General features: G+C 51.0%; 39 protein-coding genes and 1 pseudogene (1 of these 40 running past the window's edge). 12 read left to right on the plus strand and 28 right to left on the minus strand.

Annotated features, from left to right (window positions below; genetic code table 11):
* Positions 1-163, plus strand: partial view of an excinuclease ABC subunit UvrA gene (locus NIM72_RS02910; RefSeq protein ID WP_253418578.1) — the 3' portion only. Its footprint begins 2,375 nt before the window's first position; the window shows 163 of its 2,538 coding nt (coding positions 2,376-2,538); its start codon lies off the left edge, out of view; its stop codon occupies positions 161-163.
* A 73-nt stretch (positions 164-236) separates the two neighbouring features.
* Here the strand turns inward: NIM72_RS02910 and NIM72_RS02915 are convergent, their stop codons facing one another.
* The 8 genes from NIM72_RS02915 to budA form a co-directional block, all read right to left on the minus strand.
* Complete coding sequence (locus NIM72_RS02915; RefSeq protein ID WP_161736637.1) at positions 237-491, minus strand: Txe/YoeB family addiction module toxin; 255 nt, start codon at positions 489-491, stop codon at positions 237-239.
* Positions 488-739 (minus strand): YoeB-YefM toxin-antitoxin system antitoxin YefM, encoded by a 252-nt coding sequence (gene yefM / locus NIM72_RS02920; RefSeq protein ID WP_222925667.1) that lies wholly within the window; start codon positions 737-739, stop codon positions 488-490. The genes NIM72_RS02915 and yefM overlap by 4 nt, the downstream gene beginning before the upstream one ends.
* Before the next feature lie 158 nt (positions 740-897).
* The gene (locus tag NIM72_RS02925) at positions 898-1,737 is read right to left on the minus strand and encodes an MBL fold metallo-hydrolase (protein WP_161736639.1); all 840 of its coding nucleotides are present in this window, start codon (positions 1,735-1,737) and stop codon (positions 898-900) included.
* Positions 1,738-1,902: 165 nt separating this feature from the next.
* Complete coding sequence (locus tag NIM72_RS02930; protein ID WP_161736640.1) at positions 1,903-3,216, minus strand: CitMHS family transporter; 1,314 nt, start codon at positions 3,214-3,216, stop codon at positions 1,903-1,905.
* A gap of 337 nt (positions 3,217-3,553) precedes the next feature.
* Positions 3,554-5,008, minus strand: coding sequence for a flagellin (locus tag NIM72_RS02935; RefSeq protein ID WP_253418581.1), 1,455 nt, complete (start codon positions 5,006-5,008; stop codon positions 3,554-3,556).
* 204 nt (positions 5,009-5,212) lie between these two features.
* Positions 5,213-5,986 carry a (S)-acetoin forming diacetyl reductase gene (locus NIM72_RS02940; RefSeq protein WP_161736306.1) on the minus strand — a complete coding sequence of 258 codons (774 nt, stop codon included), beginning with the start codon at positions 5,984-5,986 and terminating at the stop codon, positions 5,213-5,215.
* A 21-nt stretch (positions 5,987-6,007) separates the two neighbouring features.
* Positions 6,008-7,687: an acetolactate synthase AlsS gene (alsS, locus tag NIM72_RS02945; RefSeq protein WP_253418584.1), complete on the minus strand. Its 1,680-nt coding sequence runs from the start codon at positions 7,685-7,687 to the stop codon at positions 6,008-6,010.
* A gap of 14 nt (positions 7,688-7,701) precedes the next feature.
* On the minus strand, positions 7,702-8,484 hold the full coding sequence (budA, locus tag NIM72_RS02950; protein WP_161736308.1) for an acetolactate decarboxylase: 783 nt from the start codon (positions 8,482-8,484) through the stop codon (positions 7,702-7,704).
* A 104-nt stretch (positions 8,485-8,588) separates the two neighbouring features.
* Here budA and NIM72_RS02955 point away from each other — a divergent pair, with 104 nt between their 5' ends.
* Complete coding sequence (locus tag NIM72_RS02955; protein ID WP_253418586.1) at positions 8,589-9,494, plus strand: LysR family transcriptional regulator; 906 nt, start codon at positions 8,589-8,591, stop codon at positions 9,492-9,494.
* A 71-nt stretch (positions 9,495-9,565) separates the two neighbouring features.
* A complete protein-coding gene (locus NIM72_RS02960) occupies positions 9,566-9,811 on the plus strand; it encodes a hypothetical protein (protein ID WP_013356609.1) in 246 nt (81 codons plus the stop codon).
* Positions 9,812-9,872: 61 nt separating this feature from the next.
* On the opposite strand, the gene NIM72_RS02965 is transcribed toward NIM72_RS02960, so the two are convergent.
* The 4 genes from NIM72_RS02965 to NIM72_RS02980 form a co-directional block, all read right to left on the minus strand.
* Positions 9,873-12,917: an efflux RND transporter permease subunit gene (locus tag NIM72_RS02965; protein WP_253418589.1), complete on the minus strand. Its 3,045-nt coding sequence runs from the start codon at positions 12,915-12,917 to the stop codon at positions 9,873-9,875.
* A complete protein-coding gene (locus NIM72_RS02970; protein ID WP_253418592.1) occupies positions 12,914-14,047 on the minus strand; it encodes an efflux RND transporter periplasmic adaptor subunit in 1,134 nt (377 codons plus the stop codon). The genes NIM72_RS02965 and NIM72_RS02970 overlap by 4 nt, the downstream gene beginning before the upstream one ends.
* A gap of 93 nt (positions 14,048-14,140) precedes the next feature.
* A complete protein-coding gene (locus NIM72_RS02975) occupies positions 14,141-15,310 on the minus strand; it encodes a cell wall metabolism sensor histidine kinase WalK (RefSeq protein WP_253418597.1) in 1,170 nt (389 codons plus the stop codon).
* A complete protein-coding gene (locus NIM72_RS02980) occupies positions 15,307-16,002 on the minus strand; it encodes a response regulator (RefSeq protein WP_222925660.1) in 696 nt (231 codons plus the stop codon). The genes NIM72_RS02975 and NIM72_RS02980 overlap by 4 nt, the downstream gene beginning before the upstream one ends.
* A gap of 129 nt (positions 16,003-16,131) precedes the next feature.
* Between NIM72_RS02980 and NIM72_RS02985 the strand changes: the two genes are divergently transcribed.
* The 3 genes and pseudogenes from NIM72_RS02985 (at position 16,132) to NIM72_RS02990 (ending at position 18,328) form a co-directional block, all read left to right on the plus strand.
* A complete protein-coding gene (locus NIM72_RS02985) occupies positions 16,132-16,917 on the plus strand; it encodes a MipA/OmpV family protein (RefSeq protein ID WP_253418600.1) in 786 nt (261 codons plus the stop codon).
* 8 nt (positions 16,918-16,925) lie between these two features.
* Positions 16,926-17,048: a hypothetical protein gene (locus tag NIM72_RS21475; protein ID WP_254920079.1), complete on the plus strand. Its 123-nt coding sequence runs from the start codon at positions 16,926-16,928 to the stop codon at positions 17,046-17,048.
* A gap of 330 nt (positions 17,049-17,378) precedes the next feature.
* Positions 17,379-18,328: pseudogene (locus NIM72_RS02990) on the plus strand (Rpn family recombination-promoting nuclease/putative transposase).
* Positions 18,329-18,432: 104 nt separating this feature from the next.
* Here NIM72_RS02990 and NIM72_RS02995 read toward each other — a convergent pair.
* The 3 genes from NIM72_RS02995 to NIM72_RS03005 form a co-directional block, all read right to left on the minus strand.
* Entirely contained in the window at positions 18,433-19,320 is an 888-nt protein-coding gene (locus NIM72_RS02995; protein WP_253418603.1) for an ROK family protein, read from the minus strand.
* A 239-nt stretch (positions 19,321-19,559) separates the two neighbouring features.
* A complete protein-coding gene (gene fabF, locus NIM72_RS03000; RefSeq protein WP_253418606.1) occupies positions 19,560-20,843 on the minus strand; it encodes a beta-ketoacyl-ACP synthase II in 1,284 nt (427 codons plus the stop codon).
* A 237-nt stretch (positions 20,844-21,080) separates the two neighbouring features.
* Entirely contained in the window at positions 21,081-21,695 is a 615-nt protein-coding gene (locus NIM72_RS03005; protein WP_253418609.1) for a TetR/AcrR family transcriptional regulator, read from the minus strand.
* Positions 21,696-22,013: 318 nt separating this feature from the next.
* Here NIM72_RS03005 and NIM72_RS03010 point away from each other — a divergent pair, with 318 nt between their 5' ends.
* Positions 22,014-22,847: a transcriptional regulator gene (locus NIM72_RS03010; protein WP_161736318.1), complete on the plus strand. Its 834-nt coding sequence runs from the start codon at positions 22,014-22,016 to the stop codon at positions 22,845-22,847.
* Positions 22,844-23,341, plus strand: a complete 498-nt coding sequence (locus tag NIM72_RS03015; RefSeq protein ID WP_253418612.1) for a FidL-like protein — start codon at positions 22,844-22,846, stop codon at positions 23,339-23,341. Before NIM72_RS03010 ends, NIM72_RS03015 begins: the two co-directional genes overlap by 4 nt.
* 76 nt (positions 23,342-23,417) lie before the next feature.
* Here the strand turns inward: NIM72_RS03015 and NIM72_RS03020 are convergent, their stop codons facing one another.
* The 11 genes from NIM72_RS03020 to NIM72_RS03070 form a co-directional block, all read right to left on the minus strand.
* Positions 23,418-23,849: a DcrB-related protein gene (locus NIM72_RS03020; protein WP_161736320.1), complete on the minus strand. Its 432-nt coding sequence runs from the start codon at positions 23,847-23,849 to the stop codon at positions 23,418-23,420.
* Positions 23,842-26,025, minus strand: coding sequence for a cysteine peptidase family C39 domain-containing protein (locus NIM72_RS03025; protein WP_253418615.1), 2,184 nt, complete (start codon positions 26,023-26,025; stop codon positions 23,842-23,844). The genes NIM72_RS03020 and NIM72_RS03025 overlap by 8 nt, the downstream gene beginning before the upstream one ends.
* Before the next feature lie 17 nt (positions 26,026-26,042).
* Positions 26,043-27,302 carry an HlyD family secretion protein gene (locus NIM72_RS03030; protein WP_161736322.1) on the minus strand — a complete coding sequence of 420 codons (1,260 nt, stop codon included), beginning with the start codon at positions 27,300-27,302 and terminating at the stop codon, positions 26,043-26,045.
* Between the two features lie 25 nt (positions 27,303-27,327).
* A complete protein-coding gene (locus NIM72_RS03035) occupies positions 27,328-28,650 on the minus strand; it encodes a TolC family outer membrane protein (protein WP_161736323.1) in 1,323 nt (440 codons plus the stop codon).
* A gap of 39 nt (positions 28,651-28,689) precedes the next feature.
* Positions 28,690-29,352: a response regulator gene (locus tag NIM72_RS03040; protein ID WP_253418618.1), complete on the minus strand. Its 663-nt coding sequence runs from the start codon at positions 29,350-29,352 to the stop codon at positions 28,690-28,692.
* 56 nt (positions 29,353-29,408) lie between these two features.
* Positions 29,409-30,470 (minus strand): fimbrial protein, encoded by a 1,062-nt coding sequence (locus NIM72_RS03045; RefSeq protein ID WP_253418621.1) that lies wholly within the window; start codon positions 30,468-30,470, stop codon positions 29,409-29,411.
* Between the two features lie 12 nt (positions 30,471-30,482).
* Positions 30,483-33,068, minus strand: a complete 2,586-nt coding sequence (locus NIM72_RS03050; protein ID WP_253418624.1) for a fimbria/pilus outer membrane usher protein — start codon at positions 33,066-33,068, stop codon at positions 30,483-30,485.
* Between the two features lie 26 nt (positions 33,069-33,094).
* Positions 33,095-33,832 (minus strand): molecular chaperone, encoded by a 738-nt coding sequence (locus NIM72_RS03055; RefSeq protein WP_222925652.1) that lies wholly within the window; start codon positions 33,830-33,832, stop codon positions 33,095-33,097.
* A gap of 61 nt (positions 33,833-33,893) precedes the next feature.
* Positions 33,894-34,457 carry a fimbrial protein gene (locus NIM72_RS03060; protein WP_253418627.1) on the minus strand — a complete coding sequence of 188 codons (564 nt, stop codon included), beginning with the start codon at positions 34,455-34,457 and terminating at the stop codon, positions 33,894-33,896.
* A gap of 71 nt (positions 34,458-34,528) precedes the next feature.
* Complete coding sequence (locus NIM72_RS03065) at positions 34,529-34,750, minus strand: hypothetical protein (RefSeq protein ID WP_222925651.1); 222 nt, start codon at positions 34,748-34,750, stop codon at positions 34,529-34,531.
* Positions 34,751-34,759: 9 nt separating this feature from the next.
* On the minus strand, positions 34,760-35,077 hold the full coding sequence (locus NIM72_RS03070; protein ID WP_061060988.1) for a hypothetical protein: 318 nt from the start codon (positions 35,075-35,077) through the stop codon (positions 34,760-34,762).
* Positions 35,078-36,132: 1,055 nt separating this feature from the next.
* On the opposite strand from NIM72_RS03070, the gene NIM72_RS03075 reads away from it, so the two are divergent.
* Together NIM72_RS03075 and NIM72_RS03080 are read left to right on the plus strand one after the other, a co-directional pair.
* The gene (locus NIM72_RS03075; protein WP_161736946.1) at positions 36,133-36,723 is read left to right on the plus strand and encodes a helix-turn-helix domain-containing protein; all 591 of its coding nucleotides are present in this window, start codon (positions 36,133-36,135) and stop codon (positions 36,721-36,723) included.
* Positions 36,724-36,759: 36 nt separating this feature from the next.
* Positions 36,760-37,395, plus strand: coding sequence for a LuxR family transcriptional regulator (locus NIM72_RS03080; protein WP_253418630.1), 636 nt, complete (start codon positions 36,760-36,762; stop codon positions 37,393-37,395).
* A gap of 546 nt (positions 37,396-37,941) precedes the next feature.
* On the opposite strand, the gene NIM72_RS03085 is transcribed toward NIM72_RS03080, so the two are convergent.
* Together NIM72_RS03085 and NIM72_RS03090 are read right to left on the minus strand one after the other, a co-directional pair.
* Positions 37,942-38,256 (minus strand): NirD/YgiW/YdeI family stress tolerance protein, encoded by a 315-nt coding sequence (locus NIM72_RS03085; RefSeq protein ID WP_222925650.1) that lies wholly within the window; start codon positions 38,254-38,256, stop codon positions 37,942-37,944.
* 40 nt (positions 38,257-38,296) lie between these two features.
* A complete protein-coding gene (locus NIM72_RS03090; protein WP_253418634.1) occupies positions 38,297-41,215 on the minus strand; it encodes an autotransporter outer membrane beta-barrel domain-containing protein in 2,919 nt (972 codons plus the stop codon).
* A 619-nt stretch (positions 41,216-41,834) separates the two neighbouring features.
* Here NIM72_RS03090 and NIM72_RS03095 point away from each other — a divergent pair.
* Together NIM72_RS03095 and NIM72_RS03100 are read left to right on the plus strand one after the other, a co-directional pair.
* Positions 41,835-42,083 carry a DUF333 domain-containing protein gene (locus NIM72_RS03095; RefSeq protein WP_161736942.1) on the plus strand — a complete coding sequence of 83 codons (249 nt, stop codon included), beginning with the start codon at positions 41,835-41,837 and terminating at the stop codon, positions 42,081-42,083.
* Between the two features lie 692 nt (positions 42,084-42,775).
* Positions 42,776-45,642 (plus strand): S6 family peptidase (locus NIM72_RS03100; protein ID WP_253418664.1); only part of this gene is annotated, 2,867 nt, incomplete at its 3' end.

Here is a 45,642-nt window from a genome sequence, read left to right on the forward strand (position 1 = left end):
GGCTGAAGCGGACTGGGTGATTGATCTGGGCCCTGGTTCCGGTCTTAAAGGCGGAAGGATTGTTTCATGCGGTACGCCGGAAACGGTCAGCACATCGGCTGAGAGTCTGACTGCGCCCTGGCTTTCCGCACAGCTGAAAAAGAGGACAGGCGATCCGGCGTAACTGGATTGCACTGAATGACGCCGCCGCTGAAACGGCTGCACTATAAGGGCTCAGGGGTAAGCTTATGAGCCCTTCAATAGTGATAACGGCATGAGGCGATTAATAAAGCGTCTCCACTGACGGCATAAACCAGCCGATGTTCTGCCGTAATTCTGCGTGACCAGAAGCCTGCAAGATTATGCTTTAATGGCTCGGGTTTTCCTTTGCCTTCAAAAGGCGTCCTGCTGGCATCTTTTAGCAACTCATTAATCTTTTTGACCGTTTTTTTATCGGTATCCTGCCAGTAGAGATAATCTTCCCAGGTTTCTTCGGACCAGGTCAGTTTCACTCAATAATATCCCTGTCAGTCCCGTTACCGCTTTGCAGGCTTTCGATGGAATCCATTAACCTGTGAGCATTCTTAGGTGACCGCAGCAGGTAGGCTGTCTCTTCCAGTGAGTTATATTCTTCAAGCGACATCAGCACGCAGGATTCACCGTTCTGGCGGGTGATTAATACCGGCGCTTTATCTTCAACCGTCTGAACCATAGTGGCAGACAGATTTTGTCGGGCTTCGCTGTAACTGATTGCTCTCATAGAACCTCCACAGAGTAAGTAATACAAGTCATTGTACAATGATAAGCTATGACAGGGAAGTCAGGTGAGAAGACTGGCGTACCATCACCGACGTGTTTTCTCTTGAGAAACTGATGGTACGGTGTTTCTCGCAGAGAAACAGGCAGTCAGATAACCCATCAGCGCAGCGGCGCATTGACCTGCAACGCATCCAGCTCACGCGCATCGTGACTGCAGAAAAAGGTGATTTCGCCGCCGCGCTGGCAGGAGAGTTCACGCAGTCGCTGCTGGTTGTGCCGTCTGGCCACATTATCTATGCCCATCATCCACTGGTAAAAACGCAATCCTGGCGTGCAGTGGCGCGTCGGCTGCCGCATTTCGCCGCGGTAGAACCAGGCGTCGCCGCCGTGCAGCAGCCAGCCATCGGGCTGCTGAATGGCAATGCCCGCGTGACCCGGCGTATGGCCCGCCAGCGGCACCAGCAGAACCTCCGGGGGTAAATCCCGCAGGCGATTAACCGCCTCAAAACCAAACCATGTTTCCCCCTGCGGCTGATAGGTTTCCCAGTTGCTGATCCCGCCCCATTGTCCGGGACGATAGCGCTCACGCGACAGCCAGCTGTGACGCTGGTGGGCGGTATCGACCTCCTGCTGCATCAGATGGATACGCGCCTGCGGAAAATCGGTTAGTCCGCCAGCATGATCAAAATCGAGATGGGTCAGAATAATATGGCGCACATCGTCAGCCCGAAAGCCCAGCGCCTTCACCTGTGACAAGGCGGTGAGATCGTCGCGCCGCTGAATATTGTTTAAGGCGCGGAAAAAGCCCGAGAGACGACTGCCGGGCGTATGGATATCCTGCCGCCCAAAGCCGGTATCGACCAGCACCAGCCCGTCGCGGTCTGTCTCAATCAGCAGGCAGTGACAGACCAGGTGCGCCTTCAGGCCTTTACTGAATCCATCATAAAACGCGCCGCCCAGCGGGCACATACAGCCACAGTTAAGGTGGTGAATTTTCATCGGGCCTCCATAGGGTCATCGACAAAATCTCTGAGAGACTACGGCCTGTCCGGCACGCAGCACATTAGCCTGGCTATAGAGTGTAGAGCGGGTTGAAACAACAGGCGGAGCGGTGAAGCGGATAACCGGGCAAAAAAAGCCGGTTATCCGCCAGAAAGCAGAAAATTAACTGTGGAACAGCGGGAAAGCACCGGTCAGCAGACCGCCTGCCATCAATACCAGACTGACCAGAATCCCCCACTTGATGGCAAAGCGCTGGTGGTCGCCGATATCGACTTTCGCCAGGCCCACCAGCAGGTAGACAGACGGCACCAGCGGACTCAGCAGGTGGAATGGCTGGCCGACAATAGAAGCGCGGGCAATCTCTTCTGCAGTAATACCGTAGCTGGCCGCCGTCTGGGCAATAACCGGCAGAATGCCGAAGTAAAAGGCATCATTCGACATAAAGAAGGTAAACGGCAGACTGACCAGCGCGGTAAACACCGCCAGGTAAGGTCCGAAGCTGGGCGGGATTACCGCCAGCAGGCTCTTCGCCATGGCGTCAACCATGCCGGTGCCGGAGAGGATGCCGGTGAAAATACCGGCGGCAAAAATTAATGCGGTCACCGCCAGCACGTTACCGGCATGGGAACTGATACGGGCTTTCTGCTCCTCCAGCGTGGGATAGTTGAGCATCACTGCAATGGCAAACGCCAGCATGAACAGGATCTGAATCGGCATTAAACCAATCACCAGCAGCACCAGCAGCACGGTGGTCAGGATAAAGTTAGGCCAGAACATCTTCGGGCGACGGTTGGCAGCGCACTCTTCGGCATCGCCCAGACCCAGCTCGATGTTGTCGAGATGGTGATCTTTCATGGTCATCACGCCTAATCGTTTACGCTCACGCAGGCCAAACAGCACCGCCATCGCTACCAGGCTGACGCAGGCGAGCAGCATCGCGGGCAGCATTGGAATAAAGATGTCGAGAGCATCAATACGCAGTGCCGCCGCGGCACGCGCTGTCGGGCCACCCCAGGGAGAGAGGTTCATGATGCCGCTGGCGAGGTTGACCAGACAGGTCATCATCAGCACGTTCATGCCCAGCCGGTGATAGAGCGGCAGAAATGCGGCAATGGCAATCATGTAAGTGGTAGAGCTGTCACCATCCAGAGAAACCAGTAGTGTTAGTACCGCCGTTCCGACCAGCACTTTCAGGGGGTCACCGCGCACCATCCGAAGAATAAAGCGCACCAGTGGGTCAAACAGTCCGGCATCAATCATCAGACCAAAATAGAGAATGGAGAAGGTCAGCATTACACCGGTCGGAGCCAGCTTTTTGACGCCATCCAGCATCATGGCACCCAGGCCTGCGTAAAAACCGCCAATCAGCGCAAATATGGTTGGTATCAGGATCAGCGCAATCAAGGCTGACATACGTTTGGTCATGATCAGATACATGAAGCAAACAACCATGGAAAAACCCAGTATCGTCAGCAAATTAACAGCCCTCGCAATGGCGGAAAAGTAATGAAAAAGTTACATACCGGCAGGAAAATTCAGGTAATTACTTAGCGTGGTAATGATTAACCTGTTGTTTTAATTAACCCTGCATTCAAAGATGATAATAAATAGTTGTCAGTATTTAGCATTTCTTTAACAAAGAAGGGTGATCACGATCATCTTTAAACGGTTCTTAAACGAGATTGTGTGACTGAGATCAAAGGGTGATGAAGTGTAACCGGGGTTTCGGGCCAGCTGGGGCTGAATCAGGCGGGTAGTAGAGTGGTGGAGAAACAGGGTAACCGGCTGAGCCATGATGCTCAGCCGGTTAACGTTATTGGCTGCCTAACAGCTGAATAATCATCTCAGGGGTTTTATTGGCCATCTTATTGACGGCTGTCTGTCCCTGCTGAATAATCTGGCTGCGCGCCAGCTGACTCGCTTCTTCAGCATAGTCTGCATCCTGAATGCGGCTGCGAGCCGCTGAAGTATCCACGCCCTGCTGTGACAACACGTTACGATTGGATTCGTAACGGTTTATTTTTGCACCGTAGAGCGACTGATAGCCGCTGATCTTCTCCAGCGCTTTATCCAGCGCCTTCATGGTGGTGGCGATGTCGCCACTGGTCAGCAGGGTAGTGTTGTTCAGTCCCAGCGTTTTGGTATCTGACGGCGTAGCGGGAATGCTATCCGACTGGATCGGCTGACCATAGTCGGCGCTGGTGATCACTTCGAGAGGACGACTCTCATGTGGCGGCGTTGCAGGCACGCCTTTAGGTTCCGGAAGGTTTCCCCAGGTCAGACTACCGGTGAAGGAGCCGTTGCCGACCACCACCACAATCAAATCTTCGCTGACGGTGTCCAGCGAGATGCGCTCCAGCCGGGTGCCGGTATTGGTGCCGTTGTTGAAATCGCCGCTGGCGACATCTTCATAACGGTCGCCGTCACCGCTGTAGGTGATGTTCATCCCGTTGTAGCTGCTGCTGTTACTGCCCGCCAGCGCCCAGCTCGTGCCGCCTTCCAGCAGCTGTGCGCTGTCATAGGTCGCGCCAGTGGAGAAACCATTATTGCTGGTCAGCAGGCGGGATTGTGCCGTTGTCGGATCTGTAATGCCTTTACTGACCCAGGTGTAATCAGGCGCACTGCCGTCCAGCGGCGTACCGGCCAGATGCTTGCCGTCACGGGTAAACAGCTGGAGATCGTCATCCTGACCCAGCGAGTCAATCGTAATGCTTATCGACGTTGCTCCTGCCGGGATATAGGCCAGTGGGATCACACCCGAGGTAAATGAGTAACTCTTGCCCGGGATCGGGAATTTTACGTTGATAGGGTCAACGTTACCCAGTTTCGCAGGCGGCAGATCGGGATTATCGGTTGCCAGCGGATAACGCCCAAAAATTTCGGTGTGATCGGCAACGTCGTTGATGCCAGCCATTATCTGCTGATACTGGTTGTTGACGCTCTGCCGATCCGCGTCCGACAGCGTACCGTTAGCGGCCTGGACCGACAGCGTACGCGCCTGAATCAGCAGATCGACGATAGTGCCCAGGCCGCCACTGGCGGTCTGGGAATAGCTGATGGCGTCATTAAGGCCGCGTGCCACTACCGCGTCGGCGTTGACATTGGCCGTCATACGGTTGGCAATCGCCTGACCTGCCGCATCGTCTTTAGCACTGTTAATCCGCATCCCTGATGATAGCCGTTCAACCGTTCGTCCCAGAACGGAGTCAATACCGTACCGTAATTTGTTCGTAATGGCGGCGGTTTCGTTATGGTTGATCGTTAACATGGTCGCTTCGAACAGGGAGAGGAGTCTCTGTTTTATCGGCAGGGTGATAAGCAGCTTTAATCTCTGCGGCGACAATAACTACGCAAAGACGGGGACAGGAAGGCAACTGGCTGATGGGTAATTGCTTTTCAGATAAAATAAATTAACGGTTCGCCAGGTCAGGAAAGAAGCCTGCTACGCAGAGACGCAGCAGGCGAGGGGAGATTAGTTAAACACCATGCCGCCGTCAATCAACAGCGACTGACCGGTCATATAATCGGAGTCGGGACTGGCGAGGTAAGCAACGCAGGCGGCCACATCCTCCGGCTCGGAAAGCCGTCCCAGCGTAATACGTTTTGCAAATTCTTCGGTGCCGTAACCGGCGGGTTTTCCGGCGGCTTCAGAGATTTGCCGGTCGATCTCTTCCCACATCGGTGTTCGGACAATGCCCGGGCAGAAGGCGTTGACCGTGATACCGGCGGGTGCCAGATCGCGCGCGGCGGTCTGTGTCAGGCCACGCACGGCAAACTTACTGGAGCTGTAGACCGCCAGCTCTGGATTGCCGACGTGACCCGCCTGCGAACAGGCGTTGATGATTTTGCCGCCGTGACCTTCAGCCGCAAACGCCTTGATGGCGGCCTGCATGCCCCAGATCACCCCTTTGACATTGACGTTGTAGACCTTGTCGACCACCGCTTCGGTGATCTCAGCAATCGGCGTCGAGGGCGCAATACCAGCGTTATTGACGATGACGTCAAAACCGCCCAGTGTGCGACGCGCCTCTTCAACAGCGTCCATCACCTGATCGCGCTGCGAGACATCCACTTTCAGCGCAATCGCTTTACCGCCCTGCTGATTGATCTTCTCCGCAACCAGGCGGGCAGTCTCCTGATTGAAATCGGCTACGGCCACCGCCAACCCATCTTTTGCCAGACGCAGGGCGATCGCTTCACCAATGCCCTGGCCTGCGCCGGTTACAAATGCCACTCTGTTTTTCATCCTGATTTCCTTTTTACGAGATTAAAGAAGCTGGCTCAGATGCAGCTGACCCATCAGCAGCGGGTTGTCGGCGTAATCGACCGGCACAGCCACCACGGCAGGACCCTGAACATCCATCGCTTTACGCAGCGTCGGCTCCAGTTCTGCTGCGCTGGTCACCGCAAAGCCCGCAGCGCCAAACGCTTCGGCGTAGGCTTTGAAATCGACCGGGCCAAAATTGACACCGGAGACGCGGTGATATTTTTTCTCTTCCTGCATTGCCACCATGTTGTAGGCGTTATCTACCCAGACGATGTGCAGGATATTGGCTTTTAACCGGACGGCAGTCTCCAGCTCCATGCTGGACTGCAGGAAGCCACCATCCCCTGAAACCGATACCACTTTGCGCTGCGGATCGACCAGCCAGGCACCAATCGCCCACGGCAGCGCTACGCCCATGGTCTGCTGACCGTTGGAGATCATGATCTGGCGGGCACGGAAGCTGTAGAGATAACGGGCGATCCAGATGTGGAAGCTGCCCATATCGACGGTGAGGCTGACGTCGCTGTTAATGATGTCCTGCATGGCGCGCACGATACGCAGCGGATGCAGGGCAAATTGATTGAGGCTGGCACCCTGCATCGCCAGCAGTTTGCGCTGCTGCTGACGATCTTCAAGAATGCTGGCGGCTTCTGCTGTCAGCTGCAGCGGCGCGGTAATGCGTGCTGCCAGTTTACGCACGGTGGCGGCGATATCGCCCACCAGCTCGGCGTCCGGCAGGTAGCGGTTGTCGGTCTCTGCCGGAATCACGTCGATGTGAATCAGGGTGGCGTTACCGCTGTTCCACATCGCCGGTTCGTATTCTACCGGGCTGTAACCGATGGTGATGATCAGGTCAGCCTGTTGCAGCAGCCGGTCACCCGCCTGGTTGTTAAACAGTCCGACGCGACCGGCAAAGCGTGAGAAGTGATCCTGTCTGATCGCGCCCGCCGCCTGATAGGTGCTGGTGACCGGAATGTGACTTCGCGTCAGCAGCTCATGAATCGCTTCGCTGTTCTCTGTCTGGCTCGCCATTAATCCCAGCAGGATGACCGGATTTTTCGCCCCGGCGATGGCCTCGCTGACGGCGTCGATCATTGAGTCAGGCGCGGCGCCCAGTACCGGGCGGCCTTTGCTGCTCAGTGCTTTGCCGGTCACCGGCTGGTCGACAATATCCTGCGGCAGGCTGATAAAGGCGCCTCCGCCCCGGCCATGCTCGGCGTGACGAAATGCATTCGACAGGCATTCAGAGAGCGCAGAGGGATCGGTCACCTCAACCGCATATTTGGTGATCGGGCGAAACATGGACACCGTATCCATGCTCTGGTGAACCTGCTTGGCGCTGTCCGAGCGTTTCACCTGGCCGCCGATGGCGACGACCGGATCGCCTTCGCTGGTGGCGGTGGCCATGCCGGTAATCAGGTTGGAGCAACCCGGTCCGGAGGTGACCAGTGCCACACCGGCATTGCCTGTCAGGCGGCCTACTGCGGCGGCCATAAACGCGGCGTTGGCTTCATGACGAACCGGGATGGTCTGAATGGAGGAATCCAGCAGGGAGTCAAAAACCTTATCGATCTTTGCGCCAGGGATGCCAAAGACGTGCTGTACGCCCTGCGCCTCAAGCTGCGCGACCACCAGGTCAGCGCCGCAGGTCCAGAGAGTCGTATCGGTTGGAGTTTTCATCGTCATTCCTCTGATTAGCTTTCTACCGCACGGATCGCGGCGTCAAGATTGGCGGGGTTCAGGTCGGCATTGAGAAAGTCACTGTCCTGCGGCAGATCCACGACCAGCTTGCTGATGGCACCAAAGGTCAGGGTGCCCTGTTCCAGCGCGTAATCGAGAATGTGGCCGCCGCCTTCGCGGTCGTCGGTAATAAAGTGTTCGTGATAGCCCGCTACGTTAATGCCCTGCATATACTGCGGCGTGCGGAAGCCAATCAGCTCGCCCGCGCGCTGGCTGAAGGCAAAGGTCGGCTGATCGCCCAGCACTTCCGGCATGGAGCGATACGGGCGGCACTGGCACGGCACGGTGCGGGTGTCGACGTGGCTGAAACGACCGCTGATGCGCAGCGCGCAGAACTGGTTATCGGAGGTGATTTCGCTGTCGATCACCCGATGGATCGCCTCGCGCGACATGGGTCGGTCAAACTCAAACTGGTGCTGCGGCCTGAAGAAGGTCATCACCGCAAACGGAGTTTTCTGTGCCGGGTCGGCCGGATGCGCACTGCCATCTGAGTGCAGCTGATAAACCTTGCTGTCGAACGCAATCATCTCGCCATCCAGCCGGTTGAACGTGCCCAGGCCGAAATCCCCTTTACGCATCAGGTCAGCGATGCGGACGTTGCCGTCGTAGACGCCGCTCAGCAGCGCACTCATTAAAGAGGTCTGATAGATAACGCTTTCTGGTGCATCCTGAGAAAGCGTTAAGACAGTATGTTTTAGTTGATCCTCACAGGAACAATCAGTTACACAATTGCTCATTTCATGCCTCATCGATTAACCGTTAAGCCGTGTTAACCTAATGGTGAACCGATTCAGTCGGTGGGTCCAATAGCGAAACCTGTTAACTTTGAGACGTTTTTGATATGGAACTGCGCCACCTGCGTTATTTTGTTGCCGTAGCCGAGACGCTTCACTTCACCCGAGCCGCTGAAATGCTGGGGATTTCTCAGCCACCCCTGAGCCAGCAGATACTGCGGCTGGAGCAGGAGATTGGCACACCGCTGCTGAAACGGCTGACGCGCGGAGTGGAACTTACTGAAGCGGGAGAAGCGTTTCTGGCGGATGCGCAGCAAATTGTCCAACTGGCCGATCAGGCGCTGGAGAACGCGCGAGGTATTGCCCGCGGGATCAGCGGTCAGCTGTCGCTGGGGTTTGCCAGCTCGGTGGCGTTTAATCCGCGCATCTTCACCCTTATCCGGCAGTTTACGGAACGCTATCCGGCGATGGAGCTGCTGACGCGTGAAGAGAACATGTCGTTGCTGATGCAGGATCTGCAGGAGGGGTTACTGGATGCTGCCTTTATCCGGCTGCCGTGCGAAAGCAGCAAAGCGTTTAATCTGCGCGTGATCTCCACCGAGAAGATGCTGATAGCACTGCCGCGCTGCCATCCTCTAAGCGGTACGCCAACAGTCGCGTTGTCCGCGCTGGCGGATGAAACCCTGATAATCTTCCCGCGCGACGTTTCGCCTAGCCTGTATGAGTTGATTGTCACGGCCTGCCTGCGGGCCGGCTTTTCCCGTCACACTTTTCAGCAGGCGCCACAGATCACCACATCGCTGGGTATGGTGGCGGCAGGCTGCGGGATTGCGCTGGTGCCAGAGTCGCTGCGCTGCGTCGATAACCCGGAGGTCAGCTTCTGCGATATCGAAAACAACACGCTGTTTACTGATGTTGCCTTTGCCTGGCGTCGGCATCATCCATCAAAAGCGGTGCTGCATCTGCTGGCGCTGCTGGCCGAACCGCCTGCGACACCAGGCGAAGCGGGTTGATAAGCGCCAGCTATTGAACTGAAAACAATAACCAACTGGCGGCCCATGGCCGGGATGCGAATAATCGGTGCATGACTACATACCGCGTAAGAGTCGGGTATCACAACCCGTCAGCCCTGACATTCAGGCAACTGGATGAAATTCTGGAGCCGCAGCGATTCTGGAGAACAGATTCGGCGGGCGGCCAGTTCCGCTATTTCATGGAGTATGAGTACCAGTCTGACGTGCGCGACCTCTGTTCGGTCTGCTCACTGGCCTACAGTCAGGCCTGCAAAGTCAGAAAGTGCCCGCTGATTCTGGTCGAGGTGATGAACTGAACGCGTCCGGCGAGGCCGCGGCTCTCAGCACGGGATCGCCGGGCGTTTTTATGCGACAGTTTTAACCTGAACGTCGCTGCATGAGCAGACTTAACGCGGCGGGCAGCACCGTGAGTGTTACCAGCGTGCCGCTGACCAGACCGCCAATAATCGCCAGCGCCATCGGCCCCCAGAAAACCTGATGGGCGATGGGGATCATGCCGAGGATCGCAGCACAGGCGGTCAGCAGGATGGGACGCGCCCGGTGATGCGCGGCCTGCCGGATAGCGTCATCATCTGGCAGGCCGGCGCGGCTGTTCGCATCCACTTCACTGATCATAATCACCGCGTTGCGGATGATGATCCCCGCCAGCGCAATAATCCCCAGCAGCGCCACAAATCCCAGCGGTGTGCCAGCCGGCAGCATCGCAGATACGATGCCGGGCAGGCCAAACGGGGCCATACTCAGCGCCAGCAACATGCCTGAGAAGCGTTGCAGCTGAATCATCAGCAGGACCAGCATGGCGCAGATCGTCACTGGCAGCAGGGCAAACACCGAACCATTGCCTTTGTCCGACTCCGCCGCCACGCCTCCTTCCTCAATACCGTACCCGGCTGGCAGTGAGGCGTGCAGGGCGGCGACATCAGGTGCGAGCTGTTGCGAGACCTGCTCAGCCCGCTGACCCGGTGCAATATCGGTCTGCACGGTAATGTATGAGAGTCGCTGACGGCGCCAGATCACCGGATCATCCACGCCCCAGTTCAGGGTCGCTACCTGGCGCAACGGAATTTTCTGTCCGCTGGCGTTGGTGATCATCAATCCTTCCAGCGTCTCCGTGTTCTGCCGTTCCGTATTATTGCTGCGCAGCACCACATCAATCAGCCGGTTGCGCTCGCGCAGGGTAGTCACCACGCTGCCGGACATCAGGGTGTTCAGCGCGGAGGCGATGGTGTCGGACGACAGGCCGGCGGCGCGGGCGGCGGTCTGGTTTACCGCCAGCGTCATGACCCGTTCCGGTTCCCCGGCGGTGAGATTGACCTCGCGGGTCAGCGGAGAGCGGGCGATCAGCACTGCCAGATCACTGGCAGCCTGCCGCACCCGGGCATTGTCCGGGCCGGTGATGCGATATTTCAGCGGCCAGCCCACCGGCGGACCCAGCTCCAGCGGCGAGACGCGCGTCGTGATATCAATGAAATCCGCGGCCAGTTTCTTCTCCAGCCTGCTGCGCAGCCGATCGCGTACCGCCAGACTTTTCGCCACCACCACCAGCTGCGCGATGTTTTCATTATCCAGCAGCACATCCATCGGCAGATAGAAGCGTATTGCGCCAGAGCCGACGTAACTGGTGAAGTTTGCGACATCCCGATCGCTGCGCAGCATCTGTTCCAGCTGTGCAGTACGGCGCGTGGTTTCCGGCTGGGCCGCGCTGGCGGGCAGCGTCAGGCTGACCAGCAATTCAGGGCGGTCTGACGCCGGGAAAAATTCACCCTGCATAAAGGTGGTGGCGTAAAGGCTGACCAGCAGGACCGTCAGCGCCGCGCCAATCGTCATCAGCCGGTGGCGCAGAATCACCTCCAGCAGCCCGTGATAGCCGCGCGTCATTAAGCCCGGCGGCTGGTGGGTTTTGATGCGCTTCGCTGACAGCAGCCAGCAGCCGGTGAGCGGCGAGAAGATGATCGCAACCACCCACGAGCAGAGCAGCGCCAGGGTAATCACCACAAACAGTGAGTAGCAATACTCCCCGGCACTGGACGCGGCAAACCCGACCGGAATAAAACCGGCGATCATGACCAGCGTACCGGTCAGCATCGGAAAGGCGGTGGTTTTGAATGCATACGTCGCGGCCTGCCACTTACTGTCGCCCGCTTCGAGTCGCGCCACCATCGCCTCGACGGTGATCATGGCGTCATCCACCAGCAGCCCGAGCGCAATAATCAGCGCGCCCAGCGAGATGCGCTGCAGCCCGATGCCCGCCAGCAACATGCCGGTAAAGGTCATCGCCAGCACCAGCGGAATAGCCGCCGCCACGACCAGACCGGCACGGAGTCCCAGCGAAACGAAGGAGACAGCTAACACGATGACAACCGCTTCGCCCAGTATCCGGACAAAGCCGCTGACCGCTTGTTTCACCACGGAAGACTGATCGGCTATGCGAGTCATGGTGATGCCGTGTGGTAACTGTCCGGCCAGTGTCTGCATGCGCTGGTTAAGCTGTTTACCGAAATCGAGCATATTGCCGCTGGCGGCCATGGAGATCGCCAGCCCGATAGCCGGCACGCCGTTGACCCTAAAGGTGGGCGTCGGCGGTTCAGCAGGTTGCAGGCTGATGGTCGCCAGATCGTTCAGCGGGATAAAACGCTCACCGATATGCAGGGTAATTGCTTTCAGGCTTTCAACCGAGGTCAGGGTGCCGCTGACCCGAAGCGCAATATTCTCGCGGTCGGTACGCAGGCTGCCCGCCGGGACGACATCGTTCTGGGCTTTAATGGCGTCGCTGACCTGCTGTAAATCAAGGCCCATGCCGTTCAGCTTGCGCGGGGAAAAGGCGATAACCACCTGCTGCTCCTGTACACCCAACAGGCTGGTTTTACCGATGTCGGGCAGACTGGCCAGATTGCGACGCAGGTTATCGACCCGATCGCGTAGCTCTCTGGCGGTAAAACCTTCTGCCGTGAAGCCATAAATGGTGCCAAAGGTGTCGTCAAACTCGTCGTTAACGGCAGGACCCTGCACGCCCAGGGGCAGTGAAGGGGCAACGTCATGCATCTTTTTACGCAGCTGATACCAGATGCCGGCCACCTGAGAGGGCGGCGTGTCATCGCGCAGGTTGACATAGATGACGGTTTGTCCGGCGCGGGTTTCGCTCTCGACCGCATCCAGCGACGGGATCTCCTGCACCTTCTGTTCCAGCACGTCAGTCAGCAGTTGCACGGTGGTATTCACGTCAGCGCCGGGCCATTGGGCAGATATTACGGCGGTTTTGATAGTAAACGCTGGGTCTTCATTGCGTGACAGGCGTTCATAACTCAGCACACCCGCCGCCATCACCAGCAACATGAAAAAGATCACCAGCTGCTGATGCGCCAGCGCCCAGCCGGAGAGGTTAAAGCCAGTCATTTTTTTCATGAGCCCTCCGGAGCCAGCGTCACTTTTTCACCGGGCTGCAGGGTGCCGACGCCAGCGGTAACAACGCGCTCACCTGGCCGGATCCCGGCAGAGACAAAGATTTGCTGTGCGCTGAAGCGGGCCAGCACTACCGGACGAAGCTGCAGGCGTGACGCCGCATCAACCACCAGCAGCGCGGGCTTATCTGCGAAGCGGGTCAGGGCGCTGGCGGGCAGGGCGATGACCGGCGGTTGCGCATCGGGAAGCGTGACGGTGACGGTGGCTCCCAGAGCCATCGCCTCCGATGGCTGATTCATTGAGATGCGCAGCCGCCAGGTACGGGTCTGTGAATCGGCCTGCGGGCTGATGTCACGTATCGTGCCACTGGCCTGGATGCCCGGGTCAGCGAGCAACGTCACCTTCAGCGCAGTCCGGTCGTCAGCTCGCAACAGAGCAGGTGTTGTCAGGTCAAACACGGCATCGCGTGCATCACCGGCTGCCAGCGTCATGACAGTCTGTCCGGCGCTGACCACCTGACCGGGCTGAACCGTGATGGCGGTGATCCGGCCTGCTGCCGGCGCAGTCAGCTGAGTCCAGCTGAGGTTATCCTGGGCATTTTTCAGCGCCGCTTCGCTGCTAAGGCAGCGGGACTGCGCACTCTGCCAGTCCGCCAGGGCACTGTCCAGCTGGCTGCGGGCAATGGCCCCACCGGGCATCAGCAGCCGCATCCGATGCAGGTTAAGCGCGGCGACCCGTTCGGCGGCGCGGGCGCTGTCGAGATCGGCCCGCGCGCTGCTCAGCTGATTACGAGGCTGATCGTTTTCCAGCGCGGCCAGCGATTGCCCGGCGCTGACGCGATCGCCCAGCTCAACCGCGCGATTCACCACCCGGCCATCCAGCCTGAAGGCCAGCGCGACCTCTTCATGAGCGCGGATTTCGCCAGTCAGCACGCGTGACGCGTCACTGCTGAGCGGCGGGGCGATCATCGTTTTGACCGGGCGGCGCGGGGCGGCTGGCGGGGCAACATTGTTGTCCCGGCAGCCGGTCATGATGAATACGCCGAGCAGCACGAACACGATTGGCGCGAAGATGTGAACACTGAAGAGATGACGCCACACCTGGCGGGCAGCATCCGATAAGAAGTCTGTCATAACCGGGTTCCTTTAATGAGTTGTGCTCATTGAACCCGGCCTGTGTCCAGAAATGTTCCATGAACCATCAAGAAATGGTCAAGCCAGAACAATTTATCTCGCCGGCAGCGTTATCCCGATCAACAGACCGCCGTCGGCGGGTAGCGTGGCGTAAAGCGATCCGCCGTGCGCCTCGACGATCGCTTTGGCGATTGACAGTCCCAGACCGCTGCCGCCGGAGTGGCGGGCGCGTGAAGAGTCAGCACGGGTAAAGCGGTCAAACAATTGCGGCAGGAAGTCCGGCTCCACACCCTGACCATAATCGCGGAAGGTCATTATGATCGCCTTATCGTTCTGGCTGGCGGTGATCAGCAACGCGCCACCGTCGGCAGCATAGCGCAGCGCATTTTCACAAATGATGGTCACCACCTGGCCCAGCCGGAAGGTATCGGCATACAGCCGCAGATCGTTGGGTGATGTCACGCTGATGGCAATCCCCGCCTGTTCTGCCTGCGGCAGAAGCCAGCCGGAGCGCTCGCGTAGTAACTCGCTGAGATTAAACCACTCGCGGTTGAGAGTAAGCTGCCCGGCATCCGCCAGCGACAAGAGATGCAGTTCGTCTGTGAGGCGGCTGAGCTGTGTCAGTTGCTTCATGATCATTGCCAGCTGCTGCGGCTCGGCAGGGAAGACGCCATCCAGAATGCCCTGCAGGCGGCCGATCGCCGCCGTCAGTGGCGAGCGAAGTTCGTGTGCCATCGCCACATGCGAGGTGCGTAGCTCTCGCTCGTAACGCGCCAGCTGCTGCGTCATCTGGTTAAAATCTTCGGTAAATCGCACCAGTTCCTGCGGCGCTTCTTTCACTACCGCCGCCGTCCGGCCAAATTCGCCTTTCGACACCGCACGCGCCGCCGTCGCCAGCTGGCTGAACTGCGCCGATAGCGGACGGGCGAAACGCAGCGCCATCATCACCATAAACGGGATGGTGACCACCACCAGGACCAGCACGATCAGCCAGTCAGATGATGCCAGCGAGGGATCGGAAAAGTTGATCCCCCACCACTGATCGACAATCTGATGAAAGCGCGCCGGATCGCTGGCGGGATGATGGCGTAGCTGTGTGAACTCATCAAGCAGCGCGGGCGGCATCCGGTAGTAGACCCAGAACGCCTGCACCGCAAAGCGCAGCCACATACAGGCGGCGATCAGGATCACGCTGCCGATGGCCAGAAACAGCACCCGGATGCAGATCCAGCGCCACAGTGAGGTATGCGTATTGTTCTTCATGGCTGTCTGAACCGGTAACCGACGCTGCGAACCGCCGGTAAGACGTCTGAGATGCCTGCAGCCTCCAGTTTACGGCGCAGGTTATAGACGTGGGTATCGACTACACGCTCCAGTGCATCGCTTTCCGGCAGACAATGCTCCAGCAGAAACAGGCGGGTAAAAGGCCGCGTCTGCGCACGCATCAGGGTGACCAGCAGGGAAAATTCGGTGGGCGTCAGATCGAGGCGGCGCGGTGCATCACTGTCACACTCTACCACGGCGGTGAGTGCCAGCGGATCAACCACCAAACCCGCCCAACGTAGCGATTCTGCGGCGGGCGCATGACTCTGGCTGCGGCGCAGCACGGCCTGAACGCGCGCCACCACTTCGCCCGGATGATAGGGTTTGACCACGTAGTCATCTGCGCCATAGCGCAGGGCACCGATACGGTCCGGCGCGTCACCCATCGCCGTCACCATGATTACCGGGGTATCGTCACGCCGCCGCAGCGCGGCCAGCACTTCGGTGCCGTTCATGCCGGGCAGCATAATATCCAGCAGGATCAGATCGGGCTGCCAGCGTCCTGCAGTTTCCAGCCCGCCGGGTCCGTCACCGGCAATCATGACCTCATAATTTTCACGTTTCAGGTAGGCCTCGAGTACACCCGCCGCATCAGCATCATCTTCAATAATCAGTACACGTTTTGACTGCATTTTCGGATCACCTTGACTGTTTCTTCATAAATCCCTGGTCGTTAATTGACACTCGCCCCGCATACTCCGGCTATTGACGCGGCTCTGAACCCCTCAGCTCCGCACCTGATGTGATAATGAGGAAACGTGATGATAACCGGAAAAATAACGCTGCACATGGTCTGTTTTTCGCTAGGATTCTGTGCCGCGACTGCCATGGCTGATGAGACTACGCCGCCCCCAAGCGCCACGCTGGGCATCGCAGGTATCAATGCACCACGCTATAGCGGCGCCGATAAGCAGCACTGGCAGCTGATGCCGGTGATCCAGGCGCGCGATGGCGCCTTCTTTTTAGACTCACAGAAAGGCATTGGCTACGATCTGCAGGCGGATAACGGCCTTTATCTGGAACATACGCTGGGCTACGGGCTGGGTCGCTCTGACCGTAATTCATCGTGGCGCGACGGTGATGACCGGCTCAGGGGCATGGGGAATATCGACGCAACAATGAACACCGCGCTGGCGCTGGGATGGTCGGTAACGCCGTGGTTGGTGCTGGAGGGCAAAGCGACGCTGCCATTAAGTGATAGTCAGGGCGTGCAATACCGGACGTCTGTAACCCTGATCCCCTGGCAGACCCAGGAGGATACGGTGGCACTGCAGGTGGCAGGTCTGGCTGGCGATGCGCGTTATATGAATACCTGGTATGGCGTGAGCAGTAGGCAGAGTGCACGTAGCGGGTTTGAACGCTACGACGCCGCGGGGGGATTTTATGGCACCGACACCAGCCTGACCTGGAGTCATCAGTTCACGCCTGCCTGGGCCGCCAGCGTGATCGGTGACTACAGCTGGCTGGATAAGCATGCTTCAGATAGCCCCATTGTTGCACGGCACAACGGCGCATCGGCCACCCTGGCATTGAGCTACACCTTCTGAATGGCACCATGAAGAAAAGTGAGATGCGCAGCCACCGTCTTTTGCTTGCGGCACTGATTCTATTGTATGTAGTGGTCTATACCCTGACAGGCGTGGCGCTTAGCCTGTTGGATGCGCCGGGACGGGGATAGGGAGCGGGCGGTATAAACAGCGTGATCGGGCTGGTTATGCCGTGACTTAAATAGAAAATTAACTTTTCGTAAAGCTGTTCAGACATTAATGGTCAGCGTAAGAAGTTTCGGGTACATCCGGATTTTTTAATTATCGCTATATAAACTGATCAAGGTGATTAATTTAGATTGCCTCGTAATTCATCTTGCTAATAAATTTTTTAAAAGAGCATGGGTGTGGTTGATCTATATAACTTGAGCAAGATTTAAATATTATAAATTAAAATCTGATCCATTAAGATAGCCTCTTCGCTGTGGAAGCAGTGCATGGAATTTACAGGGGCTGAACTGATGAAAAATAAAAATAGTGCTACACCTCATGATGCTACTTTTCGACAGTTTCTTACGCATCCGGATGTTGCCAGAGATTTTATGCAGATCCACCTTCCGGAGAAATTGCTTAAAATCTGCGATCTCACCAAACTGAAGCTTGAGTCCGGATCATTTGTTGAAGACGATTTGCATCAATACTTCGGTGACGTTTTGTATAGCCTCAGAACCTCAACCGGTGACGGATATATTCATGTTCTGATTGAACACCCATCCACCCCTGACAGGCATATGGCATTCCGCCTGATACGTTATGCGGTAGCTGCTATGCAGCGCCACCTTGAAGCTGGCCATAAAAAGCTGCCTTTAGTCATACCTGTATTGTTCTATACCGGTAAGCGCACTCCCTATCCGTGGTCGACCCGCTGGTTCGACGAATTTGATGATCCGGTAGTGGCGGAAAGTCTTTATAGAGGCGCCTTCCCGCTGGTGGACATTACGGTCATCCCGGATGACGAGATCATGACTCATCGCAGTATGGCCGCCCTGACGCTTTTACAGAAACATATTCATCAACGCGACATTGCAAGCCTGACTGACCATCTGGTCACGCTACTCATGGCCGATTATCTTTCTTCACCCCAGGTGATGACGCTGATACACTATTTACTGCAGGCTGGTGAGTCAGCTGACTACGAAGCTTTCTTCGCGAACTGGCACAGCGGGTGCCACAACACGGAGACGCACTGATGACCATCGCACAGCAGCTTGAACAAAAAGGGATCGAAAAAGGGCGCGCAGAAGGTATCGAGCTTGGTGAGCGGCGTGGTATTGAGAAAGGTCGTACTGAAGGACAGCGTGAAGCTACCCTGAAAATTGCGCGCACTATGCTACAAAACGGCCTTGATCGTAAAACTGTCTTAGAAATGACTGGCCTGACGTCAGACGATCTGGCGCAAATACGACACTAATATAAACAAGAGTAAACCCGGTCATGACCGGGTTATCGTTTTAAATACCGCACCAGATAAATCATCATAATTATCAGAAAGGAGTAACCTGCATAAGCCCTGAACTACAAGCCATTTTCTTCTGGCTGGCGCTGCAGGAAATTCCAGGTTGCGCCCAGCATGCCGGAGTCGTTGCCGTAGGTCGCGGCATTTATGCGGATATCAGGATCATATTTTGCCAGCTGCTCTGCCAGTTCCTCGAGGAAAGGTTCGCGCTCAGTAATTCCCCCGCCGATAAATACCATCTGCGGGTCGAATACGCTGAACAGGTTATATAAGCAGGCTGCAAGATCCTGGTAGAATTTATTCACCACCTGCTGCGCGGCTTCTTCTTTGCGATCGTATGCGTCAAAGACATCTTTACCCGTGACGTCGTCGGAAGATTTTTCGATGAGCTGGCTGTAATTCTCCCGAAGAGCCGTCATGGTACAGCTCTGGCTCATGGTGTGGCGTTCAATATTACTGCTGGTGGGGCGCGAAGTCAGCAGGCAACCAAACTCGCCAGCCCGGTTGCGTCCACCCCGAATCAGGGCGCCATTGCAAAAGGCCGCTCCGCCTAACCCGGTGCCTATTGTCAGCATCAGGAAATCGTTGAGCTTTTTTGCTTTCCCCAGCCACTTTTCCGCCAGCAGCGCACAGTGTGCATCGTTTTCGACGGTAGCAGGCAGAGACGTTTTTTCTGTCAGCCACTGGCTCAGATGAAACTCGTCAAAGTCACGTATGGTGCCGCCCATGGCAATATAACCGGCGTCTGTATCAATATACCCAGGTGTGCTGACGGCAATACCCGCACAACCGGGATTTTTCTCCAGCCAGGCCAGGATCTCATCAAGTATTTTATCGCGTGCGTTATGGGAAATATCAGCACTATCGCTGGTCAGAATATTTCCCTGATCGTCAATCACACCCATTTTTAAAGAGGTACCACCAATATCGAAGGCTGCAATTTTCATCAACGTTCTCTGAAGTTGTTTTCATCCGATTAATTGTAGTGCTGAAAGAAAAGGGCTGACGGCCAGGCAACGGCAATTTTGTCAGGAAAGGTACAGATTTATAAAGTGAGTGGTGTACAGAGGGTGTTTTGATAAACACAGGACACTGGGAATAGCTGTGTACGCTTTTTCAGAACGTCTGATGTATTACCCGCGCTGAGAGGGTGTCTGGCAGCGCGGGCTTAATTGTCACTCTGCAGTCATTGCCACGTACGCAGCAGGAGACTGGCGTTGACGCCACCAAAACCAAATCCGTTCGACATGGCATAAGTTAGCGCGGTGGGACGTGCATTGAGTGCCACCAGGTCCAGATTGCCTGCGGCTTCATCAGGATGATGGAGGTTCAGCGTCGGCGGAATAAGCTGCTGGCGCAGCGCCATCAGGGTGAATATCGCCTCAATGCCGCCTGCCGCACCCAGCAGATGGCCGGTGGCGGATTTGGTTGAGGCGATCGCGACCGGTGAATCATCGCCAAACACTGCGCGAATAGCCGCCAGCTCGCCGTGATCGCCAACCTGCGTTGAGGTTGCATGCGCGTTGATATGCTGGACGTCCTCCGGGCTGATGCCCGCCTGGCGCAGGGCGGTTCTCATCGCCCTCGCAGCCCCGCTGCCATCCTCCGGACCCGCGGTTAAGTGGTATGCATCGGCGCTGGTGCCATAGCCGACAATCTCCGCCAGCGGTGTCGCGCCGCGTGCTTCGGCATGGGCCAGTGACTCAATCACCAGCAGGCCTGCACCTTCGGCCATCACAAAGCCGTTTCTGTCACGATCAAACGGACGTGAGGCATGGTGCGGCTGATCTTCATAGCCCACAGATAGCGCACGTGCAGCCGCGAAACAGCCCAGCGTGACGCGATCCAGCGCCGCTTCTGAGCCGCCGCAAATAGCAATGTCCGCTTCACCGCTTCTGATCAGCCTGGCTGCATCACCAATCGCCTGAACCCCCGCCGCACAGGCAGTAACGGGCGCGCCCAGCGGACCGGTGAAACGGTGTTTGATCGAGACATGACCGGCGGCCATGTTGGCCAGAAACGAAGGCGCTGTAAAAGGTGAGAGCCTGCGCGGACCGCGCGCGTCGGTAGTGCGCACCGCGTCGGCAATCGCACCAAAGCCGCCGACGCCTGAAGCAATAATCGTCGCGGTACGTTCACGCGCCGCCTCATCTTCAGGATGCCAGCCCGCCTGATTCAGCGCTTCTTCTGCTGCCAGCAGCGCGAATTCGATAAAGCGCGACATCTTTTTACGCTCTTTCGGCGCGATGAACGCCTCCGGGTCGTAACCTGCCAGCGGATCTTCATCGATGCCCGGCACGCTGCCACCTACTGAAATACCGGTGCCAGCAGTAAGCGTATCGGGCAAGGTACGTATACCTGATTCCCCTGCCGTTAATCGCCGCCAGACGGTTTCAACGCCACAACCCAGTGGCGAGACGATGCCCGCGCCGGTAATGACAATGCGTTGTGATGAGGCTAAGTGACTCATTGGATTACTCCCGTAGAAAGTCCGGACAGTGATTGAAATGCTGCCGCAGACGATGGATATACGCCTGAAGCGCGAAGAGTGAGACGCTGCGTAGGGTGGTGCGATAGATGAACGCAGGGATGTAATACAGCAGACAGAGATAAGCTTATCAGCATCAGAATCCTGAGCGATAACCAGACAGAGTCCTATCGTTGATCTTGTGACTAAATAAGTCAATAGTCACAGCGTGCGCAATGCTCAGGGCGCAAGGCTACGTAAGACCAGCGCTGCCAGTTGGGCAGAGGCTTCTTCAGCGTCATCAAGGCTGTATTGCAGCAGTACCGGACTGGCATAGGGTTTGATCACCCGATAGATTGCCTCCGCCGCTTCGTCTGCCGGGGTTTTACGTTCAAACTCACCGGATTCACGACCCCGTCGCAGGATCTGCTGGATCAGGTTCATTAGTCGCACTTCGTGTGCCATTGCTGACGGCCATCGGTCACGCGACGCGACGGCAGCAATGTCATACAGTTTACGTTCGTGAAAAAAGAGTTCAGTGCCTGTGACGGAAAGCGTGCGGAACAGTCGCCGCAGTTGTTCCGAGGCTCCAGGCGCATCGGCGATCGCGGCTTCGACGTGCTGCATAATCATCGCCAGCCGGGTAGAGCAGATCACTTCACCAATCGCCTGTTTTGATTCAAAAAATTTGTAGATATACGCTTTTGAAAAGCCGATAGCACGGGCGAGATCGGAGACGGTGGTTTTTTCGTAACCATAATGCGCGAAGTGCTGCATGGCAGCATCGACAATCTGGTCACGCACATTGTGCCCGAGCGGGCCTCGTGTGCCATTTTCTGTTACGGATTGAGTCATTGTCAGAACCTGGCAGATTAAAGGTGGGTTAAAAAATTCAGTGACCACTGTTAGGGATGGTCACATTTTAGGCCGTGATGCGATTAAAATCTATGGTTCACAACAAATTAAGAGGGTTGACCGCACTTAACCCGCACAGGTTCCAGGCTGGCGAGGTTGAGGCTAATATTGTCTTAACTGATTAGTATTAATGTGAGTCTGAAGCCTGCATTCTTCCGGGGAGTTTGCCTTTAAGGCCGGTTATCAGGTCTCTTTAGTGCTTCTTTAAATAAGCTGAATTATACTGTCGGAAATGAGCGCAAATTCAGTGATTTCTTAATGATTTACATTATCGATGATCAGATTAGTTACAATTCAGATGACTGTACGCTAAGCCATCTTCCCACTCAGGAAACGCTGAGCCTGAGTATTTCATCGGGTCGGCTGTTTGAACAGTTACTGAATTCTGAAGGTGAGATACTGTCGCGCGATACCCTGTTGACCGAAGTATGGGATAAATATGGTCTGCGCGGATCAAACAGCAATCTGAATCAGTATCTGAGCATTCTGCGCAGAGCGCTTGCAGCGTATGGCTGTGAAAACCTGATCATCACCATTCCGAAAATTGGCATCCGACTTAATACTGAAATCAAAATAGAACGCGAATCCTCTCCGGCTTTTGTTGAGACGCAGGTTCAGGCTGATGAAATGTCAGCGGAGCAGGTGGTATCTGTCGCAGATAGTCAGCCCATGCTACCCAATCCTGTTATCGCAGAGCATGTTGTTGAAAAATCGGCTCTGAATCTCGGACAGCTCTTGTTCGCCCTAATCATGCTGGTGCTGCTTGGAAGTGCTTTATGGTACTTCACTGTACGTCAGCCTGCTGAAAAGAGTGCTTCTATGAGTAACATCAAACTGGAAGGCGGTTGCGAAGCGGTTATTATTCCGGGATTAGATGTGTTCGAACAAAAGTCACTGGATAAACAAATTCTTGAAATGCTTAAAGAGAATAATCAATCCTGTGTACCAGGTCGGCGCATCTATTTCGATAAAAACACGGCATTCACAACTAAAGATTATGGCCGGACCATTCTTTCCACATGTAACCTGAACAGCAGTGGTCATATCGTTTCCTGCGAAAACTTCTACTATCTTGACTGGAGAATGTTTTGAAACGAAAAGCCACTCTTACGCTGACGTTAACGCTGGCTATGCTGTTGCTGGGGATCTTTGCAGGCATTAACTATTTTAAACTCCGGACAAACGAGCTGCCTTTCCGCTGCTCAGCATTTAGCCGCTACGATCTTAGTCGCAACGATAATAAAAAAATTGAGTTTGCTGTTTCCCAGGATTTACGTTTTATTAATTCAGATTCGGGATATTTATTACTGAATGGGCAGATAACTTTTGGTGATGAAGTAACAACGGTTAATCGACGTATTGCGCTCAGTGCCGGTAATAAAATTGATAGTGACACTTACCGCTACAAAATAAGAGAAATTATTACTTCGACTAATGATACAACGCCGGATGCCGTGTTTAATCTGCTGCTGGCTGAGATCACTCTCGATCCTGGTTATCTTCAGCTTGATATCATCAGGGTCGATAAAAAGGCTTATCTGGTTGGCGGGCCGCTCTCCTATCTCTTCACCTGTCAGCGTTACTGAACGCATCGACTGAAAGCTGAAACGCAATCCGGAAGAGCACATGCTCTTCCGGATTATTTTATCTGTACACTGCAGATTACCAGGTACGGAAGCTTTTCAGGGTATCTGAGAAAAGCTGCATATCGGTAGAGGTTATGGGACTCGCTTTCGACAGAGAGAAAATCAATATATCTTCCATATTAAGCGTGAATAAAGCTTGTTTCTGATAAAGACGAAGATTATCTGGTCGCAGGAAGTCATAACTGATCATGATTCCCGTAGTCAGGTTATCCCCCAAAACCACTGGCTGATGGGCTTCCTGTTGCCAGTCTTTCATCTGTTTTTGCAGGATAGCGAGCTGGCTAAGGATATACTCTTCCGGGTTGTTATGATCGCCTAACTTATCACGGGAAATAGTGATTGGTGGCAGAACAGATCGTGTATCAGCCAGCGTATTCAGTGTTCGCTCGCAGTAGCCTTCCGGCAAGGTAATTGTGCCTTCAGTGAAGCGGCAAATAGTCTTATCCATGGGTAATCTCCGTTTCATTATGGTTTTTTGTCTGCCCAAATAACTGCTCTGCCGTGACTTCGCTGAGCGTACCGTTATTTAACAGGACGATTTTATCGGCACTTCGGATAGTTTCCGGACGGTGTGCAATGATGATTCTGGTGATCTTCATCTGTTTAATTGCATTGTTGATCTGCGCTTCGTTATAAATATCCAGATGACTGGTGGCCTCATCCAGTACCAGGATTTTAGGTTCACGATAAAGTGCGCGCGCCAGCAGGATACGTTGTAACTGGCCACCCGATAAAAACGAGCCCATATCACCTACCAGGCTTTGATAATTCATCGGCATTTTCATAATATCGCCATGAATCTGAGCCAGACGGGCCACGCGGGTAATTTTTGCGTGATCGGGCTCGTTATCAAAGAAGCTGATGTTCTCGCTGATTGAACCTGAAAAGAGAATGTCATCCTGCATTACGCAGCCAATACGATTACGGTGATGTTCAAGTCCGGTCTGAGTGATGTCCATGCCACCCACGGTGATGGTGCCTTCTTCCGGCTGTAGCAGGCCAAGAATAATTTTGGCCATCGTAGTTTTGCCCTGGCCGGATGGCCCCACGATGGCAAGGCTCTCACCCGCTTTAATCTCCAGATTCGCACCATCGACAACCCAGGGTTCAGTCGGCGCATAGCGAAAACGAATATTGATAAGCCTGATATCCTGAGGTACGTCTGTCTCCTTGTCGGTTTCTTTACTAACCAGACCTCGATTGCCCTCAGAACTGGCTTCTGTTTCAGACAGAACAATATCGGCCAGGCGTTCACCATGCATTCTCAGCATACGAAAATCGATGATGGCATTGATCAAACCTGAACCACGACTCATGAATTGATCGGAAAAGCTGATAAAGGCGGTCAGCATACCGGCAGAGAAGTTGCCATCCAGAACCTGCAGCGCAGCAAGCCAGACCAGAACTACACGGCCCACTGAGGTTAGCAGTCCCTGAGCCGAACCGAACAGGATATTGAGCTTCTGTATCACGATGCCTTTATTAGTGGTATCCACCAGAAAGTTCATGTATGCCGAGAGGCGGGGCACATGTTTATTATTGGTTTTAACCGCCTGGATCCCGCGCAGCGTTTCAAGCAGAGACGACTGGGTACGGGCCGAGCTGATGATTTGTTCTTCATTGGCGCGGCGAACCGGATCGTAAGCCATGAAACGTAGCAGTGCATAGGCGAGAAAAAGTCCAATGACCAGCCACGCCAGTTGCGCGTTATAGATGAAAAGCATCACTACCGTGACGATTGACATGACACCGTCCAGTACGGTGCTGATGAAACGGGAAGTCAGCGTACTCTGGATGGTATTAAGCGAACCATAACGAGAGAGAATGTCTCCGACGTGGCGTGATTCGAACCATTCCAGCGGCAGTTTTAACATATGGTGACAGACGTTTACGGTCCACTGCACACTGAGCTGGCTTGAGAACCAGCTCATTACCCATGAGCGCAACGCTGTAACGATAGTCTGAAACAGCGCGATCATGATAAAGCCTACACCGAGCAGCGACAGCAAAGAATAGTCAGCAGAAACCAGCACCATATCCATTACCCACTGCATAAAGAAGGGGCCGAGGACGCCGAATAGCTCCAGTGCGATTGAGAGAATGAGCACCTGAGCAAAGGCAGACTTTACCCCCGTCACGCTGCCCACCAGCTTCATCATGGAGATGCTTTCTTTCTCTTCTTTTACTTCAAAGGTGGAAGAGGGAACCAACTCCAGCGCGACGCCGGTGAAGGCGGTCGATGCTTCTTTAAATGTCAGTTCGCGGATCCCGCGCGCGGGATCGTGAATGGTGATCTTATTGCCGCGTACTTTCTTCAACACTACAAAGTGGTTCAGTTCCCAGTGCAGAATGCAGGGCATGCGCAGTTTAGACAGCTCTTCCATTTCTACTCGCAGTGCGCGGGAAGTCATATTGAGCTGTTGTGCCATAGCGATGACATCTGCCAGAGTGGCACCTTTGAGTGATGTGGCGAACTGGCGACGTAACGTGATCATGTCGATCTGATGACCGTGATAATTAGCCACCATGCCAAGACAAGCCAGCCCACACTCGGCTGCCTGTGACTGACGAATTATCGGTAAGCGGTTAAACCATTTAAAATTGAGTTTCTCTAATAACAACACAGAACAGACCTTCTAAATCAGAGAGAAATTTTGTGTCCCAGCGCGAAAATCGGCTCCAGTACCCATTCATAGAGACGACGTTTGTCGACAATAAAGTCGGCATCCAGCGCCATACCTGGCTTCAGTTTTTCATTCTGCGAATAAGCAGAAATAGTTTGTTTATCCAGAGAGACCAGAACCCGGTACTGCTGTTCCTGAACATTATTTTTACCGGTTAAGGTGGAGACTTCCTGAGGAGAGAGGGCGGTTCGCGAAACCTCGATCACCTTGCCATATTGCTGGCCAAATTTTTGGTAAGGGAAGGCTTTATAGCGCAGCACAACACGCTGACCTGGCTGGATAAAGCCAATGGATTGCGTATTGACCATGATGCGGGCAACAAGATTAGTATTGTGAGGCAGAATCGCGATTGCCGATTGACCGGCGTTTAGCATCTGACCATTTTTGACCATGATCATGCCGACATAACCACTCTTCGGCGCACGAAGCTCAATTGATCGGCGCGCTTCATTCTCTGCCATTGACTGACGGTTATCTGCCAGTTGCCGTTCGATGTCGTTGCGTTTTTTCTCATCATCCAGCGGCTTTTCATGTAGTTGCTGCTCCGCCTGAACAATTTTTTGCGACGTGTCCAGCAGCTGACGCTGGTACTCCTGGTAACGTGCCTGACTGTCGAGCAGATTGGATTCCTGCTCTTCCAGCTGACGATTTGAGGCGTACCCTTCCAGGTGCATAGCGTTGAGTTTATCCAGTTGCAGTTTCGCTAACGCCACCTGCTTGCGACGGTGTGTCAGCTGAAGTCTCAGCTGTTCCTGCTGGAGTTTCAGACTGGCGATGGTGTCGGATAACCCTTTCATTTCGACGTCATGTAATTTGGCAAGCGTCTGAAGATCCTGCTGAAGTCGTTCCCGCTGAGCCACCAGATTTTCGGCGATAACCTGACGCGTCTGTCCCATCTGTGTGGAGACTTCGGATGACAACACCATAAGAACATCATCTTTGTTGACCAGTTGTCCCTCTTTAACCGGAATATCCACTACGGTTGCGCTTACAGGCGGAGGAACGACTAACATGCCATTCTCAGGCAGCAGTTCTCCGGTAGAAGATTCATATTTCGTATAGCTGCCGAAAATGAAAAACAGGGCTGTAACGGCAGTAATAAAAATCACCACAGAAATAACAAGCCAGCGATAGGGCGGACAATAAAGTGCCACTATACCCAGGTTACCCCGGTTAGCGGCATCAAGCGCCTCCTGACGGAAAAGTGATTGTTCCATTTATAGATTCATCATAATTAAGGGATTAACGGCACTGAAAAAAATTCAGCATGTCGAGTGATAACGATCCGGTGCTTTGCGCCAGATTGATCAGGGCATTGAGATAACTTAATCGTGCTTCAGCCTGATCTTTGAGTGCGGTGTAATATTTTTGCTGAGCATCCAGTTCATCGTTAACGGTGCGGAAGCCCATTTCACGGCCATACTGGACCGACACCACTTTTTCACGTGCTGAGTCGACGGCATTCTTTTGAGCACTGATTAAGGCTTTGCCATTGGTCAGGCTAAGCCAGGCAGAACGGGTATCGGTTGCCGCTTTGCGTTGTGCTTCCATCGTGGAATACTTTGCTGCCTGACGACGATAAGCTGCTTCAAAAGATTGTGAAACCTGACTGCCGCCGGCAAACAACGGAACAGAAACGTTTACGCCATATTGCAGGTTATTACTCTTTGAGTTCGTCCCGAAGATTGCGTCATACAGAATATTGTCGTCGTCGTCATTACGACTCCAGTTCTTGCCGTATCGCGCATAGAGCGAGACCACGGGCATGTGTGCGCCGTCAGCCGCAAGAACATCTGCATCTGCCTGATCATTCTGAAAAAGCGCAATTTTAATATCAGTATTACGCTGCTGGCTGGCATTAATTGCATCGGTCAGAGAAGAATAGGGCGATGCTTTCAGGCACTGAAAATTCACCGGTTCTACAGTGTCCGGACTGATACCTGATAAACGGCGAAATGCCTCGCCTGCCAGCAATAGCTGATTGCCAGCTTCTATTTCCTTAGCCTGTGCCAGAGCGTAGTTAGCTTTTGCCTCGTCCAGTTCAGTGCGGGTATTCTGTCCATTGATTAAGCCGGTCTGAAGTTTTTGCTCTTGTTGCTTAAAGTTATGACTGGCGGCTTTTGCGGCCTGCAAAACTTCCTGCTGATAAAGCACCGTAAAATAAGCATTGCTGATAGCGCTAAGTAACTTCTCTTCAGCCTGTTTTGCCTGTGCTTCAGCCGTGTTGGCAATAGCAACACCTTTACGCCATCCGGCATACTTGCTCATATCAAACAGCGGTTGTCTGACGCTGAGATCGTAGCTGTGGTTGGTTACCCCACTCTGATATTTCTTATCAGGTTGTTCCTGACGATCCCAGTTTCCCTCCAGGGTTAATGTTGGCAGCATTCCGGCCATGCCTTGCCAGTATTTTTGTTTATCTGCTGCACTGGTCATCTGACTGGATTGTAGTGCAGAGTCATAGCTCAATGCAGCCTGAGCAGCTTGCTGCAGGTTAGTTGCGAATGTACAAAATGGAGCACAGGTGAGTGCCAGTACTGCTATATTCAGATTATGAAAGTTCATGATTTTCGCTGTATATAAAAATTTTTTGTGCTAGGGGAGTTAAATGAGTTCCTGTGCAAAAACATACTTAATCAAATCTGTATTTGATTGCAGCTGAAGCTTACGCATAGCATTGTATTTCTGTGTTGCAACGGTACTTATGCTACGTTTACGCGCTTTTGCTATTTCCATCAGGCTATATCCAATGGCGAACAATCGAATAACCTCTACTTCTGAAGGCGATAAAAGTGTTTGTGCCGGATCTGCGGGTGCAGAGAGCATTAAATTCTTCATCTGTTCTGAGTAGTATATTCCGGAATTGGATGAGCAAACCCAATTGAATGCCTTGACCAAATCACGAATGTCATCTCGTTTGTGCACAATGGCATTGACCGGGATTTGTAATATACTTTTCAAAATAGCCTGACTGTTTTGTGCAGTAAGTATGATAATTTTTAAATCCGGATTTTGCTTATGTATCTGTTCTATTTTCCTCACGCCATTGACATCATTACGCTCAAAATTAAAGCAAAAGTCCGTTATTAATATATCTGGCATATCCTCTCTGATAACAGACAGTAAATGATAAGCTTCAACCGGATAAGCAACAATATCAAGTTCTAAAAACTCCTTTACGAGTATGTTTTGAATGGAGTAAAGAATAAATGGGCTTTCATCTGATACACCAAGTCTGAGCTTGTTTTTTTCCCTGGGTTTATTCACAGATAATCCTTTTCTGTAGATAAAATATGAAGAAGGGCTCCGCAGAGCCCTGCTGATTACTGGTAACTAAGCGTATACGTTGCTACTGCATTGGCCGTGCCAGGATTTATTTTCGCAGCCGTCTGATAATAACGTGCATAGAGTGGCACCGTGATTAATGCAGATGAGAGCGGATAAGTCGCAATGTTAAATGGAGTAGCAAGTGCAATCGGCTGCTGATTTTCATTAAGGATTTGTACACCGACACCACTCGCTGTTGAGGTCGAATTAAGTGCTACCACACCCAAATCGGATAATCCGCCAGACGCGTCACCATCCAACTGCATCATCACATCAAACGAACCCGAAAGAAGTGCTTCACAGTTAAGCTGAATATTAAACGCGGTTGTAGCGCTAGTCTGGCCGATTCCTGATCCTAAACCGCTACTGGGGTTTGTCGTGTAACTACCTAATGGTACAGGCAGATTGGTATCACCGGCGACTGAGCAAGTCTGATCTTTAACTGTGATACCTGTTTTAATATTAGTGAAGTTGAATGATACATCTTTACCTGATATTAACGAACCAACATCAAAAGCGTTTACATAGCTCTTAAGAGAAGTTGACGCTGACATCGAGTTGGAGGTCTTTACAATCTGATAGGGTACGTTGATTGAGACATCTGTATAGGTGCCCACGGTTCCGCCGCTGGTTAAAGCATAAGTACTAATCATGATACCGGTTGCAATACTTGCGGCATCAGTACTCATCTCTCCGCCATAGCCAGTATATAACGTCAATCCATAACCCAGGGCACCCGCGTCAATCGCCTTGCGCTTAAAATAAACTTCACCGCTTAATCCATCCATGAACTGCTGCAGATTATCCAGGGCACATTTAAAGTTAGCGGTTGCCGTGCCGCTATAAACGATCGTACCCACTGGCACAGCAGCTGAAATATTAATGCCCAATGAGCCCACATCAACTAACGTTGTACTTGATGTTATTTTGCATGTTAACGTTACATCGGTTGATGAATTCGCTGCATTAACATTAAAAGTAGCCATCAACATAAAATTTAACATTAATGAAACTGAGCCAATGAGGCGCATTATTTTCTTTCCTGAAATTAAAAACATGGTATTACCTCATTAACCCTGTGTATCTTTGTTGTCGGTATTAGAAGCGTACCGTACCGGCTGCATTTGATCGCTACTGCAGGTTGTCGTCAGTCTCGCCAGTGTCTGATTCTCACTGGACTGAACGGCACCAGATTCAAGGTTAACCAGACAATTGTCATTTGCCGTTTTCCCCCATGAAACATGCAGGCGGCTGACATCTTTATTCAGCCTGACGTAAATCTGACCACCCTGTGAAACAGTAGTTACCAGATTGCCATTTTCATCATTAACTGATGCACCAAAAGGTAAGGCATTGCCATTAGGCTGATTTGCCCTTATTAAAAGTGGTTTTCCCTTAGTGGTTTTATAGTCCAGTCTGACTACAGCACCTTCAACAGGAATAACTCGCTGTTGAGTTGACTCCAGCTCAACATCAAGCGGAATACCTTTCGGATCAATCGCCAGTTCATTTATCCTGTACGGGTTAAGATTAGGTACTATTGCTCTGCCGTTTCCGTTTAACACTATATTTGGATAACCAAGCACCCGAGCACCTTCCGCATCAGCGGCACTGACTACAGCATACGTAGTTGACTGATAGGCACTAAAGTTAATGCTATCAGGCAAGGCAACCACAGTTCCGCTGGCACCTGCTGAGGCTGAATAATAGTCCTCTCCCTTGGTATATGACGCTGTCAGCATGCTGTAAGGTGAACGATATTGACCACCGATCGAACCTGATTTTTTATTATCGATATCGCGTGCAGCACCTACGTTATAGCTATATTGATCATTCTCCTCTAGAACGCCATTAACTGCAGTTTGCGCAGTTACACCATCTTTATTATGTGTGGCGCTTCCGGTTACATAATTTTTACTTTCACTACCAAGTGGTATAGAGAAGTCGAGTGAGAGTTGCGTGTCATGCCCACCGGTTGAATATAATAATCGGTTTGCTGATAATGTATAGGACACGCGACCAATTCTATTATTATAGCCTAACTGAAATTGGGTGTTTGTACCGGTACTGTTCCAGTAATTTTGAACGAAACCAGTAAGATATATATTCCCATATGACTCTCCAAAATTTTGGCTGGCAGTCAGTGAAAAGCGTTGTTTAGGCCGGGAGAGATAATTTTTCCCGTTAGTTTTATTCTTTTTGTAATAGTTATTAATTTGCAGGGCATTATCATAGCTATAATAGCCCGATGACGAAAATCTATACGCTGCGAGGGTAAAGTTGGTGTCAGTCTGAGAAACCTTTTTACTGTAGGTCGCACGATAGCTCACACCCTGCTTTTTCTCATCGCCATATTTTGTCTGAGCACCGGTGATATCAAGAGAGATAGCGCCGATCGGTAACCCAAATGCACCGCCTAACAGCGCTGATATATAGTTATCTGATCCCAGAATACCGGTATAACCGGTCAGGCTATTGGTAAAGCCATGCTGAAGGGTGCCCTGATAAACAGAAGGCGTATAAGCCATGTTGTCTTTACGCGACACACCTCCCGTCACAGAGTAGAACGTCATGCCCGGGCGCTTCAGTCTCGTCATAGCTGCATAAGGTACTGAAAAACGCGTTTCGCTGCCGTCAGCTTCTTTGACAGTGACATCTAAGTCGCCACCGTAGCCGGTAGGGTAGAGGTCAGAGATGTTAAAGGGGCCTGGCGAAACGGTTGTCTCATAAATTTTACTGCCGTTTTGCGATACAGTTACCTGAGCATTAGTACGCGCAACGCCACGAATTTCTGGTGCGTAACCACGTTGTGAATCAGGCCACATTTGATCGACAGTCGATATCTGTGCACCGCGGAATGAGAGGGTATCAAAGAGCTCGCCACTCGTATTACCTTCACCTAACAGTAAGCGTGATTTCAGTTGCGGGATATCACGCTGAACATAGGTGTTGATGGCATTATAATGATGAGACTCCTTACCTTGCTGGCGTCGCCAGCTTAATGAGCCATCATGACGAAACATCCAACCGCCAAGGTTAAAACCTGCCAGCGCTCTGCCATAAAATGAGTCATATTCACGTCCGTCGTTAACAGAGCGGTAATAGTTGGTATCATAGTTAAGTGTTAACGCCGTTTCGCCCTTATCCCAGAATTCTGGAGCGACATAGCCACGTGCTGAGCGCAGCAGATAAATCTGTGGAATTGAGATGTCCATCTGCATATCAGCGGAGTTGATTGCGGCATGACTCTCCTTAACCACATCTTCCAGTGCTATACATTGCTTACCTGAACGTAACTCTTCAGCTTGCTCAGAGCTGAATACCGTATCTTTAATGGAAAGGCTTTTTACCAGATCATAGGAAAGACAGGCCTTAGTACCTGCTCCCTCACGTACAACCTGAACATTCTCCCGACTAATCTGACGGCCATTTAAAAAGATATCCAGCGTGTAGACGCCGGGATCAATGGGGTTACCTGTTGCGTAGCGGGAAACATCTACTTTTACGCCAGCTAAATTTTTTACAAATGATTCATCGAAATCATAAGCAGTTTCAGCAAAAGCTGACTGAGTTGCTGCGGTCAGAAACAGCGCCAAAAAAGAGCGATAACAAATTTTGCCAGTTGATTTATTAAAAAATACCGTCCTTGCCATCATAATTTCCCCTGGATAATTACCAAAAGCTACTCGTTTATTTTGCTTTCAACCTTACGTGCTGCACCAAAGTCGTCCAGATACTGATAATTAAATGTTGTTTTTATTTGACTTGTGCTCATGCCTTTCAGCGGGAATTCTTTTGTTTCGCCTGGTGCCAGCATTTCCCCTTTTTCACTGGCTAATTTATGACCTGAGTTATCTTCTGCATTAATCTGTGAGACGTTAACGTAGAAAGGTGAGTTGTTAGTTGCGGAAAGAAAATTAGGCTTTTGACCGTGACGCCATACCAGCCCTGACGCAGCTTTATTGGCCTGCGCTGTATCAAACTGAACTGGACGATAAAAAATCTTGATGCGACTCCGGATCGCCATTTGCAACTGGTTCTGGTTAGCCAGGCTTTTATCTCGAGGAGGTATATCAAGGACATTAAGCCAGAAGATAGATTCTTTATCGGTTGGCAAATTGGCGCCCGTAAAAACAATACGTAACGTTTGCCCTTTATTCGCCTCCATACGGAAAACCGGAGGTAATAAAACGAAAGGAACATTTATTTTATCTACTGCTTCGTCAGGGTTTCCGTTATCAACCCATGCCTGAACAAGTGCGGGATGATCGCCGCGGTTATCCAGACGAACGGTAACCTCTTTTTCGGAGGCAGGGTAGATTACCCGGGTACCAATAATGGTCACACTGGCAAAGGCAGACGAAGTCATTGCGCAAGTGAGCAAGCAGGAGATTAAAAATTTAAAACTTTTTTTTTTCATGATATTAACTGAAGTGATGAGAGGGGAAGAGTGGTGAGGGCATTGCCCTCACCATAATCAATTACAGGTAATTGATTGAATAGTTCACTGTTGATGCAACGCTACCCGCTTCAGCAGCAGCAGTTGCATAGTACTGAGCTGAGTAAGACAGGGTGCCAGCCCCTGCTGTCAGAGCGACAGTTGCAGGAGAGGTAGACTGTTCAGTGCTGCCTGCATTGATGACTTTGTTGGCGCTGTCCAGCAGTTGCAGATCAACACCTGTAGCAGTACCCGTGTTAGTCAGGCGACCGTTGGCGTTAACACCAGCGCCCTGCTCAAAGTAAGCGTAGACATCGCCAGTCTTTGCAGAGCAGTCGCTCAGCGCCAGAGTAAAGCGAGTGTTGCCCGCAACGGCACCTGCCGCATTTAATACACCGGCTGCTACTTTCGGCAGGGTAACTGTGGCAGTACTGCTTCCGCCGTTAACACTTACGGTACAGGTCTGAGATGCAATGGTACCGGTGAAGTTAAGGGTGCCATCTGAAGCTTCTGCTGCATTAACCTGCGCCGCTGTCAGCAGCAGACCCATAGCAACCATAGATACCTTTTTCATATACTTTCCTTTGTATAAAATAGTGAACAACATTTAATTATGAGCGATTGAGTTTTATGACAAGCGCCCATTCCTTTCCGGAAGTCTATTGCCTTCCTGATAAATCAGAACATCAGCAGGCCGAAAACTACGGCCGCAGCAACACCGACAATACCCATGCCAAAAGCAGTACCGCTAACCGGGTTAGCTTCTGGTATTGATTCCGGACGTACCCACTCAGTTTTTTCTTTGGAGCTTCCGCCAAACTGTTTGAAGAAATCTAAAATTACGGAAGTTAGTGAGCCGCCACTGACGCCTTCAATTTCATTAGTTTTCAATTCACGCATGATTTTTCCTTATGCAGTAATTACACCTGTTCCCAGGTCGAGCTGGTTTTCAACAATATTATTGAACCAGCCTGCAGTTGTTTCCCATCCATTCATCGCGCCATAAAGTGCGCCATCGACCAGACCCACAACGGCACCTACGATCAGTCCAACACCGCCAGAGATAATACCAACGCCCAATACGCCGCCCGCGCTACCGCCGCTCATGGCCCATTTGAGACCGAAAGCAGTAATACCTGCAGCTGCACCTACAACGACTGAACCGATGAAATCAAAAAAACCTGCGCCTGAAACGGTCTGCATTTCAACAGATGTTAACTCTCTCATTTATATCTCCACGATTAATCAATTATTCAGTTATTCAGTTATTCAGTTATTCAGTAATGAATTTTTTAAAATGCCGCTTCAAGCGAACGGCGTTATTAGATTCGGAGGCCATAAAAAATAAAATAGTAAAATATCCATAATTGATTTTTGGTGCGGTTTTCACTGGCTATATAAAGTTTGAATTCATTACATTTTTTTTACATTCATTATAATTTGGACGGGTGGGGTGAGGTTGTTCATATTATGGATAAGTTATTTCTCTTCATATTTGTTGAGGTGTCTTGCGTTGAGGCGGCACTATCAATTTCAGGCGGTGAGAATGGTACACATTCTGCGATGTAAAGGCTTTGAGAATAATCTATAGGGGTTTCTTAAAACAGCCTGATTCTGAGTAAGTGAGATTCATATGAAGCGTAAGGTAAAATCCTGGCGCTTAGAGCCTTATCCATTAATGGAGTATAATGCTTAAAAAATATAAAAAAATAGAATTTAAATCTATATATTAATCATTTGTCGATTTAAATGTCTGTTATGGGAATGCTATGGTTTAATTTATGCCATCAGGTGCTGTGTTGGTTTTTTTTATTTTTACGGAGGAATTAACAATGATTCTATTATGAGTAACCATGTGAAGATTATTACAGGTTTTTAAAATGCCACTGCGTACTTGTTTTTTTAATACGGTGTTTTTATAACATTAATTTCCATATGGTTATGATTGATTCCTTTTTTAAGAAAAAAGTTATAACCCTATCAGTAAGTCTCTACTTGTTAGTTTGAATTACTGATTAAATGACTTTAAAGCGGTGAAATATCTGGTTGTTATGCCATTCGCTGGCTTAATGCTCTTCCTTTTTGCATGTTTGTGGTGTTGAATTTTATCGCAATGGTTTTACTATAGTGAAACCAATAACGACCTCTTCTATGGCTTATATCCGGGGGAAGGCCAGAGATCAGAAATACACCAGGCGAAAAAAAGAGACTATAACAAACGGATTTTTACTAATTTTTCTACTAATCACTAACTTCGTGTTAGTTAGATTGAGTTAATTATTATGTATAGAGTGACTGAGAATCATGAGCGGATCATCGATGCGCTGGCCGGGTACACCCAGGTTGCTAATCCAGATGAGATTTCACGCGGTAAGCGTCGTTATCATCTCACTAAAGATAATGTACGCCGTGTAATGTTCATTCTTGATGGTGACTTCTTACTGAAATTAAAGAGTGAAAATAAGGTCCTAAATATTCTGTCTGCTCCCTTTGTTGTCGGTGTCACACCGGCACTCGATGAACCTCCTGTCTATCTGGAAAGAATCGATTATGGTAAGGTCAGCTTCATTGATTACGATGTGTTCTGGCGACTGGTATTTGAGAAAGACCTCTTTAACGATGCCATGTCCATTCTTTCGGGCCAGTACTCAGACCTGATGAACTACATTCAGCTACCCAAGAATAACTCATATGATGAAGTGATTTCTTTAATTGGTCGCTGGGAAAAATTGCCACCGCATCTTAAGAAGCGCTTTTCGGCACTTTACCTGATTGAAAACAGTTCTCATCTTTCAAAAAGCTCCATTTGCAGGGTTTTGAAAGAATTAAAAGAGAAAGGTGAACTGACCCTGGTTAATGGCAAGTTTACCTGATTTTTTTATTTAACTTTTGGGATGCTTAAGGGAAAAATGCATTTTAAAGTCGTTTGTACAAATGAGAACTACTTCTTTCGGCTGGGCATCTCCAAAATTATTGAGGAGGCACTGTTATCAGATACGTCAGTAGAATTCTTACCCGCCTATGACGCGAAAAATTTATGTCAGGCGGACTTTATACTGATTAGTGTTGCACAGTGGCGCCTTTATATGTGTCAGCCTGCCTACCGGGATCGGAAGCCCGGTAGCATTTTAATGGTCTTTGTTGACGATATTGAAGACATCACTCCTGAGCATTTGCCTCTCTGCTATCGTTCTTTGATTATCATTTCGCGCAGGGATTCTGTTCGTGATATTACTGATAAAATCATCCGGTTCTGGCTGGGAAATCAGGGGAGCGCCAGAGGATTTGTACCCACGGATTGCTCACATTGCGATTTCGCGCGTATTACAGTAGTCCAGCTGCAGGTGTTAAGTTTTCTTAAGAAAGGGTATAGCGTAGGGCAGACAGCTAAACGGCTGAATCTCTCCGCTAAAACAATTTATGCACATAAATACAATGTCATGAAGAAGTTTTCGCTAAGTGGTGATATGGCCTTTAACGCCTTCATCAATGATCTGACGCTGCTTGAGCTTTATAAGGGGGTTATTGAGTCTGCAAAATTTTAACTCCTTATGCATCTCATATGTCCGTGATCCTGCAAATTACAGCGTTAATTCTGATGTCCGGGTTTTCTGTGATGCATAACGGCATTCACAGGCTGTCTTCTGGTCGTTAAGGGTTGAGAGGTTTATGTGAAAAAAGAACCGCGAAAAAATCAATCCCTGGTCATCCCTTTTAAAAGGGTAACGGCACTCATGTCAGGGAAGGTTATCTGTATTTACAGTAACGATGTGGTTGCTGCACCCGTACTTCATCTTCCCGATGCGTTTCAGTCAGGCGTGGGAAGCCGTTATCCTTCTTAGTCAGCGCTGACACTCAAAGAAACGCACATAAGTACACAGAAATCTTCCGGACAAACGCGTGAATGCTCAGCCGGATGGCTAACCAGCATTTGAAATCAATGGTTTTGAGAAATAATGACGTTCAGGCGCTATCGGTACATGGGTACACTGTTTGTACTAATTACTTTTACAAACGGTAAGGAACCTGAAGCTTCTGATAAGTTAAGACAAGTAAAAAGCCAGTGCTGCCACTGGCTTTTTTTCAGATGTTTATTTCAGAATATAAACACGATCTACGTTGATTTCGCTGTAGCCATCATCCCGGTCAACTTCACCGCTGACCCGTACCTTTTTACCAATCAGATAGCGATCATCGTCATCATCATCGTCTATATCGACACGGATGCGGCCAGTCGGGTCTTTTAACCAGTAGTGATCATCATCGGCCCTGCCAGTGATCGTTCCCGTGAGCGTAACCTGACGATCGTCGCGCAGGGTTTTCGCCACTGCGACCGTGACTTCCTGCCGGGCATATGCCGAGCCTGAAGTGATGAAGGCCAGGATCATCCATAATATTTTCTTCATTTACGTCTCCTTTAATACCCATCATTTGTTGGTTTATTGACTAAAAACTAAAACGATAACCGGCGTTAACCTGGCGCTGGTTGAAGCGATTTCCATTTACCCTATCTCCTTCAATAAAAAGGGTATGGTTACTGATTTGCGCACTGACACCGATACCGTTATTCCAGCCATTACCTTTAAACGAGAGGCGCTCATCTGAACCATTCAGAGCATAAGCAGCATCCCCGTCAAACTCGCGCAAAACACCTGTTTTGACATAAGCATTGAGTTTGTAGTTGCTCTGATTGACTTCATAACCTGCCAGTACGCTGGCTCTTCCCATCATGGATTTGTAACTTGAGAGATTAATGTTGAGGCCATTCGACGCCTGTACAGAGGTTCCATCCTGATGACCGGCAGTCAGCTGAAGCTGTGGTTCCAGGTAAAAGCCAGTAAGGTCGTCAGAGAAGCTGAACTTCTTGCCGGCTTCGAGTGATCCACTCAGGCCTGATGAGACACCATGTCCGGATACGCGATTATTCTGCGTATCGCTGACATCAAATTGATTTCTCAGGCGGTTGAATTTCAGTACGCCATCCAGGTAGAAGCCTGCATCATTCAGCCATGTGCCGTAGATACCAAAATGTTCAGATTTAGTCGTGCCATCGCCAGCACGATAATGAGGCGAGCCCTCTGTTGCTCCCATAAACAAGCCCAGATAAATCGGCAGATCATCGGACAGGCGTTTATCTACTCCAAACTGATAGCCTGAATAATTCATGCTGAAGTTGCTCAGCTTGCCATTGGCAAAACCACTAAAACGCCCATCCATTCCGCGCAGCCAGACATTGCCGCTCGTCTCTCCCTGGCGCACATCACCCATACGCTGCATCAGAGTCTGCATTTCGGCATAATTCATCAGATAACCGATGTTAAGGAAGTTGGCGCCTGCATTCGCTGTGGTGGTGATTGTTGAATTGTGATTTTGTTCTGCTGGCTGTGTAGGATTTCCATTTTCTTTAATGTCTTTATCTGAAGCAGGGTGAATGTTGTTATCCGTTGGGGCTACGGGGTGTTGGTCTGCTGAGGGTTTCTCATCAGAAGCAGGTTGAATGTTGTTATCCGCTGGAATAGTGGGTTGCTCATCTGCAGCAGGCGCTTTTGGCGATGAGAGAACCCAGTTAGTCCCCTGTTTGTTGACCGAATAGACATAGCCACCCAGTTCAACGTCGGTGTTGCCCCTGAACGTCGCGATACCATCGGTAGTTTCAACAACGGTCAGCACTTCATTTCCTGTGGTAATGGCACTGCCGCGGTTCAGAATATTCAGACCGTATTCACCTGCGCTGCTTTCGGTCACCACGATTTTGTCGCCAGTATTATTTACCCCTTCACCATCGCCGACCAGATTGGTACGAAGGGTAAAGTTGCCGCTACCACTCAGGTTAGCAATGGTCAGAGTGGAGTAGGTCGCATCGTCTGTTGCTGCTGAAAGGTCTGCCAGTGAGTTATTTAATGTCAGGTTATCAAGATTAGATGTTTGACTAACGTTCCATGTGCTGTTAGTGAGGCTGACGTTTAAATGACCGCCATTCACATTATCGCTGGTAGCACTACCGGACCACAGTGAACCCGGCTCTAAATTAAGATCGATCAGGCCCCCCAGCGATACCACGCTGCCGGTGATTTCCGCTTTCCCCTGAGAAGTAATAACGCCCGGGGCAAACCCTTCGGCGTAGAGTGTTGCTATTGCTACTCCGTCCGGAGAGGCCATATTGATAGAGAGATCGCCTGTCAGATTGGTCTGGCCACCATTCCAGGCGACAACACCGATTCCTGTATCAGGGCCGGTGATGCTGATGTCTTCGCCATTAATCACGCCTCCCCCCAGAGACCAAAGGCCTCTGCCGACCATATCTGATTGTTTAAGAACAATATCTGTGTTTGCCAGATTGATCACTGCACCTGTCGATTGCGCGGATGCGCCATAACCGCCAGACTGAATGATGTTGCGTTCCTCTTCACTGCCTGAAAAGTTGAGGATGGCATTATTATCCATTGCAACAAGGCCGCCAGTCTGCGCTGATGAGATCACGCTGCCTGCGCCGACATTTATCAGGCTATTTTCTCTGGCTGAAATGCCAGGAGAAGTCGTGCCAGATGTGCTGATTGTCAGATGATCGGCAGTCAGTTCACCCAGGCTCCAGATGCCTGCAGAAGTCTGACCTGTGGTGATAATGGTTGAGTGGCTGCCCAGATCAACCGAGCCATTATCCTGAATATTGATGCCCTGCGAGGTGTCGCCAAGAGTATTAATGGTCAGCGCTTCCGCTTTAAGCGTTGCGGCACCATTCATCGCATCACCGGTCAGTGTATCCACCTGTACGCCATGACTGTTGGTCCCGTTGGTCTGTATACTACTGTCACGGCCTAAATCAACGTTTGACCCGTAACCGCTGACGCGCAGTGCAATACCGTTGGTGCCCTGGGTACTGATACTCGATGCTTCGGCCTGCAACGAGGATTGATTGCTTACAACCACCCCCTCTGCGTAAGCAATACCTGATCCAATCGATGTGACGGAGCTACCTGATCCCAGATTGGCAGTAACCTGCTTTCCACTGAGCTCCATCGCCACTGCGGATATTCCTGAAACATTGAGAATTAATTTATCAGCAGTAAAGTGACTGTTCGCAGCCTGGATGAAAATTCCCTTAGCGTAATGCTCAGGGTCTTTCACCGTAACTGTGCTGCCCGAACCGGCTGTCACTTCAGCAGCGGTTGCACCTGTTACAAGAATGCCATAATAACCATCGCCAGATGATTGATCGGCGATTAATGTGGTGCCATCTGCCAGCGTAATATCTCCGCCTCTCTGGCTTCCGACAATAGCCGCCGGACTGACCAGAGGCAACATACCCATACCACCCGCCAGTACCATCGCTTTTACGCGTTTATTTAAGTCAGTATTATTATTCATATCTGTGACTCTTCCTTAAGGTTTTATTAAAGGGCCGGGGGACTCTGAAAGTGTTAAACAGGCATGCCATTTCGCACTTCATACGCTTCTCAGGCCCGATACGAATTAAATGTCTTGTTAATAGAATCCATTAATAACAGCATTTTTACTTAGGGCGGCAGGATTATGCAGGTCAGGCGTTAATTATGTAAAGAGAGTGAAAGTATGCGTCTTTTGACAACAGGCTAAAAGAATCGAAGCACCACAAAGGAATTTCCATTGAAAATTAAGATTATGTGCTAACTGTCACTCGGGAAGTCTTGTTATTTATTATTACAGTCATTCTCTTTTGGTGTTTATTTGTTGTGTTTCGCAGGTCAGTAATGAGAATGCCGGTAGCAATAGGTGTTGTTAAGAGAGGGTTTAGCGCGTGGGTGCTATCATTATTACACGCTCAGATACATACCAGACTTTTCCATAAAATGGTCAGAAAGGAATCTGAAGCCATCGCCGATGAAAAACGTATGACAAAGAGCGAATTAATTAATGCGCTAATCGTTATTGCGCTTTGTGCCATAAGCGTTGTAAGCATGAGAAGCGAAGTCTCACCGACCTGAAATTGATGCTGAGAGAGGGTTATATGAAAATCATAAACAGAATAACAGTTGGCTCCCTGATGCTGGCCACGCTACACATTAGTGCCTGCACGCCCCATCATGCTGAGCCACAGCGCCTGGTAATGCAAAATCCTGCAAGTCAATGGTGCCTGCAGCGTGGCGGACAGCAGGTAAAGGATGAATCATTGAGCACCAGCACACTCTACTGCCTGTTACCTTCAGGAGAAAGGATTGAGCAGTGGGCGTTGTATCATCGCGATCATCCGCAATAATCACTTTTCAATTTTTCCGCCAGTAGGGTTAACGAAAGCCATTGAAATGCAAAGATAATTAACCTGAGGCTCTGTCTTAGCTCAATGCTGGCTAAATCTTTGCAAGACACCCGATCATTTATCGCAGTCCTTTTTTGTGGACTGCTACGGATGTCTCGTGTCGTTCTGACTCCATGAATGGGGTTAACCGCGTGTTTTATGTACACCAGACACTGAATTGGTTAATCCCATGAATGATAATGAATATTATTTCTACAAAGTATTATAAGATTTTTTAGGTAAGAATTAATATCAAGGTAGAGGAAGTGACTTTTCTGAATTAATAAATTATTTTTTATCAGTAAGTGTTTTTTTATATCTATTTTGATCTCATTTGGCAACTGTCCTGACATGGTTTTCAAGAAAAATATTAAATCTGAAGCTTGTAATCCAATTTGATAATGGGTTTTTATAGCCTTTTAATACAATGAGTTATCACAAATTTTACGCTAACCTGCCTCCTTTATTTGATCTGAATTAATATCTATATAAAACTCAGATTCTGTTACCGATTGTCATAATGATACTATTTCATTAATTAAGGTATTTTTCTTAAATAATAATAGCCTCATGAGGATAATCCATTGAAACATTTTGGAAGCGCAGCGTTATGTTGCACCTTCTTTATCTGCACCAAATCTTATGCGGGCATAATGCTCAACAATATCGATGTTCAGGAATATCGTGATTTTGCTGAGAATCTGGGGAATTATAATGTGGGAAGAGTGAGTGCCCCTGTATACACTAAAGATGGTTCACTCTCTGACTACCTTGATTTCCCTATTCCTGATTTTGGCGGTGTATCCTCTATGGGTTACTCTACGCTTATTTCACCTTCGTATGTTGTCAGTGTAAAACATAATACCGGATATAAAACGTTAGCGTTTGGCAATGGCGCTCAATATGGTACAGCCTACAATCTCATCAATCGTAACGATCTCAGCACCCAGGATTTCCATGCGCCGCGGCTTAATAAGGTGGTTACTGAGGCTGCTCCGTATAGCTACGTAACTAAATCAAACTTCCTTGCTGATTATAAATCACGCTATTCCTGGTATACCCGTGTGGGAACCGGAACGCAGGAGCAAATTAATGACGACCAGACGGAACGTGTTAATCTGACGGGCGCCTATAACTGGAAATCAGGCGGTACAATCAGCGCTGCTAATGTACGTGACATCTCTAATAACACTTATTTGCGTTATTACAATTTAGGTCCTGATGATGCGGATACCACGCCTCTTTCGATCGGTGCTAACGCTGGGGATAGCGGTAGTCCGGTATTTGCATGGGATGAAATAGATCAGCAATGGAAGCTCGTCGCTGTCCATGTTGGGTATGACCTGGATAGCGGTCTTTACAAAAAGCGTGCAGTTGCGGGCTATCTGCCTGGTGATTTTATTGCTTCGGTACAGGCCATCAATACCTCACCTGATGTCGTGGATATTGCCGGCAATGGCACGATTTTCTGGGACAACACCGCGATAACGCAATACGGATCCTCCTGGTCATGGGCGGGCCTTGGAGCGGACTATGCGTCAGCGGCCCCCTCTACCGCCACCAATGAAGAACTTGATGCCACCAAAGATCTGCGCTTCAACGGGGCGGGCGGCCTGATTACGCTGAATACACCAATCAATATGGGCGCAGGTAAACTTCAGTTTTCTAACAACTATACCGTGGCTTCAGAAGAGGGCGTGAATGCAACCTGGGCAGGCGGCGGTGTTGAAGTTGACGCAGATAAACAAGTCCTGTGGCAGGTTAATGGCCTGGCAAGCGATGCGCTGCATAAAATCGGCGCAGGTACACTACATATCAATGCTGTGGGTACAAACCCGGGTTCGCTGAATGTGGGAGAGGGTACCGTTATCCTCGATCAACAAGCTGATGCCTCGGGCAATAAACAGGCGTTTTCGTCAGTCACTTTAGTGAGTGGGCGGCCAACCGTTATACTGAACGATGAAAATCAGGTCGCGACTGACCAGATTTTCTTTGGTTACCGCGGTGGTCGTTTAGATTTAAATGGTAACGCGCTGAGTTTTAAAAAGATCAACCATACCGACAGCGGCGCAACGCTGGTTAACCACAGTGATAAAGACGCAACACTCAACATCACGGGTTACACCGCTGCAGACGTTCCCTTTTACACCTTCAAGGGGAGTAACCCTAAAGGTACACCGGGCACGATCTATGAGTATAAAAATCCCTATACCAAAGATACGGAATATTTTCAGTTAAACACCACATCATACTGGTATTTTCCCACGGATAAATCTTCAACGTCGACCTGGACGTATCTGGGTACCGATGCGGATGAAGCCATCAATCATCGCCTGACACAGCTGAACGTTCAGGTGTTCCGCGGTTTTCTGGGTGAAACGCTGGAAAATGCGCTGAATGGCGTGATGAACGTTAACATTCTACCGCGTAACGCCACCGCGATTACCGCACTGACCGGCGGTATGAACCTGAACGGCAATCTCAACGTTGATAGCGGTACGGTGGTGTTATCTGGTCAGCCGGTTCCACATGCGGGAGGCGTTGTCATTGATGACGACTGGAACACTTCACTGTTTAAAGCCGATCAGATCAATGTAGGTACTGGTGCGCATTTCCAGGTGGGAGAATACGCTGGTGTGAAAGCCAACATTGTTGCTGCTGATTCGTCAACGCTCTCTTTTGGCTATAACGATAGCGAGCTGGCAGGCGAGAAAAGCTGGCGTTGCTATTCTGCCATCTATTCTGATGATGTTTCCTGCAGTCAGCCATTGCGAAGCGCGGATGCACTGGCACTGCTGCCCGCCAGTGAAGTGGAAGGTGATGTTCAGCTGGCGAACAACGCCTCACTTTATCTTGGGAAGGTTAACTATCAGGGGGCCGTGACATCAACGGGCAGCAACCTTATGACGCTGGATGCCACTGCGAACTGGACGATGACCGGCAACAGTAATGTCAGTTCACTTCTGGCGAAACGTGGTTCGACACTTTCAATGGTGCCTTCGGGCAACTGGAGCGCCAAAACATTGAATGTCGATACGCTGAATGCGACCGGGTTAAATCTGATGTTAGGCGTTAAACCCTCCACACTGGAAAGCGACAAACTGATTGTAAAAAATTCGGTGAGTGGTGGCGACAACCTGCTGGACGTAAGTCTGCTAATCGGAAGTGAAGAGGACGTTGCGCTGACCCAGGATCTGGTGATGGTTGATGCACCTGCTGGCACGTCTCACAGCTATTTCTCTTTTGCAGACAGCTACAGCGGATTTAGCGTTTACACCCCCAATTATCAGGTGAAAGACGATAACAACCGTGTTTTGTGGGTGCTGGAAAGTAACAAGTCGGCTGAGCCAGAAGTCACGCCTGAGCCGGAACCGACGCCAGCCCCGGAAGTTACCCCAGAGCCAGAGCCGACGCCAGCGCCGGAAGTCACGCCTGAGCCGGTACCGACACCAGCGCCGGAAGTTACCCCTGAGCCGGAACCGACGCCAGCGCCGGAAGTTACCCCTGAGCCGGAACCGAC

This window comes from Pantoea sp. B550 (assembly GCF_024158165.1).
GTDB classification, from domain to species: domain Bacteria; phylum Pseudomonadota; class Gammaproteobacteria; order Enterobacterales; family Enterobacteriaceae; genus Pantoea; species Pantoea alfalfae.

What these genes read in the sequence shown, in the direction of transcription:
- yefM (WP_222925667.1), bottom strand. Translation starts at nt 739, where the DNA reads ATGAGAGCAATCAGTTACAGCGAAGCCCGACAAAATCTGTCTGCCACT.
- NIM72_RS02925 (WP_161736639.1), bottom strand. Translation starts at nt 1,737, where the DNA reads ATGAAAATTCACCACCTTAACTGTGGCTGTATGTGCCCGCTGGGCGGC.
- NIM72_RS02935 (WP_253418581.1), bottom strand. Translation starts at nt 5,008, where the DNA reads ATGTTAACGATCAACCATAACGAAACCGCCGCCATTACGAACAAATTA.
- NIM72_RS02940 (WP_161736306.1), bottom strand. Translation starts at nt 5,986, where the DNA reads ATGAAAAACAGAGTGGCATTTGTAACCGGCGCAGGCCAGGGCATTGGT.
- alsS (WP_253418584.1), bottom strand. Translation starts at nt 7,687, where the DNA reads ATGAAAACTCCAACCGATACGACTCTCTGGACCTGCGGCGCTGACCTG.
- budA (WP_161736308.1), bottom strand. Translation starts at nt 8,484, where the DNA reads ATGAGCAATTGTGTAACTGATTGTTCCTGTGAGGATCAACTAAAACAT.
- NIM72_RS02955 (WP_253418586.1), top strand. Translation starts at nt 8,589, where the DNA reads ATGGAACTGCGCCACCTGCGTTATTTTGTTGCCGTAGCCGAGACGCTT.
- NIM72_RS02960 (WP_013356609.1), top strand. Translation starts at nt 9,566, where the DNA reads ATGACTACATACCGCGTAAGAGTCGGGTATCACAACCCGTCAGCCCTG.
- NIM72_RS02965 (WP_253418589.1), bottom strand. Translation starts at nt 12,917, where the DNA reads ATGAAAAAAATGACTGGCTTTAACCTCTCCGGCTGGGCGCTGGCGCAT.
- NIM72_RS02970 (WP_253418592.1), bottom strand. Translation starts at nt 14,047, where the DNA reads ATGACAGACTTCTTATCGGATGCTGCCCGCCAGGTGTGGCGTCATCTC.
- NIM72_RS02975 (WP_253418597.1), bottom strand. Translation starts at nt 15,310, where the DNA reads ATGAAGAACAATACGCATACCTCACTGTGGCGCTGGATCTGCATCCGG.
- NIM72_RS02980 (WP_222925660.1), bottom strand. Translation starts at nt 16,002, where the DNA reads ATGCAGTCAAAACGTGTACTGATTATTGAAGATGATGCTGATGCGGCG.
- NIM72_RS02985 (WP_253418600.1), top strand. Translation starts at nt 16,132, where the DNA reads ATGATAACCGGAAAAATAACGCTGCACATGGTCTGTTTTTCGCTAGGA.
- NIM72_RS21475 (WP_254920079.1), top strand. Translation starts at nt 16,926, where the DNA reads ATGAAGAAAAGTGAGATGCGCAGCCACCGTCTTTTGCTTGCGGCACTG.
- NIM72_RS02995 (WP_253418603.1), bottom strand. Translation starts at nt 19,320, where the DNA reads ATGAAAATTGCAGCCTTCGATATTGGTGGTACCTCTTTAAAAATGGGT.
- fabF (WP_253418606.1), bottom strand. Translation starts at nt 20,843, where the DNA reads ATGAGTCACTTAGCCTCATCACAACGCATTGTCATTACCGGCGCGGGC.
- NIM72_RS03005 (WP_253418609.1), bottom strand. Translation starts at nt 21,695, where the DNA reads ATGACTCAATCCGTAACAGAAAATGGCACACGAGGCCCGCTCGGGCAC.
- NIM72_RS03010 (WP_161736318.1), top strand. Translation starts at nt 22,014, where the DNA reads ATGATTTACATTATCGATGATCAGATTAGTTACAATTCAGATGACTGT.
- NIM72_RS03020 (WP_161736320.1), bottom strand. Translation starts at nt 23,849, where the DNA reads ATGGATAAGACTATTTGCCGCTTCACTGAAGGCACAATTACCTTGCCG.
- NIM72_RS03030 (WP_161736322.1), bottom strand. Translation starts at nt 27,302, where the DNA reads ATGGAACAATCACTTTTCCGTCAGGAGGCGCTTGATGCCGCTAACCGG.
- NIM72_RS03035 (WP_161736323.1), bottom strand. Translation starts at nt 28,650, where the DNA reads ATGAACTTTCATAATCTGAATATAGCAGTACTGGCACTCACCTGTGCT.
- NIM72_RS03045 (WP_253418621.1), bottom strand. Translation starts at nt 30,470, where the DNA reads ATGTTTTTAATTTCAGGAAAGAAAATAATGCGCCTCATTGGCTCAGTT.
- NIM72_RS03050 (WP_253418624.1), bottom strand. Translation starts at nt 33,068, where the DNA reads ATGATGGCAAGGACGGTATTTTTTAATAAATCAACTGGCAAAATTTGT.
- NIM72_RS03055 (WP_222925652.1), bottom strand. Translation starts at nt 33,832, where the DNA reads ATGAAAAAAAAAAGTTTTAAATTTTTAATCTCCTGCTTGCTCACTTGC.
- NIM72_RS03060 (WP_253418627.1), bottom strand. Translation starts at nt 34,457, where the DNA reads ATGTTGTTCACTATTTTATACAAAGGAAAGTATATGAAAAAGGTATCT.
- NIM72_RS03065 (WP_222925651.1), bottom strand. Translation starts at nt 34,750, where the DNA reads ATGCGTGAATTGAAAACTAATGAAATTGAAGGCGTCAGTGGCGGCTCA.
- NIM72_RS03070 (WP_061060988.1), bottom strand. Translation starts at nt 35,077, where the DNA reads ATGAGAGAGTTAACATCTGTTGAAATGCAGACCGTTTCAGGCGCAGGT.
- NIM72_RS03075 (WP_161736946.1), top strand. Translation starts at nt 36,133, where the DNA reads ATGTATAGAGTGACTGAGAATCATGAGCGGATCATCGATGCGCTGGCC.
- NIM72_RS03080 (WP_253418630.1), top strand. Translation starts at nt 36,760, where the DNA reads ATGCATTTTAAAGTCGTTTGTACAAATGAGAACTACTTCTTTCGGCTG.
- NIM72_RS03085 (WP_222925650.1), bottom strand. Translation starts at nt 38,256, where the DNA reads ATGAAGAAAATATTATGGATGATCCTGGCCTTCATCACTTCAGGCTCG.
- NIM72_RS03090 (WP_253418634.1), bottom strand. Translation starts at nt 41,215, where the DNA reads ATGAATAATAATACTGACTTAAATAAACGCGTAAAAGCGATGGTACTG.
- NIM72_RS03095 (WP_161736942.1), top strand. Translation starts at nt 41,835, where the DNA reads ATGAAAATCATAAACAGAATAACAGTTGGCTCCCTGATGCTGGCCACG.